Genomic DNA, 43,455 nt, shown 5'->3' on the forward strand with positions numbered 1-43,455 from the left:
AGCTCCAACTCTCTTATAAAAGCTCCAACTCTCTTATAAAAGCTCCAACTCTCTTATAAAAGCTCCAACCTTCTTATAAAAGCTCCAACCTTCTTATAAGAGCTCCAACCCACGTATAACCCCCCTCAACCTCACACGACGCAGAAACTAAGTTGCTTTTTTACAACGCAGCCTCGTAATCTTTCAAAAGCAACGAATACATATACAGATCATCAAATTTGCCCGCGCCGTATTCGTATTCGCGGAGCAGCCCTTCCTGTAAAAAGCCCAACCTTTCCACCAATTTTACAGAAGCAACATTTTCGGGCTCAATCAATGCTTCGGATCTATTTAGTTTCATTTCCTCAAAACCATATTTGATGACGGCTTCCAGCGCCTCACTGACAATGCCCTGTCTCCAATAGCTTCTATGCAGCTCGTAGCCAATCTCGGCCCGGAAATTGGACTGGCTTATGTTGAGAAATCCGCAGCTGCCGATAATTGTGGGGTCATCTTTCAGAGCAATCCCCCATCTGATTCCGGTTTTCGTGTTAAAAATCTTATCGTACCACTCAATCTCTTTATACGTTTCTTCCATTTTCGTATACGGAGGGATTCCTATGTATTTTCTGACCTCTCCATCAGATAAAAACTCATGAAGATCCTTGGCGTCCGTATGCCTAACTTCTTTTAAATGCAATCTCTTAGTCTGAATTTCCGGGAAAGATGGTGGGAAGTGAATCATTAAATTACTTCTCCTTTCAGTTCGGTTATTGTCAGTTTATTTGATAAAAGGAGAAAAGTACATTCAATAAAAACTGAAGTCCTTGAAAGCACAATCCCCCAGTTAGAAGTGAAAGGAGAAAGGCTTCAACACTAACTTATGAAGGTGGTTGTATCAAATGGTAAATTTTCACCCTAAAATCAAAAATATGATAGTTTCGCATCTTTTTGTAAGAGTTCCCAAACAAAAAATTGACACAAACTTCGCGAGAAATGTTATATTAGAATATGGTTGCGGTTCCAACTCAATCAATCCGGGGCTTTCTGCCATTGCCCAAGCTCCACACAATAAAAGATCGAGGCTATGCCTTTCAAACGCCAAGAAATAACTTTTTTTCGAATAGGTATGGATAAATTTGTAATAAATTGTTAAAATTGACAGTGAAAAAGACCTTGAAAATAAAACAAATACCCACGATACTAGTGTATAAGAAAAAAAGAAGTATACCTATTTTACTCTATTTTTATTGGGGAGCTAAAAAAGGAGGTTAAGGGCAAACTGAAAATTGAAAGCACTTTTATTTCCAGTCTGAATAATTATCAAATAATTTTTTTAATATAATGTAACCGTTTCCTCATGGCGGGGTAGCTTAAACATTTATTTTCACGGGAATACATTCAGGATAGCTGGAATAATTCCACAAATCCTAAATAGGAGAGGTAAATCATGCAGCAAGAAAATCTATCAAGAGGTTTAAAAAACAGACACGTACAATTGATTGCCATAGGCGGAGCAATCGGAACGGGATTGTTTCTTGGAGCAGGTAAATCGATCCATCTTGCAGGGCCGTCTATTTTATTTGCTTACCTGATTACAGGCGCCATTTGCTTTTTAATCATGCGCTCACTGGGAGAGATCCTTTTGAGCAACTTAAACTACCATTCTTTCGTTGATTTCGTACAGGACTATTTTGGCGATACGGCAGCCTTTATCACTGGATGGACCTACTGGTTCTCCTGGGTCATGATCGCAATGGCTGACTTGACAGCTGTTGGAATCTATACACAATATTGGTTTCCCAACGTGGCCCAGTGGGTGCCGGGGCTCATTGCATTAGTTATTTTGTTATTGATGAACCTGGCCACCGTAAAACTTTTTGGGGAAATGGAATTTTGGTTTGCAATCATTAAAGTCGTTGCCATCTTGGCGTTAATTGTGATCGGGACTTTTATGATTATTAAAGGTTTCTCTACAAATGCGGGGCCGTCCAGCTTCACGAATTTGTGGAGCCACGGCGGTATGTTCCCAAATGGTATCCTCGGTTTTGTCCTTTCGTTCCAAATGGTCATGTTCGCGTTTGCGGGGATTGAGCTTGTAGGACTAACCGCTGGTGAAACAGAAGACCCTGAAAGGGTGATCCCAAGAGCGATCAATAATATCCCCATCAGAATCATTATTTTCTACATCGGGGCGCTAGCGGTGATTATGAGCATATATCCGTGGACGGCTGTTAAACCGAATGAAAGCCCATTTGTCCAAGTATTTGCGGCGATTGGTATTGTAGCAGCTGCCGGCATTATCAATTTTGTCGTTCTGACATCAGCTGCATCGGCTGGTAACAGTGCCATCTTTAGTACAAGCCGGATGCTCTACTCACTTGCAAAAAATGAACAGGCGCCTCAAACATTTAAAAGAGTGACATCCCATAAAGTGCCTTCCAATGCATTGCTCTTTTCAGCTGGTATTGTACTGATTGTCGTTGCTTTGAACTACATCATGCCGGAAGGAGTATTTACGCTAATCACAAGTGTTGCCACTTTTTGTTTCATCTATATTTGGGGAATTACCGTCCTTGCCCATTTAAAATATCGCAAAACAAGGCCGGAATTAGCCAAAGCCAGTAAGTTTAAAATGCCGCTTTTCCCATTTGCCAATTACCTAATCCTTGCTTTCTTCGCGTTTATTTTGGTAGTGCTTGCACTTGGGGAAGACACCCGCATTGCCTTGTTCGTCACTCCTGGATGGTTTATCCTTTTGTTTGTGATATATAAAATCCGAGTGATAAAGGGTGAGGGACAGGCTAAGCAGAAAAGGTTAGCGAAGAATTAAGGGTTAATAGGTTTTGAAGCTGCCTAAAAAAGACCGCGTGCATGGATTGCGCGCGGTTTTGGCGTTTTAAAAAAAGCCCGTACAAACTCCTAACTGTCCTTAACATCAATCAATGTAAACCTTTCACACACAAGCGGCATGTCTGGTGAAAATTCCAATCCGTGATTTTTTAATTCCTCGGTGAAAAATCTTTCATGCGCATCCCACCAGTATCGGTACGTCCTGTCGCCTTCACCTTCAGCAATGGCGAAGTCTTCTGGAACCTCGTTCATCGGCATAACCTGAACTTCGACTGTTTGGATGATGGCCACAGGCTCATCACGGCTGTTCAAGACAATGCTGTAGTCACCGACTGCAGGCAAGGGCTCATTTTCGATTTCATAAAAAACTAACCCGGAACAAGTGGCTGCTTTTACGCCGTCGATCACCAATTGGGCTATATAATCGGCGTCGTCTCCAAATTGCCAAGCGCTGACTGATGTTGGTTTTTCTTTAGAATTCCAATACTCGTTCCAATATTTTTCGGCGGCTTGGTTCATGGCTTTACTTCCTTTCTGATAAACTCATTTCTTTTAATATAGCAAAAGGGTATAGACATAGCAGTTTTGAGGGCTAATGTATTAAAAAGAGGAGAAAAGAATCCCATTGTATAATATGGAGAGCAAACAGAATAATGAGGAGGTCAACTTCATGCTATTTACACCTGCCGAGGTGTTAAGAGAATCGTTCGAAGTGTATGGGAAATTTTATAAATATCATATAGATGGCCGCAGCCTCAAGATGCGCGGACAGGCAAAGATTGTACGGAAAGATGCTGATACTGAACAGGCTGATTGTATCGTGATTATGATCAATCCGGGCAGCCGGACTCCTTCGGAAACGTACGTGTATCCATCACACCATGGGAAGAGCGAGTTTGTAAAAGTGAAAGACGATCAGACCCAGCACCAAATGATGCGTCTGATGGAAAGGGTGGGCTATAACCGGCTGGACATTATCAATCTTTCCGATATATGCGAAAGCAATCTTACAAACTTCTTCCGTCTAATGAAGGATTTCCAATCCCAAGGCTCAAATGCCCATTCAATATTTTCAAAGCAGAGAGCAGATGAAGTGAAAGAGATTATTGGGCATGACACACCTATTATTCTGGGGTGGGGAACGGGAGTTGTAATTAAAGGTTTAGCTGAAAAAGCGTTAACTTCTCTCGGTGATCGCGGAAATATCTATGGGGTCAAGCATGCAAAGCATCCATTCTACTATCACCCCAAGCCGCCTGTCATCAAAAACAGGATCCAATGGCTTGAACGGATGGAGGCACAGTTGAAGGGGGAGCCGTGTTTTGGGTAGAAGGAGCTGACCCAGCAGGGGCTTATATGTGCATATATCATGGATTAAACTAGGGCGGTAATATTGAAAAACTAACTATATCAGTTTGGGCATCCACGCTATGGATGCCAGGTATTTTTTATAGCATTATTTTCAAGTTCATAGGAGCAGTTTTTAGAATGATACAGTTCGTTCATCATCGGCACTTCCAATCAATTGAAAACCGATTGGCAGGCCCTCCGATGTAAATCCTCCCGGGGAGAGGGAGCAAAGTAGAGCAAAAATCAAAAGCCCGGCGTTGACCGGGCTTACGCTTATTCCTTAATCCTCCCAAACCTCATCCATTAAATCCTCGATCTCTTTTCTGAGTTTTTCAGTCTCTTCCTTTAATACTGTAACTTGACTTCCTTTTATTTGGACTACATCGCCAACCGCAGCTTCCTCAGGAAAGATGGATTTCTTGAAATCTTTTGTTTCTCCATTGATTTCAACAACAACCCAGCCTCCCTCGAACCGATCAATAATGCCTTTCATAGGACACCATCCTTATTTTGGTGTAAAAGAAGTGGATGCTTTATAGGTTTTTCCTTTATACGTTGAAGTAACATTCACCTTTACAGTATAGCCCTTTGCCGCTCTTCCTATTTTAACAGGAAGTTTTTCACCGACTTTTCCTGAATAGGTTGTATCCGTACTCTTATAGTGAAAGGCTGCTTTATATTTGGTGCCTTTCGGCAATCCCTTGACTGTTAAATTCACGGTAGCATTCTGCTTAGGAGTCCTATTATCGAGACTCGCAGTAAGTTTATATGTGCTTGGCGTCGTTGTACTGTTGTTGCTGCTTGATTTTTTAGAAGTGCTGAACTTAATTGTTTTGCCGTTTGATGAAGCTTTTACTGTGCCATCCTTATCTGTTCGGTAAACCTTTGCCTTTGCAGCCTTTAAACGGTTAAGGGTGGCTGTAGTCGGATGTTTGTAATTATTTTTACCGACGCTGATGACCGCGTATTTTGGCTTAGCTTTGTTCAAAAAGCTCTGGGTAGTGGCATTGCTTGCCCCATGATGAGAGACCTTCAATACATCAACTTTTGAGATGTATTTTTTAGCAATCATATCATTCTCCGCTTTTTGTTCAGCATCTCCAGTAAAGAGGAAGGTGTTTTGGTTATATTTGAGATGCAACACCGCACTCCAGTTATTTAAATCACTCTTTGAATAGCTTTTTACCGGTCCAATGAACTTTGCGGTGACCGATTTATGCTTTAATGGCAGTTTAACGCCAGCTTTTGCTGTTTTGATTGTTAATTTCTTCTTTTTAACAGCTTGTAAGAAATCTTTGTAAGCTTTCGTTGTATGAGATACCTTCGGCGCATAGACACTTTTAACCTTAAAGGAGTTGATGACCTCGTCCAATCCTCCAATGTGATCCGCATCCGGATGAGTGGCAATTAAATAGTCAATGGTCTGGACCTTTTGACTTTTTAGGTACTTAACCACATCGTGGCCTTTCGCCCGATTTCCTGCATCAATGATGATGTTTTCACCGTTAGGTGTTTTTATATATATCGCGTCGCCTTGGCCTATATTTATAAAATGGACATCCAAATTCTTTGAGGCAGCGCTTGTGAAGCTTGCCCCGGAAAATAAAGAAATAAATAAAACCGCAATGAGGCCTACTAACCCAAACCTTCTTTTCATGATGTTCCCCCTTGTTGAAAATTCCACATCCATATTTTAACAGATTATTTAATAGAGTACGATAGGGAATGTAAAAAAATTACTATTTACTTTAAGAACGAATCGTCACTAAAAAACTTATTCCGCGGCAAGTCAGAATTGAATGGGGAATAGACGTTTCAATATAAGGCTTTATATAGTACTTGCGGATTAGGTTGAATCGCGGACGACAATGGGCCTTTGTAGTAATCATACTTACTAATCATGACAATATTCGAAATAATGATACAATTTATATAAAAAGGAAAGGATGGTTTTCTTGAAGAAAAAGCTAGGCTTTTTAATGTCTGGCCTTATAACATTCACACTAATTGTCACATCAACAGGCTTAAGTAAGGCTGAGACGTCCCAAGGTGATTATTTCGGTTTTTCAAAGGAAAGGGTAAACTGGCAGCGGGAATTTGAGGAGATGCTATCTGAAAGGGTTGATCTGGAAAATATTGGCTACTATTCTCGGAATCTGAGCAGCTTTATTGCGGAAGTTGGAACGAAGGGAAACAAGGATGCCGTCGACTTTTCAGTGAATGAACTACGCAAGGCGGGGCTGAATCCGGAAGTGGATTCATATGACGTATATCTACCCAGGCCTAACGAACTTTCCGTCACACAAACCGCACCTGAGGTAAGGGAACTGAAGGTAATGGAAGATTTACCCCCAGAAATTAAAGCCAAAGTAATCCCGGGATTTGCGGCTTATTCCCCATCAGGGACGGTAGAAGGGGAACTTGTTTATGCTAACTACGGAAGGCCGGAGGATTTTGAAGAATTAAAGAAAAGAGGAATTTCGGTCAAGGACAAGATTGTTATTACGAGGTATGGACAAAATTTTCGCGGGGTAAAAACAGATCAAGCGGCCAAGCATGGTGCAAATGGAGTTTTGATCTATTCTGATCCGGCGGACGATGGCTATGCACGCGGGGAAGTATATCCGAAGGGACCGTGGCGTCCGGCAGACAGCATCCAACGGGGAAGTATTGTGGCTCTTTCTAAATATCCCGGTGATCCGCTCACGCCTGGGGAGCCTTCGAAGCCTGGTGTGGAACGAATAGATCCTGATGATGCGGAATCGCTGCCAACTATTCCTACACAACCCATTTCATACGGCGAGGCCCGCCATTTACTGGAAGCGATGGATGGAGACCAGGTGCCTGAAGCGTGGCAAGGTGCTCTTCCGTTCGAATACCATTTCGGTGCGGGTGCAGCAAAGGTGCGCTTGTCTCTTGATATCGACTACGACCAAAGACCGGTCAATAATGTCATTGTCCGAATACCGGGTGCAAAATATCCGGATGAAATGGTCGTATTGGGAGCGCATCGTGATACATGGGCTTTTGGTGCGAATGACAATACATCCGGATGGGCGACAACGATGGAAATTGCCCGTGTACTTGGAGAAATGTATCAAGAAGGCTGGAAACCGGATCGGACAATTGTCCTTGCCGGATGGGATGGAGAAGAATATGGTCTGTTAGGCTCCACAGAATGGGTGGAGGATAAAAAGAAAGAATTGACGGAAAATGCTGTCGCTTATTTGAATATGGACAGTGTGGGAGGCCAGTTCGTAAATTCGGCGGCGGTGCCTTCCATGAAGGAATTGATCTATTCTGTGATGAAAACCGTCACTGAACCGAGAACGGGTACATCCGTCTTCGATGATTGGTACGAAAGATCCGGAAACCGCATGCCGAATATCGGACAGCTTGGAAGCGGGTCAGACTACACCGCATTCATCGATCATATCGGAGTTCCATCTGGCGGGGTTGGGTTCAGCTCACCAGGCGGTGCCTATCACAGTGCTTACGATAATACGGATTTCTTGGAACGATTTGGAGATCCAGGGTACGTCCATCACGGAGCCACAGTTGAGATTGTCGGAAAAATGGCATTGAGGCTTGCAAATGCTGACATAATTCCGCTTCGTTATTCAACCTATGCTGAAGAAGTATCTGCACTTCTTGCCAAAAAAGGCGAAGAATATAAAGAAGACGTGGACCTTTCCGGTGTCATTGCACTAGCTGAAAAATGGAAGGAAGAAGCTGCCTTTTTAGAGGCCAAAAATGAAAGGGTCTTATCTGTTGGGAACTTGGGCAAGGCAGAAAGCGAGAGCCTAAGTGCTGTCAACCGGGCCATGATAGAGCAAGAAAGAACATTCATAAACGAGGAAGGATTGCCATCCCGGCCTTGGTATAAACATGTGATCTGGGCTCCGGGATTGACTACCGGTTATGCGGCATTGCCACTTCCTGAGCTGTCGGAGGCTTTGGAAAGCGGAGATGCAAAGGCCATTGATGCCGCGGTAAAAAACTTGGAAAAAGCCTTGGGAGAGGCGGCTCAAACAGCTGCGTTAGCCCAAACAATCAATGCATCCAGCATCATCAAGCATGTTGACTATTTTGCGGAAAATGGCGATATCAAAAATAAGGGGACAGCCCGTGCCTTAACTGTCCATCTGACTGCCATCAGTCGATTTGAGAGTAAAGAATCGAGTGAAAAAGTCGTTAAGCATACGGAAGGGTTTAAAAAATTGCTAAACCAATTTGAGAAAAACGACCTGGTGACAGAGGAAGCCCGCAATGCTCTAATGAAAGAGGCTGATAGTTTGCTTAAGAAGTGGGAATGAATTCTTAACGGGTGAATACATCCCCAGTTACAAAAAAGATTTGGCCGTGCAGTATGGTTAATTTTGGTCTAACCATACTGCGTCAGCCAAATCTTTTGCTTTGTGAATTAAAGTAGCCGGTACGTTTACCCACAGAGACGCCCAACTATATGTATCTACTTTAGCTTCTTTTGACTATATCCTCTGTGGAGGGCTGTACTGTACAGAGCGAAGCGGATGCTAGAGGCTAACTATGGTGAAATGGGATCTGGGAGTCGCCGAACTGCTTGAATTTTTTCAACAGGGATCTGTAAATAAAGACTCCCCGCCTTAAAAATAGCGGGGAGTCTATTGGTTTAACAATTGGTTTTTAGCTGATGCCGGAATAACATCATTTTTATTTTGTCTCATTCATGAAAAGGTAATGGCAAGCCTATTAGGGACCTGATTAAAAGGTGGAAATGCTTGTTACGACTCTTTTTCTTCACTATCTTTTTCAGTTACTGGCGCCATTCCGCCAGCCCCAGCTGCATCCCTTTCAGGGTCAGTAGGAAAAGACGTCTGTTTCCTTTTAGTTTGCTTCTCGGCTTCTTTGGAAGTGTTAGGCGACTTTTGTTTATTGTCTGGTAACATACGACTTCCTCCTTTGTTTCCTCTTACTCTATATTTTTCCTCTTTTTCATTTGGTAAACCAACGCCTAGTTTACCGGCTGCAGCTGGATGTTTTTGAAAACGAGCTTATCACCGGCTTTTGCTATGCCGACAATCATGGCGCATATCCGACCTTAATTAATGCCACCAAAAAACAGGCCGCACAATCCCTTGTGCAACCTGTTTTCCTCATTCACCCTTATCTTAATTCAAAAGTTTGGCAATCCGTTTCCTTGACTGTTTCAGCTTCAGGTACATGAGAGGTGACAAATATTTCGTTCGCATCGCATCTGTTTCCTTTCACCCAATATTTACAGGAATCCACATCGCATAAAACATCTTTTGCCATAGTATTCACCTCATTTTATAGAAATTTTGAGTCCACTCCATCGTACCTTTGGTTTTTTTATTCCCGCATAGATTCTGGGTAAACCTTCCTGCCAGTTACTGTATACGCAGCAGCCAAGGGATTAAGAAATATTAATAACGCAAATAAAAGCATCGAACTCGCATTTAAGCTTATCTTTTACCATGATTGCTTCAAGGTTCCCACATTTACAGCCGTGGTCGTGGCAACGCTAGACAACTGCTCCATCCCTACTATTAGGTTGTGAAACATGTAGAAGTCTAATCGATTCGTACATTGATTAGATCAAATCATTTATCTATCATGTATTAATACATTGCAGACCTTCTAAGAGGGGTGAAAAAATAGGATTTATGAATCTTATGTTTACCGGAACGGTGAATGCGTAAGATAGGTGATTGATAAGGCTTTTCGCCGACTAGAGGTATTGAAAGCCGATTGCCCACCCTGTCAAACATTTGTGCCATGGTGTAAGGCATCAAAAGTAAACTTCAAATTACAACAGGACTAACACCAATAATACAAAGCAAAAGAAAACCAAGTACTAGTAAGCTTTTAAGGGAATTTTCACATGAAATGAGGGATAAATCATGATACAAAAAATGGAACACACGGCGATCATGGTTCATGATATGGAGCGATCCATTGAATTTTACTGTGAAGTGCTCGGATTTAAAGTACGCCTTAGAGGTCGTAAACCTGATCGGGAAATGGCTTTCCTCTACCTTGAATCCCAGCCGGATATGGAAATTGAGCTAATCTGTGATGTTGATTCAGTAGTATGCTACAACGCTGACGGGATCGTGAATCATCTTGCATTTACTGTAAACGAAATAGAGACGGCCATCGGCTATTTAAAGGATAAAAGTGTAGAATTTTGTTCTGATGAAATTAAGCCAACTCTTGAAGGTGGACGCATGATTCTTTTTTGGGGGCCGAGTCGGGAGCTTTTACAGCTCGTTGAACGGGTTAATAATTAGGTATTTAATAAACTGTCTTCAATTAAAACTGTAGGGGGAAATTCCTTATACCTTCGGATAATTAGGCTAAGGCGAGTCCCTAGGTTTGCAGAGCTGAACTTTAAGTAAGGAACCTTTTTTTATTTAATGGTTAAATTTTATTTCCGTAATTCAGCACAATAGTACGAATAATACAGAAAATAGTTACTTTTTAGACTGAATCATTCATTGTTTGTGAAAATATTGTGACATAAAATTGAGATAGTTAAGAAAAAACATTATTTGCATTCATTTTTAATTAAATGGTGAGAGCATGGAAATTGATCTTTACGCCGAAATACAAAACCAGGAGCAGTATAGAGGCCCACATGAGCGATTGAGAAACACGCGTAGGTTACCTGAGGATATTTCCGAATACTTCAAATATTGATAGAGAGGTTATCTTACATGAATATCGATAAGGTAAACATTGTTTCTGTATCCGAATATGAACGATATGATCGACTGGTAAACTTACCCGATCTGAAATTCACCAGTTTATGCAGAAGAAAGTATTCCATCAATCGCGGAGTGTTTAATGTCATTGACGATTGGTTTTTCAACTATGGGATGACCAACATAGCTGCCAGAAGGAAAACAATTTTACAATTCTTAGCTTATGTGTATGAAAAGAAGAAGCCGAAGCAAAGTGAGATGTATCTGCAGTTTGGAAAGGGTGGAGTCAAAAATCACCTTTATTATTTCACCGATAAGTGCTTAAATCAGAATCAAACACATGAATAAGGGTGATATTTTTGGGAATTAAAGCACATGAACTCTCATTAGGCCATTTAATAACTACTCAAGAAAAATCCGGAATGAAACTAAAGGATCTAGGACTATTTTTCACGAGTGCAGATGCCTGGGGATTACTCCGGAAGGACTTAACTAGTGCTCTAGGTGTTAGCAGGGCAAAGAGATTTTTGATGCGTTATGGATGGAACTGCGGTGTCCATGAAGCAAGAATTCTAAAAGAAGCATTCGAGTGGAAAGATGAGTTGGATTGGCTGATCGCCGGCTCAAAAGTGCACCACCTCACAGGGAGGGTTTTATCCTACCCTGAGAATTTCCAAGTGGATATGAAAAAGGGAAGATTTAATGTTTCAGGAAACTGGATAGATTCTTATGAGGCGAATCAGCACTTGACTCATTCCGGTAAGCACCATGAACCTGTCTGCTATTATTTAATTGGTTATGCAAGCGGATACACAAGTGAATGTATGGGCAAAAAGGTTATCTTTAAAGAGATCAATTGCAAAGGAAAAGGAGATGACCATTGCAGTTATATTGGAAAGACAGTAGAAGAATGGGGTGAAGACGTTTCAGAAGACCTTTTCTTTTATGAAGATACGGACATGGCCATAGAACTGGACGAGATGTACAAAAGACTCGAACAGCAGAAAGAGCGGCTCAAAATAGGATATACACTCAGTCAAAATCTTACCCAGGACATGCTTCAAGGAAAAGGGCTCTCGGGATTTGCAGAAACAATAGGTAAAAGTCTCCATTGCCCGGTCTTGATTGAAGGCAGGCATTTTGAAAAGCTGGCTGAATACGGAGACATCCCAGGGATACATAAATATATGAGTGTTACTAATATACAAAATGAATTAAAAGACCTGGCGGGCAATTCTTTTGTTGAATGGTCACTTGAAGATAAGACTTTTAAGTTATTAACCACTCCCATTTTAATAGAAAGTAAGATCTTCGGTTATATAACGATCGTTATTGATCGGGAGAGTGACGATTTTTATAAGGACTTGTTAGAAAGGGCAGCAATTATTTCAGCCCTCCATATGCAAAATGAAAGAGTTGCCATTGAAACAGAGCAACGCTTAAAAGGAGAACTCCTGGAGCAGCTGCTTAATAATAAAGGAATTAACAAAAATGAGATATATGACAGGTTTTCATACCTGGACTACAACCTTTCCACCGAACACTACGTCATGTATGTAGTAATCCAGGAAGAAGCCCACGCTAAAGAGATTGATGATTATGGATATTTAACTATTAGAAACAAAATCTCTGAATATATCTATCAAGATTTTTTATATGATGATAACCAGCCTTTATTACTGCCCAAGTTAAATTGTATACAAGCTATTATTGATAAAAATTCAATTGATAAAAAATATAAATCTCCAAAACACTTTGGTGAACAGCTGATAAAAAAGTTGGGCGTTACAAACGTGTATATTGGATTAAGCGATCAGACAAAGGACATATCTGATTTCTATAAAAAGTTCCAAGAAGTCAAACGGGCAGTAGAACTGGCTATCTGGAAAAAAACGGATAATAAAGTCGTCCTTTCTAATGAATTGGGGCACTTGACCCTTTTCCTAAGTGCAAGAGACCCCGAAGAATTGGAAGCCTTTGCAAATGAAAACTTGGAATCTTTGATTGAGTACGATGAAAAAAGAAATGCGGAATTGTTATATACCCTTATGCAGTATGCTCAAAACGAGTTTAATCTTCATAAAACTGCGAGAGAAATGTGTATTTCCATCAGTGGAATGCGGTATAGGGTTCAAAAGATTGAGGAACTGCTGGAAACAGATTTATCTGATTCGAATAGCCGGTTTCAAGTACAGCTTTCCCTGCAAATATTGCTTTTGCTTGGTAAGGTGGATCACTTAACAATTGCTTAGCAAATACCCGACAAAAATAATGGAGGAATGCAATATGGATTCTAGAGAATTTAGAAACACATTGGGGCATTTTGCCACAGGTGTAACTGTCATTACGACAAAAAATGGGACCGAAAATATCGGCTTGACAGCGAATGCATTTTCATCTGTCTCGCTGGAGCCGCCTTTGATACTTGTTTGTATCGACAAAAGAGCCAGAAGTATAGAAGCTTTTAAAAAGGACCGGCCATTTGTTGTAAATATTCTTCAACAGGGTCAGGAAGCGGAATGCTGGGGATTCGCCAAACAGGGTCAGGATAAATTTGCCGGTGTGACCTACACAGTTTCTGAAGACGGGGTCCCTGTGCTACAAGGAAATCTAGCTACGATTGAATGCCATGTCGATGAGATATTTGAAGGCGGAGACCATTATATCATTACCGGTAAAGTGAAGAAAGCCAATTACGACAAGGAAAAGAACCCTCTATTATTTTTCAGGGGAGAAATACGGAAAATAAAGGATTTGGCTGTTATCTGATCAATTGAATCAACTATCAAATCACTTATCTTTAGGAGGAACAAAAAATGCTTTCAAAAGAAGACAATCAACTACTGACTCAAACAGGAGCTGGGACACCGATGGGAGACATGTTCCGAAGATATTGGATCCCTGCCCTGCGATCAGAAGAACTTGAGAGTGACGGCAAGCCGCAGCGTGTAAGACTTCTGGGAGAAGACTTGGTTGCTTTCCGTGATACTGAAGGGAAAGTCGGCTTGATTGATGAGCGTTGCCCGCACAGAGGAACGTCTCTGTATTACGGGATCAACGCTGATTGCGGAATCCGGTGCATGTATCACGGCTGGAAGTTTGACACAGAAGGCAATTGCACAGAAATTCCTTCCGAACCTACGGACGGAAAATTCAGGCAATCCATTAAATTGAAAAAATATCCGGTGAAAGAAGTAAGCGGAATCATCTGGACATATATGGGACCGGAAGAGAAGATGCCGCCGTTCCCTGAGTTTTATTGGATGGGGCTGCCAGAAGAGAGCAAATTGGTAGAGCGCGTCTGGCAGGAGTGCAACTACGCTCAGGCGATGGAGAATGACCTTGATTTTGTTCACGCAGCATTCCTACATAAAGCACACATGGAACAAAGTGTAAAAGAAGGGATCCTTAGCAGCGATCTTGGAATTGATCCGAACCATCCGCTCGTTAAAAACCCGCCGGTCAAGCAGTCAGTCCAGGATACGAACTATGGAAAGCGATGCATTGCGGTAGGAATTGGAACTGAAGAAGAGAATGCTTTTATGGAAATCCATTATATTTTTCCGTTTTACACGTATCCACCACGGTTTGGCGGGGAAGACGGCATGTGGCATGCCTTTATTCCAAGAGATGACCACAGCACATGGACATGGGATGTCCAGTTCACTCATAAGGGAACGATTGATGTGCAAGCCCAGCATGAGAGACGCGGCTTGGATTTGGATGAGAATTACAGAAAGAAGATCAGCATGGAAAACGAATATGGCCAAGACCGGGAGTTGCAGAAGACGGGTAACTTCACTGGTATCCGGGGAATCGCCAACCAAGACCACGCGGCAACTGAAACGATGGGAACGATTGTTGACCGTACGCGCGAGCGATTGGGAACAAGTGATGTACCAATCATTCATATGCGCCGCCTGCTGCTGACTCAGGCAAAAGCGTTCAGGGACGGGAAAGATCCGATGCCTTTGGATAATGAATCATTACAGACACTGTACAGTGACGGTCTGTATGACGATAACAAGAAAACATGGCAGGAAGCTTTTCCGATGAAAGAACAATTTGAACCAAGAAAGAAGGTAGGACAATAATCGCTTCTGTGAACGTGAAAAAGTATGACGGGTACCGCTCTTTCAATTATTTAGAGCCCGGCAAAGATTACAGAGAGTATGAACTCTCTTACGAACTTGACCGGGTTCCCCGTTTTACCCTTGAGATGACCGTAGAAGAAGAGAAAGTTCTTCAGGAGATTTTAGAGAAGGAGCACATCGTGTCGCTGCGGGATCACGGGTTTATCACACCAAAGAAATACAGGGATATCATTCCGTATTGCCGCCAGCTTCACACACATTTCCATTATGAAGGGATAGCCCGATCAGGCATCGATGTCATTTTTGAGAATTTCATGGATGGAATTTCCCTTATTACATCCAAAAATGGATTGAAATGGGACGATGTCATCTATCTGCTCGGAATCAGGTATGCGGATATTCAGAAGCAGGAGACAGTGTATATCGCCAGTGATTTCCAAGACATCCGGCAAGCGAAAGAAAACCGGCAAACTGCACTATTGCCGTCTCTGGAGGCGGCAAGTGCATTGGAAAATGAAGTCGACCGTGTAGACATCCTGTATGGATTTGGAATCCGTTGCATGGGAATTACATATAACCAGTCAAATACTTTAGGGTCAGGGCTTGGAGAAGAAGTTGACGGCGGCCTTACTCATTTCGGGCGAAAAGTCATTGAAAGAATGAACCGCTTAGGGATGATGATCGATATCTCCCATTGCGGCGACCGGACAAGCCTTGATGTAATAGAAGCAAGCGAACAACCGGTCCTCATCACACATGCCGGAGCGAGGGCGTTATGGAATACTCCCCGGATGAAGTCCGATAAAGTGTTAAAGGCTTGTGCCGAAAAAGGCGGAATCATAGGAGTATGTGCGGCGCCTAATACGACGCTCACAAGAAACCACCCTGAACACTCCATCTATTCAGTGATGGAACACTTCGCTTATCTGGTTGATCTGGTCGGAATTGATCATGTGGGCTTGGGGCCGGATACGTTTTTCGGGGACCATACGGCTATACAGCATGCGTTTGATGAGATGCTGGGCATTGCCGACTCGCACAGCGGAGAGGAGTTTCAAGAAGCTTCCTACGTAAAGGGATTGGAAAATCCAGCGGAAGCCATGAAAAACATGATTGGCTGGATGGTGAAAGAAGGATATGCTCCTGCTGAGATCATCAAAGCTGCCGGCGGCAACGCCATGCGTGTGATGGAAGAAATATTGGCGTAAAGGGCAAAGAAGCATTCCTGTTAAAAGGGTTGAGACATGCGGGGAAGTTGCAAAACTACTACACTTCCTTACTACGAAAGAAGCCGTTTATATCACCGGAGCCACATTTGATATAAACGGTGGTCTATTGATGAGTTAAAAATAACAATTGGAGGTAGCAAAAAAATGAGCGAAATTAAACATGGTGCACCTGAAATTCCTAATCCATTGAGAGTGTTTATGACATTTGAATCTACCGGTTGGTTCGATACAACAAAAGAGCAGAAAGAAAGGGAGATATTGCCAGCGCTGAATGACATATTGGAGAGCTGGAGACATAATGGATCGGAGCTGTTAGGAACCTTTGACCGGGATATTTTTACAGCCGGACACGCAGGTCCGAATAACTGGCATGCTTGCTTCCTGTTCAACATCCCAGACTTGCAAACGGTTACAAATATGACGCATTCCTTTCGTGAGGCGGGCTTGGACCGTTATTTTCGACTGGAAGCCTCGATCGGACGCCCATTTTTCCTAGTGGAAAAATAATTCGCAGCACACATAAAAAGAAGGGGTGGAAAAATGAAGAGATTGTTAGTTGTTATCGCATTTTTATTCGCGGCTGTCCTTCTTGGCGCTTGCGGAGGAAGCAGTGACGCCGAAAAGGCTTCAACCGGAAGTAAGGACGATGTCATCAAATTAACGTATGCCTTTTTTGCCCCTCCAAGTACATTTCCTGCAGTCCAGATGGAAGAGTGGAAAAAGCGGCTTGAAGAGAGGACAGATGGAAAAGTGGAAGTTGAGCTCTTTCCAGGTGGTGCCTTATTGGAAGCGAACAATATGTATGATGGGGTAGCGAATGGAACGGCTGATATCGGGCTAACCTCCACATCCTATGAGCCAGGAAGATTTCCCCTGCTAGCCATTTCAGATATGCCATCAGGCTATGCAAATGCTAAATCGGCGAGTCATGTGACAGCCGACCTGGTAGAGAAGTACCCGCCGGAAGCACTGAAAGATTTTAAGATCATCACAACTTTTGCAACCGAACCTGCTTATATACAGAGCAAAAAGCCAATTTCTTCTTTTGGAGATTTAAAGGGGAAACAACTTCGAATTGCTGGTGCACTTACACCGATCATGGAGGAGCTAGGAGCTGCACCGGTTGGAATGTCACAGGCTGAAGTTCCTGAAGCATTACAGACAGGGGTTGTTGAGGGGTACGTTTCATCGAGAGAAATCTTAAAAGATACGAAGCTGGCAGAAATGGTAGGCTATGTAACTGATTATCCTTTGGCGCTTAACACCTTTATTGCTGTTATGAACAAAGATAAATGGGATTCCCTGCCTGAAGATGTTCAACAAGCAATTGATGAGCTGAACAGGGAGATGACGGAGTTTACTGGTGATTATTTAGATAATCATGTCCAAGAATCCATCACATGGAGCCAAGAAACTCATGACCTTGAAATTGTTGAATTGTCCGATGGTGAGAAAAAGTTATGGGATGAGCGATTGAACAAAATGCAAGAAGAGTATGTTGATAAGGTGGAGAAGGATGGGCAGCCTGCAAAGGAGTACCTCGAAGATATGAGGGCTTTAATTGAAAAATACAACGAGCAATTCAAGTAATGGAGTATAGGAGGTTGAAGCAATGGGAACTGAACAGTCCATCCAATTAGACACCGAAAACCCGAAGGTAACGGTGCATAAAGATTCGGCTGATGCTCTATCAAACGAAGGAAAACCAAATATCTTTTTCAAAATAACAGATTCGTTAAATCGGGGACTGGCTTTTATAGCCGGTCTATCTCTCATTTGCATGATGCTGTTGGTAGTCTTTAATTCAATCAAGCGATTATTCTCTGACCCTATTGCCGGGACTGTTGAGTTGGTCAGTTGGCTTGGAGCCATAACAGCCGTCTTTTCTCTTGGATATGCACAGTTGCACAAAGGCCATGTGTTCATTGACCTGCTCATTGTGAAATTTCCTTCGGGACTGCAAAAGCTGACACACTCAATGGTAAATGTATTCAGCATATTGTTCTTTACTATGGCTGGCTGGCAAATTACCTTGTATGGCATGGGTTTGAAAGAGAGCGGCGTCGTTTCAGAAACAATGCAGGTTGCTTTTTACCCCTTGGTCATTTTATGTTCCATCGGCTTTTTCAGCCTGGTGTTAGCCATAGTAAAAGAAACTGTTGAAGTGTGGAAGGGGGCAAAATAATGGATCCAAATCTTTTGGCTATATTAGGAATCTGCGTTCTTTTCGTATTGATGTTCCTACGGATGCCGTTAAGCTTTGCGATGTTTATTGTGGGCTTTGTAGGTCTGTTGCTGGCAGCATCGCCGAAAGCTGCCTACAACGTGTTAAGCGCAGACTTATGGAATCAGTTTTCCAGTTACTCTTTAAGCGTAATCCCTCTTTACATATTAATGGGGGAAGTGGTCTTTCGAACGGGCATTGCCGAAAGGCTTTTTGAATCAGCATACAAGTGGGTTGGACATTATCGCGGAGGAATGGCAAGCACGACCATATTGGCGAGTGCCGGTTTTGCATCAATCTGCGGTTCCAATTCAGCAACGGCAGCAACGATGGGGACGATGTCACTCCCTGAACTTGACAAATATGGATACAACAAAGCTCTCAGTACTGGAAGCATTGCAACAGGAGGTACTCTCGGGATTATCATTCCTCCAAGTACTGTATTAATCGTTTTGGCGCTTCAGATGGAGCAATCGATTAAAGATCTCTTTATCGCAAGTATTGTCCCAGGAATCTTTCTTACTCTCCTCCTGATATTAACCGTTGTCTTCCTATGTAAAAGAAACCCAGATCTCGGACCGGCAGGAGAGCGATTCAGCATGGGAGAGAAAGTAAAGTCTCTTAAAGATGTCATCCCTATTGCCCTGTTGTTCATCTTTGTCATCGGCGGTTTATACAAAGGAATTTTCACGCCGACTGAATCAGGGGCATTCGGAGCTTTTGGGGCAATCCTTCTATCATTGGCCATGGGAAAGCTGAACCGTAAGAATTTCCAGATCGCTATTGCAGGAGCACTCCGTTCATCGGCGATGGTCTTGATGTTGGTGGTTGGCGCAATGGTGTTTGGGCGGTTCTTGACTATTACACGCCTTCCATATGATGTATCTGAGTGGGTGAGCAACCTGCCCGTCCCGCCGATTTTCGTTTTGATCTCGATTTTGATCATTTATATCATTGGTGGATCGATTATGGATGCACTTGGATTTTTAATTATTTCAATCCCGGTGTTTTATCCGACTGTTTTGGCGTTGGGATATGATCCTGTCTGGTTTGCTGTGGTCTTATGTGTTGTGACTAGTATGGGGGCCATCACCCCGCCTGTTGGAGTTAATGTGTTCGTCGTGCAGGGGCTTACTCCCAAAACACCGGTAACGACCATTTTTAAAGGGGCAGCCTATTTCTTGGTCACATATTTAATTTTCATAGGCTTGCTGTTGCTGTTCCCGCAAATCATTCTATTTTTAGTCTAAGACAATTGGAAATAATTAAGGATGGGGTGTACAAGTTGTCGTTGGAAGATTACGTAAGTGAGTTATTGGATGTAAACAAAGAAGATCTATTATTAATCGATCCGGCTTTTTCTTTTTCACTGGAGGGTGCTGAGGAGAATGAAAATGAGTGAGCTTTTATTTGACACCATTGATAACACCAGCAGGCGAATTGCGGAGAAAGACCTGTCACCGGTGGAATTGACGAAACTTACCATTGAGCGTATTCAGCAGGTGGAACCTGCTCTGAACGCTTTTATCACAGTGTTGGAAGAACAAGCCCTTGAACAGGCAAAAATGTTAGAGAAAGAAGCGCAGCAAGGAAACATTCGGAGTCCCTTGCACGGAGTACCTATTGCTGTCAAAGATATGGTGCAGACTAAGGATATTCTTACCACTGGAGGCTCAAAGATTCTGGAGAACTGGGTTCCTGATGAGGATGCTCCTGTGGTTCGAAACTTGAAAGAGGCAGGTGCCATCATTATAGGCAAAGCGAACTTGCATGAATTTGCCATGGGAGCCACAACGGAAAATCCTCATTATGGGAGTACCCGAAATCCTTGGAATCAGAAATACATTCCGGGCGGTTCCAGCGGAGGATCGGCGGTTGCAACTGCGGCTGGAATGGCATTCGGTGCAGTAGGGACTGACACGGCTGGATCCATACGCCTGCCTGCAGCTATGTGCGGAACAGCGGGAATCAAACCTACCTATGACTTGGTCAGCCGCGAGGGCAGTCTTCCTTTTAGCTGGTCACTTGACCATGTAGGACCAATGACCAGGACCATAAAAGACTCGGCACTTATGCTGGAAGCGATGATTGGCTCAAAGGAACCGAAATCCGCTTTTAATGAATTGGAGGATCTAAAAGGTATCAAGCTAGGATTCTATGAGCCTTATATGTATTCGGGTATTGACCCTGATGTGAAAAGCGTCGTTGAAAAAGCTTTTCAACAGATGGAATCATTGGGAGCCGAAATCAATCCCATTGAGTTACCGTTTATCGATAGTGCCCTTGAAGGCTTGAAAACGATCGCTCAATCCGAAGTCGTCGCCTACCATGAACCTCTGTTAAAGAAACACGGAGATCTATACGGAGATGATCTAAAGTATCGTTTTCAGTATGGACGGGATATATCGGCAACTGCTTATATTAACGCGCAAAGGGTTAGAAAAAAGTTCATTCAATCAACTCTCACTCAAATGAAGGAAATAGATGCTCTAATCGGACCGACCAATGTTCAGCCTCCATTTGAAATTGGAACGATGGTTCCCGAACAAGCCATAAGCAACATGTTTGTTCTTGGAAAAACTCCGTTAGCAAATATTTTGGGTTTTCCAGCGCTATCCGTTGCTTGTGGATTTACGAGAGATAAATTCCCTGTAGGCCTTCAAATTATAGGAAAGCCATTTTCCGATCACCGCATAATGGAGATTTCCAATTGTTACGAGCGGTCGGAATCATGGACGGCAGCTTTAAAAGAGAATCAGAATTACCTGCAGTTAAATCACTAATAAACAAAGGGGAGAATGTGATGAGGTTCGTAAAGAAAAAGAAATACCTTGCTCTTTTCGTTAGTTGTATCATGGCCCTTCTATTGGCAGCATGCGGTTCCAAAGAAACTGCGGGAGATGCATCTGGAGACAAAAAACCGATTACCCTGTCTTATGCTTTTTTCGCACCTGACAATACTTTTCCCGCTGTTCAAATGAAAAAATGGGCGGAAGAAGTGGAGTCAAGAACTGATGGGCAAGTCAAAATAGAAATGTTTTTCGGCGGAACACTCCTTGAAGCCAGCAACATGTTTGATGGGGTTGCCACCGGCACCGCTGATATAGGTCTTACCGCGACAACTTATGAACCCAAGCGTTTTCCATTGTTAGAAATATCAGATTTACCTTCCGGTTATCCCAACTCGGAAGTCGCAAGTCAAGTGGTACATGATTTGATCAAGGAGTATCCACCAGAAGCCTTGAAAGATTTTAAAATCATAACAGCATTTGCCACAGAGCCGTCTTACATCCAAAGCAAAGAGGCTATATCCAGTTTGAAAGATTTATCGGGAAAACAACTGCGAATATCCGGCGGTTTGACTCCGGTCATGGAAAAGCTTGGAGCGGCACCCGTCGGAATGTCGCAGGCTGAAGCCCCCGAGGCGCTACAGACCGGTATTATAGAGGGGAATATTTCTTCAAGAGAAGTATTAAAAGACTTGAAACTTGCTGAATCTGCAAAATTTGTCACTGACTATCCGTTGACGATCACTTCATTTGTGGCAGTGATGAACAAGGATAAATGGGATGCCTTGCCAGAGGATGTACAGAAGGTCATTGAGGAATTAAGCAGTGAAATGAGTGAATTTACTGGAAAATACCTTGATGAGCACGTCAAAGAGGCGATGAAATGGAGTGAAGAAGAGGAAGGACTAAGCGTAGTCTCACTGTCTGATGAAGAGAAGTGGAATGAGCTATTGGAGAACACTCAGGAAGAGGCTGTTGAAAAGGCAGAGGCAAAAGGCCTGCCGGCAAAAGAGTACCAGGAAAGGCTGTATGAACTGATTGAAGAATACACGAGCAAATAACAAAAAGGGGGAAACTTACATGGAAATTGCGGTACTTGGAGGCGGAAATGGCTGCTACGCGGCAGCGGTTGATTTAACAGAACAGGGACACAAGGTCAAATTATGGAGAAGGAACGAGGAAGCATTCAAAGGAGTGCTCAATAAACAGGCTATTACCGTGAAAGACGGGAAGGGAACACGGGAGGTGCCGCTCTATAAGGCGACAAGTGACCTGAAAGAAGCAGTGCAAGATGCGCAACTGATTGTAATTCCATTGCCTGCGACGACTCAGATTTCTTTGGCAAAGCAGCTGGCTTCTGTCCTGGAGGATGGCCAGGTAATCTTTTTACCACCGGGCAGCTTTGGCAGCTATTTGATGTCCAAAACATTGGCTGAAGAAGGCTGTCAGGCAAATATCGCTTTTGCAGAGACCGGAACCTTGCCCTATTTGGCCAGGAAATATGATGAAGAAACGGTTTCGATCTCTGGGCGTGCGACGAGGCTCCCGACAGGTGTCTTTCCTGCGAACCAATCAGAGCAAGCTTTTCAAATATTGAAAGAGGCCTATCCATCCATTGAGCCCATACAGGATGCATTGGATGGAGCCTTAATGAATGCAGGACCGATTATCCACCCTCCTCTTATTATTATGAACGCAGGTCCTATCGAACATTTCGATAGATGGGATATCCATGATGAAGGGACGCAGCCATCAGTCAGGAATGTCCATAAAGCGCTTGATGCCGAGCGGATCAAAATTAGAGAAGCACTCGGATATACAGCTCCACATTTTCCTTTGGATGACCACTATAATCTGGATGGCGACGAGTGGATGTATGGGAATGGGGCCCATGAGGAGTTGGTGGACGGGGAAGATTGGTATGAGCCATTGGATTTGAAGACACATCGGTATATGACAGAAGATATTGCCTGTGGCCTGGCTTTTCTGGTCTCACTGGGTGATTGGCTGAATATCCCAGTACCTACGGCAGCAGGATTGCTTTCGGTAGCCAGCAGCATGGTCGGGGAAGATCTAAGGAAGACAGGGAGAACATTGGAGAACATCGGGCTTTCGTCTAAAAAACCGGAAGAGATGAAAGAACTGCTCCAGAAAGGGTTAGTTCAGTATGAAATCAGCTAATGGAACCATCTTGATTGCCGGCGCAGGGAGAATGGGCAGGGGCATCGCGCTGACATTTGCTTATCAAGGTTATCAAGTAAATTTGGTTGACTTCAAGCAAAGGACCAACGAGGAGTTTGCGCAGTATGCAATCAGCGCAAAGCAGGAAATCAAAGGCCAGCTGTCTATTCTGTCTCGCAGTGGTGTCCTGCCCGAGGAGTCCGTTGAGTTCGTTCTGGATCGGATACATATCCGTACGAAGGATGAGGACTGTGGATGGGAGCACGCAGATATAGTATTTGAAGCGGTACCGGAAATAGCCGAGGCAAAAAGAGAGGCGTTTGAATTTATCTGTCTTCAAGCGCCTAAAGAGGTGCCAATTGCATCTACATCTTCAGCGTATTCTGCTAACGAGCTGGCAGAAATGGTTTCACAGAAGGAAAGATTTTTAAATACTCACTGGCTGAATCCTGCCTATCTCATACCATTGGTTGAGGTCAGCCCGGGCACCGAGACGAGCGAAGAGGTTTTGAGGGGTGTCTTCCAACTCCTTGAGAGTATTGGGAAAGTCCCAGTAAAATGTGCACCGTCTCCAGGATATATTGTCCCTAGGGTTCAGGCGCTGGCCATGAACGAAGCCGCCAGACTGGTTGAAGATGGGGTGGCTTCTCCAGAAGATATCGACAAAGCTGTCAGAGTCGGATTTGGCCTGCGATTTGCCGTACTGGGCCTTCTGGAGTTCATTGACTGGGGTGGGGCAGACACACTTTACCATGCCAGCAATCACTTGCAGACATCCTTGGACACGGATAGATTTTCTCCTCCTCAGATCATTCGGGAAAAAATAGAGCAGGGGGAAATTGGAATTAAAGCGCAAAAAGGCTTTTATCAATTCGATGAGCAAAGTATAGATCAGTATCAAGCAGAGACAATCCAAAAATTCATTGATCTGTTAGAGCATCTGGGACTCATGCCTAAGCCGGCTATAGAGCAATTGTCGGTAAAGGAGTAACGATAAAATGTTCAGCTCTGTCCGAGGAGCTGAACGTTTTTTATCACCGTGACTTTTAATCACGCAGCAATTATAAGAGAGAATTTTTATATAAAAAGGTGGTTATATGAGAAAACTGCTCGTTGGTCTTTTGTTATTATGCGTTGTTTTTGTAAGTGCCTGCGCCCAGAAAACTGTCACCCGGGCATCCGACGAACACAGTCAGGAGCCTGTAACTTTTACCGCTGTCAGTTTCCTTCCCAAAAATGATCCTTTGACCATCACGTTAAATGAGTGGATCGAAGAAGTCGAGAAAGTGACAGAGGGCAGGGTCAAAATCGACTGGAAAGGCGGAGCCAATATCATTCCGGTAAATCTCCAGTTCGAAGCACTCAGATCAGAAATTGTCGATGTGTTATTCACTTATACGGGACAATATCATTCACAGGCACCTGCTGTCTCTGCACTGCCTCTTTCCCAGTTGTCACCATGGGAGGAAAGGGAGAATGGCCTGTATGAGGAAATGGTCAAGGAACATAAATCACTCGGTGTTCATTATATCGGCAGGTGGCTGTCGGGATCGCCGCGCATTTGGCTGAACGAACCAATTGAGGAACTGGCGGAACTGGATGGAATGCAAATTCGTTCTGCTCCTAATTACCGCCGGTTTTTTAATGAAATTGGGATTACTTCGGTAATGGTTGCCCCGACAGAAGTATATACCTCGCTTCAAACGGGTGTGGTTAACGGGTTTGTATATGGAGGGCTCGTAGGCCCCAAGAGAAATGGATGGACAGACGCGTCGAAATATGTGCTGGATCATCCTTTTTGGAATCAGAACTGCACTATTTTAATGAATGATGACAAATGGAATGAGATCTCTCCAGAAGATCAGGAGTCTATTATTGAGGCGACCGCCGCTTATGAAGAAAATATGGTGAAGCATTACCTGGAGGAAGATGAAGCGGAAAAAGAAGAGCTTACTGAAGCCGGCGTCGAATTCATTCAATTATCTCCACAGGAGGCAGAGACATTCATTGACCGGGCCTATGAGGTAGAGTGGGGCTACCTGGAAGATCAAGTGCCGGATAAAGTGAAAAGGCTTCGGGAACTTACTGCGAAAAACAAAAATTGAGGAGGGGGCAGATTGCGAAAAGCGGTAGATCGTGTGACTGATGCATTTGGAATAGTTGGCATCTTCCTGATCATAGCATTGTGTGTGCTTGTATTGTTGGAGATTATTAATAGGAATATGATCCATCTGGGAATGGACTGGACGATTGAGATGACGGAGTACATGCTGGCCTTTATCACTTTCTGCGGAGCCGGCTGGTTATTGAAAGCGGATGGACACATCAAGTTTGACATGATTACCGAGAGACTGCCACAAAGGTACAAAAGAGCTGCCCGGATACTGAGTTCATCCATTGGATTTTTAATTACATCATTATTGACGGTGTTCGGGTTCTATAAAGTGATAAATCTGCTGGCTCGGGGGATTGTGACAGAAACCGTTCTTGAACTGCCCCAGGCGCTTCTCATTGCCATTGTGCCGCTCGGCCTGCTCATCGCGTCTCTTCAATTTCTATTCAGGATCATTGACGCTGTGAATGAGGTCCCCTTGCAAAAGGAGGAGAGTGCCTGATGGAGTGGTATATCGTGTTGACACTTATATTTTTGGGGCTGGCTTTTTTGTTTGGAATTGGCGTGCCGGTCGCTTTCGCCTTTCTAGCAGTAAATACGGTGGCGGTCTTCCTGTTGTGGAATGGGACAAGCGGGATCGAGCTGCTGACAATGGATCTGTTTCAATCTGTCAGCCTGTTTTCTCTTCTTCCAATCCCAATGTTTATACTGATGGGAGAAATTATGTTTCGGACGGGCATCGGAGCCTATGTCTTTGAAGCGCTTGGAAAGTGGCTGGGTGCGCTGCCCGGCCGTCTCAGCCTGCTCGCCGTCGGCAGTGGAACGCTGTTTTCCGCTTTGAGCGGTTCAAGTGTAGCAAGCACTGCTTTGCTTGGCTCACTTTTAGTACCTGAAATGGAGAAAAAGGGATACAGCCATAATATGTCTATCGGTCCGATTCTGGGGAGTGCGGGGTTAGCCACAATGATACCGCCGACCGCGCTGGGAGTGATACTCGCTTCATTGGCAGGAATACCTGTTGGTCATTTCTTAGTGGCCATCGTTATTCCGGGCCTGCTGCTGGCGTCGATTTTCGTTGTATATGTCACAATCCGTTGTGCTCTTCAGCCGGAGTTGGCGCCTTCTTATCATGTGGAGAAAGTATCTATGGCTGAAAGGATAAAAGACACCGTCAAGTACATTCTTCCAATCGGCCTCATTGTTGCAGCCATTGTTTCTTTGATCATGCTGGGAATCGCAACTCCCACTGAATCTGCAGTGTTGGGTGCAGTAGCCGTCGTTCTGCTGGCCGCCTTCTACAAAAGACTGTCCTATCGCCTGCTATACGAGTCACTCCAAGGCACGCTGAAAACAACCGCCATGATATTAATGATTATGACGGGAGCTTCTATATTCAGCCAGGTGCTCAGTTTCACCGGAATCACTGAAAATCTTATCCTCTATTTCAGCGAACTTTCCATACCTCCCATTCTGGTATTGATTCTGCTGCAGATGGTACTTATTGTGCTTGGTTGTTTCCTTGAGCCGGTATCAATCATGATGATGACACTTCCGTTGCTTATGCCGATTATCGGAGCGGTCGGGTTTGATAAGATTTGGTTTTCGGTCATTCTGTTACTGAATATGCAATTGGCGACCATCACGCCTCCCTTTGGAATGGATCTGTTTGCCATGAAAGGTGTGTTGGCCGATAAAGTGAGTATGGGACAGATTTATAGAGCAGTCATTCCGTTCATTTTATTAAATGTAGTCTGCCTTGTATTGCTTATTATGTTTCCGCAGCTGGTGCTGTGGCTTCCGAGCTTCATGTAAACAGACACTGCGGGTATCGTGTTGAAATTGCCCGTTTTTTCACCCTAATGGGATGTTGTGATCGTTAAATAATATATCTAAAATTAAAAATATACACTTTTTTCTAAAGCATAAGGAGGGATCGAAGTGCAGGAGGACAAAGAAGTACGCGACATAACCATCATTGGAGGGGGTCCTGTTGGAATATTTGCCGCCTTTTATGCCGGCTTGAGACAGGCAAGCACCAAAATCCTTGATAGTCTTCCTCAATTGGGGGGGCAGTTAAGCGCGCTGTATCCTGAGAAATATATCTATGACGTGGCTGGTTTTCCGAAAATCCGGGCACAGGAACTTGTCGATAATCTGGTTGATCAGATGGAGATGTTTAAGGAGAACACATCTATTTGCCTGAACCAGGCAGTCCAATCAATCGATAGAGAGAATGGAGTTTTCCGGATTGAGACTACTGCCGGGCTACATTATTCAAGAACTATCATTATCACAGCGGGAAATGGAGCCTTCCAGCCGCGAAAGCTGAAGCTTGAAGAAACCGGCAAGTTTGAAGGCACGAATGTTCATTATTTTATAACTGACCTTGAAAAGTTCAGGAATAAACGGGTAGTTGTTTTCGGCGGGGGAGACTCGGCCGTGGACTGGGCATTGATGCTTGAGCCGATCGCCGAGAAGGTCACCGTCGTTCACCGCAGAGACAAATTCAGGGCTCACGAACACAGCGTAGAGTTATTGAAGAATTCATCGGCAGAAATTTTGACTCCCTTTAACCCGATCGAACTAAAAGGGGATAACCGGGTGGAAGAGGTAGTGCTGCAGGAAGCAAAGGGCGACCGCCAGGTCAATGTTCCTGTAGATGACGTGTTGATCAATTATGGATTTATCTCCTCGCTTGGACCAATCTTAGACTGGGATTTGAATATAGAGAAGAATTCAATTGTCACCAACTCCAAAATGGAGACGAATATTGAAGGGATTTATGCTGCCGGAGACATTACCACCTACCCTGGAAAAGTGAAGCTGATCGCTTCCGGTTTTGGAGAGGCTACAACTGCTGTAAGCAATGCCAAAGTGTTTATTGATCCGACTGCAAGAGTCCAATCACTTCATAGTACAACGATCATGGAAAAGAGAGAAAGAGAAGACAAACAGTCAATTACCACATAAAGAATCATCAAGGAGGAAAGAGGAGCCGATGGCGAAATATACGATTGTTGATCAAGATACATGCATAGCGTGCGGTGCCTGCGGCGCAGCTGCACCTGATATTTTTGATTACGATGAGGAAGGTCTGTCTTTTGTCATATTGGATGACAACAGCGGGAACACGCCAGTCCCAGAGGACTTGATTGATGATTTGGAGGATGCTCACGAAGGATGTCCGACAGAGTCAATTAAAGTATCAGGTGAACGTTTTAATGGTGATCCGTACAAGTTTCCGGATGCAGAAGGATTTTAATATATAAGAATGCAACATTCATGTTTCTCCCAACTTAAATTTAGTACTAAGCGTATAGTGAACCATTCTATTTTTAGTAGGATTATGCGGTACCGCTCTAAATAGAATATTGCTACAATTTTAATAACTTGAATCTTGATTCCTTGATCAGCAGGAAGGGGTCTCTAAGAATATTTCTTCGTACAGGTCTTTCTACATATACACCGGCCCGTTATGTAACCGCTGTCTTAAAATAAACTGGCACCGTACTCAAGGTTTGGGTTAATAGTGAATTTAATGGAGGTAATGATCTTGCAAAAACAGGTAGCGAGAAAGAATGAGCGTGTAGAAGAGGTTTTCAATTTATTTGTTAAACACATTCAAAATTTCCTGAAGGAAGCGAATCTGAACCATGAGGAGTACACTAACTTTGTCAACTGGGCGGACCGCCTGGGCAGAGCTGGAGAGTTGCCGCTGTATGCAGACGTATTCCTTGAGACGCATGTGTTGAGGGCGATGTACACGGACAAGCCTGGCACACAGCCTTCCCTGCTTGGTCCTTACTTTATCGAAGGTTCGCCTGAGCTGGAAAAAGAGTCGGGGAAACCTTATACGCTGACACAGCGTCCGGATGAAGCGGGAGAGGTGCTGATTTTTAAAGCAAATGTCAGCTCCACAGACGGCATGCCGCTTGCAAACACCAAGGTGGAAATGTGGCAGAACGACAATACCGGAAAGTATTCCGCTTTTGATGCCGATGCTCCGCGGTATAACCTGAGAGGACACTTTTATACAGACGAAAATGGAGACTTTGAAGTAAAGTCAATTGTTCCGCTACCTTACTCTATTCCGGACCAAGGCCCTACCGGTGAATTCCTGGAGTATGTGGACCAGCATCCGATGCGCCCGGCCCACCTCCACTTCATGTTCATCGCCGACGGCCATGAAACTTTGATCACACAGGTGTTCTTCGAGGGAGATGAGTGGCTGGAGACAGACGTAGCCGACGGTGTCCGCACGGAGTTAGTAACGACGCTTGAAGACAAAGGTGATCATAAAGAGGCTTCATTGGATTTCGTTATGCGCCGGGAGTAATACCCGGCTGCCGGGGGCATATTCTTTGTCCCCTTTTTTCTTTGTTCGTTGTTTTTAAAAAGTAGAGGAGGAGACAGTTTTGGCAACCTTGCGAATTAAACAGATCACTACAGAACTATTGGACATCCCTATCAAACGCCCGCACCAGTTTTCCACGGAGAAGGTGGCGGACAAGAGCTTTGTCCTTATCCGCCTGGAGCTGAGCAACGGCGTGGTCGGAATCGGGGAAGGAACAACGCCGGGCATCTGGTGGAACGGTGAAAGCGTCGAGACGATGAAGCTAGTTATCGACCGGTATGCAGCCCCCCTTTTGCTTGAGGAAGATCCGACGCAGAATGAGCGCCTGCTCCAGAAGCTCAACCGGCAGATCAGAGGCAATGGCTTTGCCAAGGCGACCGTAGAAATGGCAATGTTTGACGCGCTCGGAAAAACATACGGTGTGCCGGTCCACCAGCTGCTGGGCGGCCTGAACCGGGAAAAGATCCCTGTCCGCTGGGCTTTGGCGTCCGGGACGCCCGAAGGTGACATCGAGGAGGCAAAAAGCCTTGCCGGCTCCGGCACGTACGCCAACTTCAAGACAAAATCCGGAAAAGAGACGCCTGAGGATGACGCGAAGCGCAACATCCAAATCGCCGAAGGCATCCGCGGACAGTCCACGATCGGCATCGACCCGAATGGCTCATGGGACCGGATCACCGCGATGAAGTGGATGGACGCCTTCTTTGATGCAGGTATCGATTTTTTGGAACAGCCCCTGCCTCCTGAAGACATCGAAGGCCTGGCGCTTCTTTCCGCGATGAAGAAGGTGCCTGTCATGGCTGATGAGAGCTTGGGCTCCGTGCATGACGCCTTGCGACTGGCGGAAGCGAGGGCTGCGGATATCTTCTCCCTGAAAATACATAAATCCGGCGGGATGAAAAACACCGTCAAAATCGCGGGGATTGCTGAAGCGGCGGGCATCTCCTGCTTCGGGGGCACGTCCCTGGAAAGCTCGATCGGCACGGCCGCCTGCCTCCACGCCTACGCGTCGATTCCTAACCTCGACTATGGCTGCGAACTGTTCGGACCCGGCTGGCTCGCAGACGACCCGGTGAAAAACCCGCTAACCATCAAGGATGGCTATATTCTTGTTCCGGATGGACCAGGCCTTGGCGTGGAGCTTGATGAAGCAAAGATAGAACAGTATAGAAGGGCAGAACAGAAAGGAGTGTTGATCCGATGAGACATTTGTCCGCTCCTTCCCTTTCCTTTTTATGTGACATGGAACTGACCGTTGAAGGCGCGCACCTGCCCGGGAAGACCCCGATCGGCAACCGGCGCATCATCCGTGTGACCGGCGGCTCCCTCAGAGGAGATCGGCTGACGGCTGAAGTCGTGCCCGGCGGGGACGACTGGATCACCGTGCGCGAAGACGGGACAATTATCCAGGATGTGCGCATTCTTCTGAAGACGGATGACGGCGAACTGATCATGATGAGCTACCGGGGCATCCGCACCGGGGAACCGGAAGTCCTGCAGCGTCTGGACAACAACGAAGAGGTCGACCCGGACGAATACTACTTTCGGACCGCGCCCATCTTTGAGACCGCCTCGGACAAATATGACTGGCTGAACCGCCGGCTGTTTGTCTCCAGGGGCATCCGGCTGCCTGGCAAGGTGAACTATTCCATCTACACTGTCGACTAACACTCGGAAAGCGGGGAGATGAAGAAATGGGACAGTATGTGACAACCGATAAAGGACGCACGTTTTATATTCACGACACACCGGGGAATCGGGGAACCGTTATCGGAGTCCACGGACTCACCGGCAACCACAAGCAGCTGCACTACTACCAGGAAGTACTGGTCTCTGCCGGATACCGGTTCATCAGCTATGACCTGCCGGGGCGAGGAAACAGCGGGCTGGCACCGGAAGACAGTTCGATTAATGCCCATGCGCAGGACCTGCTTGATCTGATCGATACGCTCAGTATCCAGCGGCCGATCCTGCTCGGCTATTCGATGGGCGCCTATATCAGCGCGGTGGCCGCAAGCCGCCTAGCCGATCCGGAAGCGCTGATCCTGTTGGACGGCGCGGGCGAAGCCGATGAAGACACAAGAAACCTGGTCCTCCCATCCCTTGGCCGCCTGGTAAAGGCGTATGAGTCGCCGGACCAGTATGCTAAAGAGGCAAAATCCCTCTATACCGGGCTTGGCGTTCACTGGAATGCGCATATGGAGGACGTCGTGCGCTATGAGATCCGGGAATACGACGGCGTCTGGCGGAATAAGGCGGATGCCGGCACGATTAGGCAGGACTTTGACAGTTTCTATGATTTCAGGCCGGAAAAAGTGATCCCTGAGGTCCGCTGCCCGGTTTTTCTGCTAATCGCGACCGGCTCCCTCGGAAACAAGGGTCCGCTCTTTAAGGAAGAAGGCTATGCCAAGACAAAGGACCTGCTTTCTGACGTACATGCGGAAACGTCGCCGGTCAACCATTATGAGCTGGTATTCAATCGCCAGCCGGAGATCAACGAACAGGTGCAGTCATTTTTATCACATAAAGGAGTGACACCATGAATGCCATGAAAGTCAAAGAACCGCAGGACATCATCCGCGAGATTGTTAAACCGGGCGACGCCATCATGGTCGGCGGGTTCGGCCTGATTGGCAGCCCGCTGACGCTGATCGACGAACTGACCCGGCATGACGCGGACGAGCTGACCATCATCAGCAACAATGTCGGGGAAGCTGGGCGGGGCCTTGGCCTCCTGCTCCGCCAGGGGAAAATTAAAAAGGCTATCGGATCCTATTTTACGAGTAACCGGGAAGTCGCCCAGTGGTACAACGACGGGAAGCTTGAGCTCCAGCTGTTGCCCCAGGGAACTTTTTCCGAAGCGATCCGGGCAGGCGGCGCGGGAATCGGCGGATTCTACACACCGACAGCCGTCGGCACGGAGCTTGCCAAAGGCAAGGAGACGAAGGTGATCGACGGTCAGATGTATCTTTTTGAAAAAGCCCTCAAAGCTGATGTCGCTCTCATCCGCGCTCAAAAAGCTGACACCAAGGGTAACCTCGTCTACTACAAAACCGCTAGAAATTTCAATCCGATGATGGCGACGGCGGCCCAGTATGTGATCGCCGAAGTCGACGAGATCGTGGAGGAAGGGGACCTGTCCCCAGAGGAGGTCGTGACCCCGTACCTGTACGTGGATGCCATTGTCACGAGCCGCCTGATACTGACAAAAGAAGGGGTGAAGGAAGTATGGGAATCAAGGAACTGATTGCCAAAAGGGCTGCGCAGGAGCTCACTCCCCACTCAGTTATCAATCTGGGGATCGGCATCCCGACGCTTGTGCCCGACTACCTGGATGAAAGCCAGTTTTACCTGCATACTGAAAATGGGCTGCTCGGCGTGACATCGGTCGCTGAGGAGGACATCGATCCGAATCTGGTCAATGCGGGCAAGCTTCCTGTCGGGGAAGCTATCGGAGCCGCTTATTTTCACAGCGCAGACTCGTTCGCCATGATACGCGGAGGGCATGTGGATGTCGCGATTCTCGGCGCCCTCCAGGTGGACGGAAGCGGACAGGTCGCGAACTGGGCCATCCCCGGCAAGGACATCATTGGGGTAGGAGGCGCGATGGACCTGCTTTCGGGCGCGAAAAAGATCATCATCACGATGGGCCATGTCTCCAAGGACGGATCGCCGAAATTCGTGGAGCGGTGCACGTTCCCGATCACTTCGACCCGAGTGGCGGACGTCGTCATCACTGACTTGGCCGTCTTCCACTGGAAAGACGGCGGGTACGAACTGACCGAGCTGATGGGGGATGCGACGATTGATGAAGTCAGGGAGAAGACGACCGCGGCTTTCCGGATTAGCGAAGCGCTCCTTCAGAAGGAGGGGGGCTGATGCGTGAGGCAGTCATCGTCGACGCGGTCCGGACGCCGATCGGCCGGTACCGCGGCGCTTTAAAGGACGTTCGCCCGGACGACCTGGGGGCGGTTGTCATCAAAGCATTGATGGAACGCAATCCGAATGTGCCGACAGAATTGGTCGGAGACGTGATCTTTGGAAACGCGAACGGCGCCGGAGAGGACAATCGTAACGTCGCGCGCATGTCACTGCTGCTGGCAGGCCTGCCGGAAACTGTCAGCGGGACGACAGTCAACCGGCTGTGCGGCTCGGGGCTGGATGCCGTCAGTCTGGCCGCCCGCTCCATATTGGCCGGTGAAGAGGATATTTTAATCGCTGGCGGGACAGAAAGCATGACGCGGGCCCCGCTCGTGACAGGCAAACCGGAGCATGGGTTCCCGCGCGGAAACATGGAACTGTTTGACACCACGATCGGCTGGCGGTTCGTCAACCCGAAGATGGAGGAGATGTACGGGACGGACTCCATGCCGCAGACGGCGGAGAATGTCGCTGTAAGATGCGGCATCACACGCCGGGAGCAGGATGAGTTCGCTTATGAGAGCCAGCAGAAGGCTAAAGATGCCATGGAAACCGGGCGCTTCGAAGAGGAGATCGTGCCTGTAACGATCATGGACCGGAAGGGCCGGAAAACAGTTGTGGACACCGACGAACATCCGCGCCCGGATACCACATTGGACAAGCTCGGGAACCTCCGTCCCCTGTTTGGAGGCGGGACGGTCACGGCCGGAAATGCCTCGGGGGTGAATGACGGCGCGTCCGCCCTGCTCGTCATGAGCTCGGAAAAAGCGGAGGAACTCGGACTGAAGCCGATGGCCCGGTTTTCCGCGTCTGCGGCAGCCGGACTGGAGCCGGCGGTCATGGGGCTCGGCCCCATTCATTCCACCCGCAGGCTTCTTGAAAGGACAGGACTGTCTGCTGGAGATTTTGACTTGGTGGAACTGAACGAGGCGTTCGCGTCCCAGTCTATCGAATGCATCCGGCAGCTCGGCCTTGATCCGGATAAGGTCAATGTCAATGGTGGAGCCATCGCGCTCGGCCATCCCTTGGGAGCCAGCGGAGCAAGAATACTGACCACTCTTCTTTATGAGATGCGGAGGCGTAATGCCAGGCGTGGACTGGCAACCATGTGTATCGGTGTCGGCCAAGGAATATCAGTTGCTGTTGAAAACTCTTTTTAAAACAAAAACACCCCAAAAGATAGATTTTTACTCTAACTTTTGGGGTGCATTACCTTTTCGGGAGATTTTTCAATCATACGCCTGCTTTTTTTGGGCAAGCAGGAAACTAAGCCTGCAACCGTCTTATATACGGAATCCCCTGCGCTCCCAATTGCCTCTTTCTGCATGATTGGATCACTTGCATAAGCTTTCCATAAAACTTCCCTTCCAGAATGTATATAGTCCTCGTCGAAGTGGCATGGTGCTCGGTCAGAAATCATTAGCAAAACCCATTGGGAGAGGGGCTTCCGGAGTCCTTTCCGATTTATCGTTCTGCGGTAGATAACCCCTTTTTTAGATTGCCCTTTTTTAATTCCCAAATAATTATATGGTACGAATCGTACTGAACTTTGCGGAGTATTCAAACCTAATGTGAGGTGGTTTGAGTTTTTCAAATATTCTACTATTGCAATAGAAGATGCTTTTAAAAGCGGCCTGCATGAAATCAGATGAGTTATGAAAACGTGTTCAATAAATCTCGATATACCAAAATCTAGATTAATAAGCATGTGGGTATCGTTATTGTTTTATAAGTTTTATTACGAAATCTTGTTTATGGCAGCTGTTAGGAATAGACTTCCTAACGGTCTAGAAAGTTTCCAGTTTATTGGGAAAGAGAGGAAGATGATGATGGCAATGAACGATCAAAGAGTTGCAATAGTTACCGGAGCAAATAAAGGTCTCGGGTTAGCTATAGCCGAAAATTTTGTTAAGGAAGGAAAGAAAACCGTTTTCGTAATCAGAAATAAGGAGAACCTCGAACAAACAAAAAATCTGTTTCAAGAGGAAGTAATGCTAGAACAAGTGATGTTCATACAATTGGATGTATCAGATCTTAACGGGATTAAAAAAGCTGTCAACCAGGTTTTAAACGAGTGGGGCAGAATAGATATTCTGGTAAACAATGCAGGAATTCGATTTGAAACCCCCATAGAGGAAATCAATGAGGAAGAATGGGATCAAGTTCTTGATGTAAATTTAAAAAGCACATTCTTTTTTTCACAGGCTGTCATTCCTGTAATGAAGGAGAGAAAGTGGGGACGAATCATTAATATGTCTTCGTTTGGAGGGCAGGCAGGTCCACTGACTTCAGGTGCTCATTATTCTGCTTCCAAGGCAGGACAAATCGCTTTGAGCAAAACCTTTGCCCGATCGTTGGCTGCTTATGGAATCACAGTCAATACTGTTGCCCCGGCTTCTGTCCGTACACCGGAGATGGATAAAATGGATCCGGAAAAAGTGGCTCAAATGATAGAGACCATTCCACTTAAACGTGCAGGAGAACCGAAAGAGGTTGCAGACTTGGTCTCCTATTTAGCCTCTGATTCTGGTGGATTTACAACCGGAGCAACGTTCGATATTAATGGCGGCAGGCTTATGAGGTAAAGGATCAATACATTTAATCTATTAAATTTATAAGCTTTTTTTAGTAAAACAGCCAGGCGAAAATTAGATAAGAAATAGGGAGGAAGGATCATGACTGTCAAAATGAAAAGTCAAAACCTGCTTAATCGTGTATTGACTGAAATCCGCACCCGACGGGACGAATTTGAAGCGAAGCGGCACGTGCCCCGGGACATGGTGGAACAACTAAAACAACTGGGCGTCTATCGCGCTCACACGCCGCGCTGCTTTGGCGGCGATGCCCTCTCGCCATCGGAGTTTCTTAAGATGATCGAGTCCATTTCAGAGGCTGACGGCTCCACCGGATGGGTGGCAAGCTTTGGTTCTTCGTCGCTCTACCTGGCGGCCTTACCACGCGAAACACTCGCACGAATGTACGCAAATGGGCCGGACGTGGCCTTTGCGGGCGGCCTGTTTCCGGTTCAGCCCGCGGAGAGAATTGAGGGTGGCTGGCGCGTGAATGGGCTCTGGAAGTTCGCAAGCGGCTGTATGGGAGCCGACCTTCTCGGTGTCGGTATTGGTTCTGGAGAAGGGGGGAAACCACTTACCGCTGTACTTCAACCCAAGGACGTGGAAATCGTCGAGAACTGGGAAGTGATTGGGATGCGCGGTACGGGCAGCCATGACCTGCGAGTGAAAGACGCCTTTGTTCCTGATGAATGGACCTTTGTCCGCGGTGGTGCGCCATCTATTGAAGAGCCAATCTACCAGTACCCATCCATCGCTTATGCAGCACAGGTGCTGGCGGTAGTTAATCTTGGCATAGCGCGTGCTGCGCTTGATGAATTTTCCCAGATGGCAGGTACCCGTTCTGGCATCACTGGGGCACCGAAGATGGCCGAACGCGCTTACCTGCGAATCTCTTTGGCAAAGGCAGAAGCATCACTAAGGTCTGCACGGGCCTTTTTCTACGAAGCTACTGATTCCACGTGGGAATCAATTCTTAAGGGTGACGGTGTAACCGATGACCGAACTAGCATACTTCGTTTAGCAGCTGCTCAAGCTGCCCGTGAAGGTGCGAATGCCGTGCAGTCAGCCTACCTGCTGGCCGGCACCGCAGCAATCTACGATGGTCATCCGCTGCAGCGCCATCTGCGCGATGCAATGGTCGTGACTCAGCACGCATTTCTCAATGAAAGCATGTACGACGGAGCCGGATCGGTATTCCTGGGTGTGCCACCGCTGCGCGGATACATCTGAGCCGATAAGTATTGTTATTGAGGCTTCTTTAAAAAAAGTTAACTAAAAAATAAAGTCTTTGAGACGCTTTGCCTTCTTCATTGAGTAGGTCAGGCGTCTTTCTCTTTTATCATCTAGCCAGAATTCATATTATGATAGAATAGTTATCGGTTAAGGACTAATTTATACGGAAAGTTGGATTTTTGTGAGGAAGAACAACACTTATTTTTATAAATTTTTAGAACCAATATCAAAGGAATTGGCCTACTTGGCACGAGAACTTGAAAACAGCATATATTCCAGCCCACGAACGATGCTGACACATGCTCGGACTTTTGCAGAAGCGATTCTTCAGCAGGTCATGCTCATAGAAAAAGTAGCTGATACCCCTTATATTACCCTGAAAGAAAGGATCGATTTGCTCAGCGACAATGAATATTTAAACCAGGAAATTATCGATGCACTGCATTTTATCAGGATGAGCGGAAATAAAGCAGCGCATGATACCCGTAAATTCAGATACTCAGAGGCTTTGCTTTCATGGGAAGCCATTTATACCATCGTTCAATGGTATATAGAAGTGTATGGCCCTGTTGAATTGGATATACCGGAGTATCAAGACCCTGAGCCCGATTCAGGAAATGGCTTTGAAATAGCTGAACTGGAAGCCAGGCTTAAAAATATGGAAAACCTGATCAAAGCGTCGCTTAATCAACAACAAGAAGGAACGGCCAAGGATGAAGTTGCTGCTACAGCAGAGGAACCACCTCAGGAAGCTGAGCTTCCAGGATTCACAACAATTAGGAGCATCACTTATAAGGAAAAGTCTCTCGAGGTCCCTTATTTTTTGCGGGATGCATTTCTTCTCCCGCAAAGGTTTGAAAAATCGGAGCGGTTCCTGGTAAAACTGGGGGCAGAACAAGAGGCCAGAATCATGAGCGAGCTGCCCAGAGATTTAGAAGGGCTGCACAAACAAGTCAAGCGCTACAATGAGAAAAATGATGAAAACCTATTTGAGGAATTAAAGATTTACATAAAAGAAGAAACAGCAAGAAGAAAAACAATGTTGGATCGCCCAGGAGAACTCTTCTTATTTTATAAAGAGGACTATGTCATTGTCACAGAAGAATTGGCGAAAGTCCCTCTTATCACCGACGAATTTACTGGAAGTCCCAGCCTTTTTAGGCAGTTGAATCAGGATCAAATTGAGACAGTGGGGCAACTGCCGAGGGAGCTGGTTATTCTTGCTAAATATGAGAATGTTGGGGTTGGCACCATAGAGAAGTTGTTTGAGCAGTTGAAGGGGAGGCAGGGAGTATAGTTTTTATATGAGGCTTTACCCACTTTTTGAAAACAATTTTGCACATGCTACCGTGAACCGTATCATAAGTAAATGAAGTTTTTTTTCAAAATAGCAAACAAGCCTACTCAAGAACAATAAATCTTGAATAGGCTTTTCTTTAAAGCTACAAGTAATAAAAATATACACCCTTATATATGTGATCCTTATCGAAGCATAATAGAACCGCCATCAGCCATAATGGTTTGACCTGTAATAAATTTGCTATCTTCTGATGCTAGGAATACGGCTACTTTTCCGATATCATTTTCAGGGTCACCAAATCGTCCTAAAGGTATAGTTTGTAACACACTATTATACATTTCAGGGAAGTCTTTCGCCCATTGTTGAACACCTTCAGAATTTGCAATTGGTGAAATGATATTAATTGTAATACCAAATTGAGCGTATTCATTTGCAGCAACTCTTGTTATGCCACGGATTGCTTCCTTAGCTGCGACATAAGATGTTTGTGTTGGTTGGCCAAGTAGTCCTGCACCAGAAGCAAAATTAATGATATTACCTTTCGTTTCTTTTAAATAAGGCATTGCTGCTTTCATTAAATAAAAAGTGGGATAAAATCCTGTACCAAATGAAAAATCGAAATGTTCTTGTTCTGTTTGTTCAAACATTATTTGTTTAGAAGCATGAGCATTGTTAACTAAAACATCTAATTTACCGAATTTTTCAACTGTAGTTTCTACAATTTTATGCAACTCTTGATGCTGCATTAAATCAAAGTTTAAATAAAATGATTCAGGTGAATATTTCTTAAGTTCAGTTTCAGTTTGTTTACCTAATTCTTCATTTACATCAACGATTACAACTTTTGCTCCCTCTTTAACCATAGCTGTAGCAATGCCTGCACCGATTCCACTAGCAGCTCCTGTAATAATTGCAACTTTCTCCTGTAGTTTTTTCATTTAATTTCTCCTCGTATATTAGTCATAAGAGTACTTAAGGGTTATATTGCATTACATGGCTGTTAAGCCGCCATCAACGATGAATTCAGCTCCTGTTGAATAGCTTGACTCATCAGAGGCTAAGTAAACCACTAAGCTTGAAACTTCTTCTGATTGAGCAATACGTTTTAAAGGAATATGTTTAGAGAATTCTTCTACTGATGCTTTTGTATCTTCTTGAACAACCATTGGGGTTGCAATAACTCCCGGATGAACAGAGTTTACACGAATTCCATAATGAGCAACTTCGATTGCAGCTGCTTTTGTCATACCACGTACGGCGAATTTTGTATCCGTATAACCGATTGTACCGGCAACAAGTCCATTTATGGAGGAAATATTGACGATGGAACCGCCGCTGGCTTTTTGCATGGACGGGATAACGGCCTTCATTCCTAAAAATACAGAAACTTGGTTAATGTCGACGATGCGGCGGTATTCTTCTTCCGTTACTTCTAATATTGATTTTGCCATAGTAATCCCAGCGTTATTGACTAAAACATTTAACGGACCAAAGGCTTTTTCTGTTTCAGCTACGACCGTTGTCCAATCATCATCACTTGTGACATTGTGTTTGACGAACAAAGCGTTTTCGCCAAGTTCTGCTGCAAGGGCATTTCCTTTTTCAACATTTAAGTCCGTTAAAACGACTTTCGCGCCTTCTTCGATAAATTTTCGTGCATGTGATGCACCCATCCCTTGAGCAGCACCAGTGATAATCGCAATTTTTCCGTCTAAGCGAGTCATGTTTTATCCTCCTATAAATACTATGGTTAAATAATAAAAATAAACTACATTTGTAAATTAACAGATAATAGGGGGTTTGTCTATTAAAAAGATTGATGTCATAATTAATACGTCTATTTTTTAATAAATAATAGGGGGGATTACCATAACCTATGACAAAAAACGAAGACCGCCGTTCCGCGAGGACGCAAAAAAAATTAAAGCATGCGTTATTGGAATTATTGAAAGAAAAGGAGTTAAATGATCTCTCCATTACGGAGGTAGCGCAATATGCTCAATGTAACCGCGTCACCTTTTATTCGCATTATAGGGATTTACACGCTTTATTAGTTGCGATATTTGATGATTATTTAAAAGAATTAATTAGTTACTTTCGTAAAAGTTATCAAAATTTAGAGCGCTTTTCGTCAGATGATGAGCACCGACATCTCCCTCTTTTTGAATTTATGTATCAAAATCAATTTGTTTTTTCACTCATTTTAAAAGGAGAAGTGGTCCCAGGATCGCAAAATCAATTTTGTGAAAGTCTAGTACAAGTATCTAGCACCGAGCTAGGACTAGGTGAGACAACAGAAATTGAAATTCCTGCATTAAACTATTTCTTAACATACGGAAGTCTTGGCTTTTTTTTGTATTGGATTAAGCGGGATTTCAAAGATTCTCCTGAAGTGATGGCGAAAAAATTAGCGTATCTACAAAGTAAGATGTTTAAAGAGGCGATTGTTCTTGAAGAATGAAATAAGTGCTTGTGCGTCCAGATCTTTAATGTAGACAATATAATTCGGAATTAGCCAGTGGGATTAGAACTTACCGGATCTAATTCCAAATAAAACCCGATTTTCGGGGACTCTTAAATAAGAGGCCCAAAATTGGGTTTTGATATTTCAATATAATTGTTCAATTTTTAATGAATACTTAAAGACTAAGGTTAACTTTGCAAAGAAGATAGAGATTTTATGGTAAAAAACCTCACTTGGATGAGTCACGGTGAACCGTATCACAAATAGAATTACCAACTTTATTTGAACGGTAATTCTATTTTTATAAATATTTAATAATACCTTGCGGTTTTTTCAAATCCCAACTCAATAACTGTAAATGACATAATTTCTATCCAACATCCTATCGAAAATTAGAAGACTATTGGAATACTTAATCTATAACTTTTTCAACTTTAATAATAGTGTTAGTTGCATCTAAATAAGTGAAACGATACTTCTCCCCTACATATATTCGGAAATCCTCAAAAAAGAGTGTCATCTCGCCTTTACTGGTTTCAATCAGTACCATCTCAGAAGGACGAATCAGTCTCCCCTTATGATGACGAGATCCTCGATATACATCCATAACTAATAAGTCCTCGACTTCCCATTTGCCATTTGCATAATCTTTCATACCCTGAGTCGACTTTTTTGCCTCAGTAATGCCGAAAAATAATAAAAGTATGGTTAATATTGCGGTAAATATCCCACCCAAGGCGAATTTGATGACCGATGATTTTTTGATCCTCTGAGGATTAAAAACGGTTATCACAAAGATGGAATACAGGAAAAACGAACAGATTGTTAAAAGAGCGGTAAATAAAAAGAACGTTCCAATGAAGTCAAGGACGAACGCTGTATAAAGATTCGTCACAAACCCATTCAATAAAATACAAGTGCTTCCTATCATTACCATAACAGATGCGATTATTAAAAAGCGAAAAATGATTCTTAGTCGCTTATTATTCTGTTTATTATTTAATTTTCGGGATCTCTCCTTCATAACAATTAACCTCTCATTCGCCTAATTCATTCATGCATGGTCTATTAACAATCAACCTTTTACTTGTTTTCATAGTAAATACGAATGAAAGCAGGATAAAGTTTCGAATGTGAAATTTGCTAATGTAATATCACCTTCCCGAGTGGTTTAAAAAACACAGAGGCATCCAGACTTTTTGTGATGTAAAATTACAAGATAATCCATGGAGTAGTGATTCTGGAACATCTCCCTATTGTTTTTACATCTTAAATAACTACGGTGAACCGTATTATAAGTAAAGGATGTTTTAGCAGGGCCTGAACAATCCGTTGTCACTCCGTAAATAAGATCAAATAAGTAATAAAACGTTGTTTTGTCGAAAATCCTGTTAATCGGGAAATTAGGAACATACATCATTAATAAGACAATGTATAATATAGACAGGTTTTTAGATAATAGCTTGATCAGACGGCAATGAGTACAGGCGTACTTATTGCTTTTTAAAGGGTGGAAAAAATTGGATTATACAGAGAAGAAATTGCCGAATTATTTATATACCTACTCCTGCAATGGGGGAGAACATTCTTTATGTGCTTTGGAGGCCCGTACATTGTTTGGAGCTGAGCCCCAAGATAACCTGGTGAAAAGCCAAGTAATGATTGATCCAAGCCGCAGTCCTTTTATTAAGGAAAGAATGCACGTCATGTATGAGGGGGAAAGCCTTCAAGACCTACTCAAGCAAGTGGGGGCCTTACAAATAACGGGTGAAACGTTTAAAGTGGTCTATGTGAAAAATGAAGGCTCATCAAAAACGGAAAAAGTAGGATTTGAGAACAGACGTGCCATCGAGAAGGAAGTTGGGCTACACATCAATGGTGAGGCTGCTCTTGAACATCCAAAAAGACTGTTCGGTATCATGGTTGTGAACGGAAGATGGATTTTTGGTGATTATGTTAAAAGTGAATCGGTGTGGCATCGACATCAACAAAAGCCTCATAGCTACTCGACTGCACTGAACACACGTGTAGCCAGGGCCGTTGCAAACATCGCTGTTCCTGAACCGAGCGGAATAAAGGCCATCGACCCTT

At 44.6% G+C, this 43,455-nt stretch carries 41 protein-coding genes and 2 pseudogenes; 34 read left to right on the top strand and 9 right to left on the bottom strand.

What is annotated here, in order from left to right; genetic code table 11:
- Nucleotides 1–160: 160 nt before the first annotated feature.
- Nucleotides 161–724 (bottom strand): GNAT family N-acetyltransferase, encoded by a 564-nt coding sequence (locus D4T97_RS01585; protein WP_126046998.1) that lies wholly within the window; start codon nt 722–724, stop codon nt 161–163.
- Nucleotides 725–1,429: 705 nt separating this feature from the next.
- Here D4T97_RS01585 and D4T97_RS01590 point away from each other — a divergent pair.
- Nucleotides 1,430–2,812 carry an amino acid permease gene (locus tag D4T97_RS01590; RefSeq protein WP_126047000.1) on the top strand — a complete coding sequence of 461 codons (1,383 nt, stop codon included), beginning with the start codon at nt 1,430–1,432 and terminating at the stop codon, nt 2,810–2,812.
- A gap of 89 nt (nt 2,813–2,901) precedes the next feature.
- Here the strand turns inward: D4T97_RS01590 and D4T97_RS01595 are convergent, their stop codons facing one another.
- Nucleotides 2,902–3,351, bottom strand: a complete 450-nt coding sequence (locus tag D4T97_RS01595; protein WP_126047002.1) for an ASCH domain-containing protein — start codon at nt 3,349–3,351, stop codon at nt 2,902–2,904.
- 151 nt (nt 3,352–3,502) lie between these two features.
- Here D4T97_RS01595 and D4T97_RS01600 point away from each other — a divergent pair, with 151 nt between their 5' ends.
- Nucleotides 3,503–4,162, top strand: coding sequence for a DUF1643 domain-containing protein (locus D4T97_RS01600; RefSeq protein WP_164525430.1), 660 nt, complete (start codon nt 3,503–3,505; stop codon nt 4,160–4,162).
- 300 nt (nt 4,163–4,462) lie between these two features.
- Here the strand turns inward: D4T97_RS01600 and D4T97_RS01605 are convergent, their stop codons facing one another.
- Both D4T97_RS01605 and D4T97_RS01610 read right to left on the bottom strand, forming a co-directional pair.
- Complete coding sequence (locus tag D4T97_RS01605; protein WP_126047006.1) at nt 4,463–4,675, bottom strand: DUF3006 domain-containing protein; 213 nt, start codon at nt 4,673–4,675, stop codon at nt 4,463–4,465.
- A gap of 321 nt (nt 4,676–4,996) precedes the next feature.
- A pseudogene (locus tag D4T97_RS01610) lies at nt 4,997–5,839 on the bottom strand (ComEC/Rec2 family competence protein); the annotation flags it as partial.
- A gap of 289 nt (nt 5,840–6,128) precedes the next feature.
- Between D4T97_RS01610 and D4T97_RS01615 the strand changes: the two are divergent.
- Nucleotides 6,129–8,498, top strand: coding sequence for a M28 family metallopeptidase (locus D4T97_RS01615; RefSeq protein ID WP_126047011.1), 2,370 nt, complete (start codon nt 6,129–6,131; stop codon nt 8,496–8,498).
- A 447-nt stretch (nt 8,499–8,945) separates the two neighbouring features.
- On the opposite strand, the gene D4T97_RS20365 is transcribed toward D4T97_RS01615, so the two are convergent.
- Complete coding sequence (locus tag D4T97_RS20365) at nt 8,946–9,110, bottom strand: hypothetical protein (protein WP_164525431.1); 165 nt, start codon at nt 9,108–9,110, stop codon at nt 8,946–8,948.
- Between the two features lie 217 nt (nt 9,111–9,327).
- Nucleotides 9,328–9,477, bottom strand: a complete 150-nt coding sequence (locus D4T97_RS01620) for a DUF1540 domain-containing protein (protein ID WP_126047013.1) — start codon at nt 9,475–9,477, stop codon at nt 9,328–9,330.
- A gap of 608 nt (nt 9,478–10,085) precedes the next feature.
- On the opposite strand from D4T97_RS01620, the gene D4T97_RS01625 reads away from it, so the two are divergent.
- From D4T97_RS01625 to D4T97_RS01775, 29 genes are all read left to right on the top strand, one after another.
- Nucleotides 10,086–10,475: a VOC family protein gene (locus D4T97_RS01625; RefSeq protein WP_126047015.1), complete on the top strand. Its 390-nt coding sequence runs from the start codon at nt 10,086–10,088 to the stop codon at nt 10,473–10,475.
- 426 nt (nt 10,476–10,901) lie between these two features.
- Entirely contained in the window at nt 10,902–11,237 is a 336-nt protein-coding gene (locus D4T97_RS01630; RefSeq protein WP_126047017.1) for a hypothetical protein, read from the top strand.
- Nucleotides 11,238–11,248: 11 nt separating this feature from the next.
- Nucleotides 11,249–13,141 carry a XylR N-terminal domain-containing protein gene (locus D4T97_RS01635; protein ID WP_126047019.1) on the top strand — a complete coding sequence of 631 codons (1,893 nt, stop codon included), beginning with the start codon at nt 11,249–11,251 and terminating at the stop codon, nt 13,139–13,141.
- Between the two features lie 34 nt (nt 13,142–13,175).
- Nucleotides 13,176–13,658: a flavin reductase family protein gene (locus D4T97_RS01640; RefSeq protein ID WP_126047021.1), complete on the top strand. Its 483-nt coding sequence runs from the start codon at nt 13,176–13,178 to the stop codon at nt 13,656–13,658.
- 47 nt (nt 13,659–13,705) lie between these two features.
- Nucleotides 13,706–14,983, top strand: a complete 1,278-nt coding sequence (locus tag D4T97_RS01645) for a Rieske 2Fe-2S domain-containing protein (RefSeq protein WP_126047023.1) — start codon at nt 13,706–13,708, stop codon at nt 14,981–14,983.
- Nucleotides 14,984–14,991: 8 nt separating this feature from the next.
- Nucleotides 14,992–16,191 (top strand): dipeptidase, encoded by a 1,200-nt coding sequence (locus tag D4T97_RS01650; RefSeq protein ID WP_126047025.1) that lies wholly within the window; start codon nt 14,992–14,994, stop codon nt 16,189–16,191.
- A gap of 165 nt (nt 16,192–16,356) precedes the next feature.
- The gene (locus D4T97_RS01660; protein WP_126047027.1) at nt 16,357–16,719 is read left to right on the top strand and encodes a hypothetical protein; all 363 of its coding nucleotides are present in this window, start codon (nt 16,357–16,359) and stop codon (nt 16,717–16,719) included.
- A gap of 33 nt (nt 16,720–16,752) precedes the next feature.
- Nucleotides 16,753–17,802, top strand: coding sequence for a TRAP transporter substrate-binding protein (gene dctP / locus D4T97_RS01665; RefSeq protein ID WP_126047029.1), 1,050 nt, complete (start codon nt 16,753–16,755; stop codon nt 17,800–17,802).
- Between the two features lie 22 nt (nt 17,803–17,824).
- Nucleotides 17,825–18,397 carry a TRAP transporter small permease gene (locus D4T97_RS01670; protein ID WP_126047031.1) on the top strand — a complete coding sequence of 191 codons (573 nt, stop codon included), beginning with the start codon at nt 17,825–17,827 and terminating at the stop codon, nt 18,395–18,397.
- A complete protein-coding gene (locus D4T97_RS01675; protein WP_126047033.1) occupies nt 18,397–19,686 on the top strand; it encodes a TRAP transporter large permease in 1,290 nt (429 codons plus the stop codon). Before D4T97_RS01670 ends, D4T97_RS01675 begins: the two co-directional genes overlap by 1 nt.
- Before the next feature lie 144 nt (nt 19,687–19,830).
- Nucleotides 19,831–21,219 carry an amidase gene (locus tag D4T97_RS01680; RefSeq protein WP_126047035.1) on the top strand — a complete coding sequence of 463 codons (1,389 nt, stop codon included), beginning with the start codon at nt 19,831–19,833 and terminating at the stop codon, nt 21,217–21,219.
- Between the two features lie 20 nt (nt 21,220–21,239).
- On the top strand, nt 21,240–22,286 hold the full coding sequence (gene dctP, locus D4T97_RS01685) for a TRAP transporter substrate-binding protein (RefSeq protein ID WP_126047037.1): 1,047 nt from the start codon (nt 21,240–21,242) through the stop codon (nt 22,284–22,286).
- 19 nt (nt 22,287–22,305) lie between these two features.
- Complete coding sequence (locus tag D4T97_RS01690) at nt 22,306–23,406, top strand: NAD/NADP-dependent octopine/nopaline dehydrogenase family protein (RefSeq protein WP_126047039.1); 1,101 nt, start codon at nt 22,306–22,308, stop codon at nt 23,404–23,406.
- The gene (locus tag D4T97_RS01695) at nt 23,393–24,397 is read left to right on the top strand and encodes a 3-hydroxybutyryl-CoA dehydrogenase (protein ID WP_126047041.1); all 1,005 of its coding nucleotides are present in this window, start codon (nt 23,393–23,395) and stop codon (nt 24,395–24,397) included. The genes D4T97_RS01690 and D4T97_RS01695 overlap by 14 nt, the downstream gene beginning before the upstream one ends.
- 106 nt (nt 24,398–24,503) lie before the next feature.
- Nucleotides 24,504–25,511, top strand: coding sequence for a TRAP transporter substrate-binding protein DctP (dctP, locus tag D4T97_RS01700; RefSeq protein WP_126047043.1), 1,008 nt, complete (start codon nt 24,504–24,506; stop codon nt 25,509–25,511).
- 12 nt (nt 25,512–25,523) lie between these two features.
- Complete coding sequence (locus D4T97_RS01705; protein ID WP_126047045.1) at nt 25,524–26,021, top strand: TRAP transporter small permease; 498 nt, start codon at nt 25,524–25,526, stop codon at nt 26,019–26,021.
- The gene (locus D4T97_RS01710) at nt 26,021–27,331 is read left to right on the top strand and encodes a TRAP transporter large permease (RefSeq protein ID WP_126047047.1); all 1,311 of its coding nucleotides are present in this window, start codon (nt 26,021–26,023) and stop codon (nt 27,329–27,331) included. The genes D4T97_RS01705 and D4T97_RS01710 overlap by 1 nt, the downstream gene beginning before the upstream one ends.
- 126 nt (nt 27,332–27,457) lie before the next feature.
- Nucleotides 27,458–28,489: an NAD(P)/FAD-dependent oxidoreductase gene (locus tag D4T97_RS01715; RefSeq protein WP_126047049.1), complete on the top strand. Its 1,032-nt coding sequence runs from the start codon at nt 27,458–27,460 to the stop codon at nt 28,487–28,489.
- Between the two features lie 28 nt (nt 28,490–28,517).
- A complete protein-coding gene (locus tag D4T97_RS01720; protein ID WP_126047051.1) occupies nt 28,518–28,781 on the top strand; it encodes a ferredoxin in 264 nt (87 codons plus the stop codon).
- Between the two features lie 285 nt (nt 28,782–29,066).
- Entirely contained in the window at nt 29,067–29,855 is a 789-nt protein-coding gene (locus D4T97_RS01725; RefSeq protein WP_235872124.1) for a dioxygenase family protein, read from the top strand.
- Between the two features lie 79 nt (nt 29,856–29,934).
- Nucleotides 29,935–31,077: a muconate/chloromuconate family cycloisomerase gene (locus D4T97_RS01730; RefSeq protein WP_126047055.1), complete on the top strand. Its 1,143-nt coding sequence runs from the start codon at nt 29,935–29,937 to the stop codon at nt 31,075–31,077.
- Nucleotides 31,074–31,541, top strand: coding sequence for a DUF3237 domain-containing protein (locus D4T97_RS01735; protein WP_126047057.1), 468 nt, complete (start codon nt 31,074–31,076; stop codon nt 31,539–31,541). Before D4T97_RS01730 ends, D4T97_RS01735 begins: the two co-directional genes overlap by 4 nt.
- Nucleotides 31,542–31,567: 26 nt before the next feature.
- Nucleotides 31,568–32,416, top strand: a complete 849-nt coding sequence (locus D4T97_RS01740; protein WP_126047059.1) for an alpha/beta fold hydrolase — start codon at nt 31,568–31,570, stop codon at nt 32,414–32,416.
- A gap of 5 nt (nt 32,417–32,421) precedes the next feature.
- Entirely contained in the window at nt 32,422–33,120 is a 699-nt protein-coding gene (locus tag D4T97_RS01745) for a CoA transferase subunit A (protein WP_408021587.1), read from the top strand.
- Nucleotides 33,102–33,752, top strand: a complete 651-nt coding sequence (locus tag D4T97_RS01750) for a 3-oxoacid CoA-transferase subunit B (protein WP_126047063.1) — start codon at nt 33,102–33,104, stop codon at nt 33,750–33,752. Before D4T97_RS01745 ends, D4T97_RS01750 begins: the two co-directional genes overlap by 19 nt.
- A complete protein-coding gene (locus D4T97_RS01755) occupies nt 33,752–34,954 on the top strand; it encodes an acetyl-CoA C-acyltransferase (protein ID WP_126047065.1) in 1,203 nt (400 codons plus the stop codon). Before D4T97_RS01750 ends, D4T97_RS01755 begins: the two co-directional genes overlap by 1 nt.
- A 675-nt stretch (nt 34,955–35,629) precedes the next feature.
- Nucleotides 35,630–36,379, top strand: coding sequence for an SDR family NAD(P)-dependent oxidoreductase (locus tag D4T97_RS01765; protein ID WP_235872125.1), 750 nt, complete (start codon nt 35,630–35,632; stop codon nt 36,377–36,379).
- A 90-nt stretch (nt 36,380–36,469) separates the two neighbouring features.
- On the top strand, nt 36,470–37,597 hold the full coding sequence (locus tag D4T97_RS01770; RefSeq protein WP_126047069.1) for an acyl-CoA dehydrogenase family protein: 1,128 nt from the start codon (nt 36,470–36,472) through the stop codon (nt 37,595–37,597).
- 247 nt (nt 37,598–37,844) lie between these two features.
- A complete protein-coding gene (locus D4T97_RS01775) occupies nt 37,845–38,897 on the top strand; it encodes a DUF4145 domain-containing protein (RefSeq protein WP_235872126.1) in 1,053 nt (350 codons plus the stop codon).
- A 185-nt stretch (nt 38,898–39,082) separates the two neighbouring features.
- On the opposite strand, the gene D4T97_RS01780 is transcribed toward D4T97_RS01775, so the two are convergent.
- Nucleotides 39,083–39,838, bottom strand: a complete 756-nt coding sequence (locus D4T97_RS01780) for an SDR family NAD(P)-dependent oxidoreductase (protein ID WP_126047073.1) — start codon at nt 39,836–39,838, stop codon at nt 39,083–39,085.
- Between the two features lie 51 nt (nt 39,839–39,889).
- Nucleotides 39,890–40,624, bottom strand: a complete 735-nt coding sequence (locus D4T97_RS01785; RefSeq protein ID WP_126047075.1) for a glucose 1-dehydrogenase — start codon at nt 40,622–40,624, stop codon at nt 39,890–39,892.
- Between the two features lie 152 nt (nt 40,625–40,776).
- On the opposite strand from D4T97_RS01785, the gene D4T97_RS01790 reads away from it, so the two are divergent.
- Nucleotides 40,777–41,361, top strand: a complete 585-nt coding sequence (locus D4T97_RS01790) for a TetR/AcrR family transcriptional regulator (RefSeq protein WP_126047077.1) — start codon at nt 40,777–40,779, stop codon at nt 41,359–41,361.
- A gap of 415 nt (nt 41,362–41,776) precedes the next feature.
- On the opposite strand, the gene D4T97_RS01795 is transcribed toward D4T97_RS01790, so the two are convergent.
- Entirely contained in the window at nt 41,777–42,388 is a 612-nt protein-coding gene (locus D4T97_RS01795) for a hypothetical protein (protein WP_126047079.1), read from the bottom strand.
- Between the two features lie 496 nt (nt 42,389–42,884).
- On the opposite strand from D4T97_RS01795, the pseudogene D4T97_RS20690 reads away from it, so the two are divergent.
- Nucleotides 42,885–43,455, top strand: a pseudogene (locus D4T97_RS20690) (RNA methyltransferase); the annotation flags it as partial.

The sequence above is a fragment of the Siminovitchia acidinfaciens genome, from assembly GCF_003605385.1.
Classification (GTDB): domain Bacteria; phylum Bacillota; class Bacilli; order Bacillales; family Bacillaceae_C; genus Siminovitchia; species Siminovitchia acidinfaciens.

Coding starts and splice junctions, on each gene's coding strand:
- D4T97_RS01790 (WP_126047077.1), top strand. CDS start 40,777: ATGACAAAAAACGAAGACCGCCGTTCCGCGAGGACGCAAAAAAAATTA.
- D4T97_RS01680 (WP_126047035.1), top strand. CDS start 19,831: ATGAGTGAGCTTTTATTTGACACCATTGATAACACCAGCAGGCGAATT.
- D4T97_RS01630 (WP_126047017.1), top strand. CDS start 10,902: ATGAATATCGATAAGGTAAACATTGTTTCTGTATCCGAATATGAACGA.
- D4T97_RS01780 (WP_126047073.1), bottom strand. CDS start 39,838: ATGAAAAAACTACAGGAGAAAGTTGCAATTATTACAGGAGCTGCTAGT.
- D4T97_RS01660 (WP_126047027.1), top strand. CDS start 16,357: ATGAGCGAAATTAAACATGGTGCACCTGAAATTCCTAATCCATTGAGA.
- D4T97_RS01765 (WP_235872125.1), top strand. CDS start 35,630: ATGAACGATCAAAGAGTTGCAATAGTTACCGGAGCAAATAAAGGTCTC.
- D4T97_RS01645 (WP_126047023.1), top strand. CDS start 13,706: ATGCTTTCAAAAGAAGACAATCAACTACTGACTCAAACAGGAGCTGGG.
- dctP (WP_126047043.1), top strand. CDS start 24,504: ATGAGAAAACTGCTCGTTGGTCTTTTGTTATTATGCGTTGTTTTTGTA.
- D4T97_RS01670 (WP_126047031.1), top strand. CDS start 17,825: ATGGGAACTGAACAGTCCATCCAATTAGACACCGAAAACCCGAAGGTA.
- D4T97_RS01755 (WP_126047065.1), top strand. CDS start 33,752: ATGCGTGAGGCAGTCATCGTCGACGCGGTCCGGACGCCGATCGGCCGG.
- D4T97_RS01785 (WP_126047075.1), bottom strand. CDS start 40,624: ATGACTCGCTTAGACGGAAAAATTGCGATTATCACTGGTGCTGCTCAA.
- D4T97_RS01740 (WP_126047059.1), top strand. CDS start 31,568: ATGGGACAGTATGTGACAACCGATAAAGGACGCACGTTTTATATTCAC.
- dctP (WP_126047029.1), top strand. CDS start 16,753: ATGAAGAGATTGTTAGTTGTTATCGCATTTTTATTCGCGGCTGTCCTT.
- D4T97_RS01615 (WP_126047011.1), top strand. CDS start 6,129: ATGGTTTTCTTGAAGAAAAAGCTAGGCTTTTTAATGTCTGGCCTTATA.
- D4T97_RS01675 (WP_126047033.1), top strand. CDS start 18,397: ATGGATCCAAATCTTTTGGCTATATTAGGAATCTGCGTTCTTTTCGTA.
- D4T97_RS01720 (WP_126047051.1), top strand. CDS start 28,518: ATGGCGAAATATACGATTGTTGATCAAGATACATGCATAGCGTGCGGT.
- D4T97_RS01750 (WP_126047063.1), top strand. CDS start 33,102: ATGGGAATCAAGGAACTGATTGCCAAAAGGGCTGCGCAGGAGCTCACT.
- D4T97_RS01725 (WP_235872124.1), top strand. CDS start 29,067: ATGATCTTGCAAAAACAGGTAGCGAGAAAGAATGAGCGTGTAGAAGAG.
- D4T97_RS01590 (WP_126047000.1), top strand. CDS start 1,430: ATGCAGCAAGAAAATCTATCAAGAGGTTTAAAAAACAGACACGTACAA.
- D4T97_RS01620 (WP_126047013.1), bottom strand. CDS start 9,477: ATGGCAAAAGATGTTTTATGCGATGTGGATTCCTGTAAATATTGGGTG.
- D4T97_RS01595 (WP_126047002.1), bottom strand. CDS start 3,351: ATGAACCAAGCCGCCGAAAAATATTGGAACGAGTATTGGAATTCTAAA.
- D4T97_RS01640 (WP_126047021.1), top strand. CDS start 13,176: ATGGATTCTAGAGAATTTAGAAACACATTGGGGCATTTTGCCACAGGT.
- D4T97_RS01695 (WP_126047041.1), top strand. CDS start 23,393: ATGAAATCAGCTAATGGAACCATCTTGATTGCCGGCGCAGGGAGAATG.
- D4T97_RS01690 (WP_126047039.1), top strand. CDS start 22,306: ATGGAAATTGCGGTACTTGGAGGCGGAAATGGCTGCTACGCGGCAGCG.
- D4T97_RS01735 (WP_126047057.1), top strand. CDS start 31,074: ATGAGACATTTGTCCGCTCCTTCCCTTTCCTTTTTATGTGACATGGAA.
- D4T97_RS01605 (WP_126047006.1), bottom strand. CDS start 4,675: ATGAAAGGCATTATTGATCGGTTCGAGGGAGGCTGGGTTGTTGTTGAA.
- D4T97_RS20365 (WP_164525431.1), bottom strand. CDS start 9,110: ATGTTACCAGACAATAAACAAAAGTCGCCTAACACTTCCAAAGAAGCC.
- D4T97_RS01625 (WP_126047015.1), top strand. CDS start 10,086: ATGATACAAAAAATGGAACACACGGCGATCATGGTTCATGATATGGAG.
- D4T97_RS01770 (WP_126047069.1), top strand. CDS start 36,470: ATGACTGTCAAAATGAAAAGTCAAAACCTGCTTAATCGTGTATTGACT.
- D4T97_RS01710 (WP_126047047.1), top strand. CDS start 26,021: ATGGAGTGGTATATCGTGTTGACACTTATATTTTTGGGGCTGGCTTTT.
- dctP (WP_126047037.1), top strand. CDS start 21,240: ATGAGGTTCGTAAAGAAAAAGAAATACCTTGCTCTTTTCGTTAGTTGT.
- D4T97_RS01795 (WP_126047079.1), bottom strand. CDS start 42,388: ATGAAGGAGAGATCCCGAAAATTAAATAATAAACAGAATAATAAGCGA.
- D4T97_RS01600 (WP_164525430.1), top strand. CDS start 3,503: ATGCTATTTACACCTGCCGAGGTGTTAAGAGAATCGTTCGAAGTGTAT.
- D4T97_RS01745 (WP_408021587.1), top strand. CDS start 32,422: ATGAAAGTCAAAGAACCGCAGGACATCATCCGCGAGATTGTTAAACCG.
- D4T97_RS01585 (WP_126046998.1), bottom strand. CDS start 724: ATGATTCACTTCCCACCATCTTTCCCGGAAATTCAGACTAAGAGATTG.